A 57,671-nucleotide genomic window follows, 5' to 3' on the forward strand; every position below is an offset into this window, starting at 1 on the left:
GTCGCACGACACCAGCGGCAGGGCGTTGTAGCCCAGCACCCGGGAATGGCGGCTGGCTTCGAGGAACAGCTGGTTGACCTCCTCGGCGCTGGTTTCGCGCTGCAGGTTGACGGTGAGGTCGACCAGCGACACGTTGATCACCGGCACCCGTACGGCCATGCCGGTGAGCTTGCCGGCCAGTTCCGGCAGTACCAGGCCGACGGCCTCGGCGGCGCCGGTCTTGCTCGGGATCATCGACTGGGTGGCCGAGCGGGCGCGGTACGGATCGCCGTGATAGACGTCGGTGAGCACCTGGTCGTTGGTGTAGGCGTGGATGGTGGTCATCAGGCCTTGCTCGATGCCGAACTCGCGGTGCAGCACCTGGGCAATCGGCGCCAGGCAGTTGGTGGTGCACGAGGCGTTGGAGATGATCTGGTGCGAGGCGCGCAGCACATCGTGGTTGACGCCGTACACCACGGTGGCGTCGACACCCTTGGCCGGGGCGCTGACGATCACCTTGCCGGCCCCGGCGCTCAGGTGCGCGGCGGCCTTGGCGCGTTCGGTGAACAGCCCGGTGCATTCGAACACCACATCGATGGCCAAGGTTTTCCAGGGCAGCTCGGCAGGGTTGCGGATGGCGCTGACGGCGATGCGGTCGCCATTGACGGTGAGGCTTTCGTGGTCGGCCTCGACAGTGGCGTCGAAGGTGCCGTGGACGCTGTCGTATTTGAGCAGGTGGGCATTCATCGCGCTGTCGCCCAGGTCGTTGATGGCGACGACCTGCAGGTCCTGGCGGTAGCCCTGCGTGTACAGTGCGCGCAGGACGTTACGTCCGATGCGGCCGAATCCGTTGATGGCGATGCGTAGGGTCATGGTATTACCTCTGGCAGTCGGGTGAAGCCTGTGGCACAAAGGACAGCTTCACTGAAACGGTTTTGTTGTTGGAATTACAAGATTATTCACCGAGAGATAGAAAACAAGCCTTTTTGCTGGCAGTATTTTGTTTAAACATACAACGAGTGGTCGGGTCATCCCCTTGTCGAGCGGTCCAGGTGCCTTTTCCTAGAGCCTAGGTCGCAATCGTTTGGAGGGAAAATGCCCCAGTGAAGCCGCCCCACAGTTAGCCTGGAGTCCAGTACATGCATCCGCGCATCCTTGAGGTCACCGAACGGCTGATCGCCCGCAGCCGCCGTACCCGTGAACGCTACCTTGAGCTGATCCGTGGGGCGGCCAGCGACGGACCCATGCGCGGCCAGTTGCAGTGCGCCAACTTCGCCCATGGCGTGGCTGGCTGTGGCGGCGAGGACAAGCAGACCCTGCGCCTGATGAACGCCGCCAACGTGGCTATCGTCTCGGCCTACAACGACATGCTCTCGGCGCACCAGCCGTACCAGCACTTCCCCGAACAGATCAAACAGGCGCTGCGCGAGGTCGGTTCGGTCGGCCAGTTCGCCGGCGGTGTGCCGGCCATGTGCGACGGCGTCACCCAGGGCGAGCCGGGCATGGAGCTGGCCATCGCCAGCCGCGAGGTGATCGCCATGTCCACCGCCATCGCCCTGTCGCACAACATGTTCGATGGCGCGCTGATGCTGGGCATCTGCGACAAGATCGTTCCCGGGCTGATGATGGGCGCCTTGCGTTTCGGCCACCTGCCGACGATCTTCGTGCCGGGCGGGCCGATGGTCTCGGGCATCTCCAACAAGGAAAAGGCCGATGTGCGCCAGCGCTACGCCGAGGGCAAGGCCACCCGCGAGCAGCTGCTCGAATCGGAAATGAAGAGCTACCACGGCCCCGGCACCTGCACTTTCTACGGCACCGCCAACACCAACCAGCTGGTGATGGAGGTCATGGGCCTGCACCTGCCGGGCGCCTCGTTCGTAAACCCCTACACGCCGCTGCGCGATGCCCTCACCGCCGAGGCCGCGCGCCAGGTCACGCGCATGACCAAGGCCAGTGGCAGCTTCATGCCCATTGGCGAGATCGTCGACGAAAAGGCGCTGGTCAACTCGATCGTCGCCCTGCACGCCACCGGCGGCTCGACCAACCACACCCTGCATATCCCGGCCATCGCCCAGGCCGCCGGCATCCAGCTGACCTGGCAGGACATGGCCGACCTGTCCGAGGTGGTGCCGACGCTGTCCCACGTCTATCCCAACGGCAAGGCCGACATCAACCACTTCCAGGCCTCCGGCGGCATGGCGTTCCTGATTCGCGAGCTGCTCGACGCGGGCCTGCTGCACGAGGACGTCAACACCGTGGCCGGGCATGGCCTGCGCCGCTACACCCAGGAGCCGTTCCTCGAGGATGGCCGCCTGGTCTGGCGCGAGGGGCCGCAGCACAGCCTCGACGAAAGCATCCTGCGCCCGGTGGCGCGGCCGTTCTCCGCCGAGGGCGGTTTGCGCGTGATGGAAGGCAACCTTGGCCGTGGTGTGATGAAGGTTTCTGCCGTGGCGCCCGAGCACCGGGTGGTCGAGGCGCCCGCCCGGGTGTTCCACGACCAGCAGTCGCTGGCCGATGCGTTCAAGGCCGGCGAGCTGGAGCGCGACTTCGTCGCCGTGGTGCGCTTCCAGGGGCCGCGCTGCAACGGCATGCCCGAGCTGCACAAGCTGACGCCGTTCCTCGGCGTGCTGCAGGATCGCGGCTTCAAGGTGGCGCTGGTCACCGACGGGCGTATGTCAGGCGCCTCGGGCAAGATCCCGGCGGCCATCCACGTCTGCCCGGAGGCTTTTGATGGTGGCCCGCTGGCGCGGGTGCGCGATGGTGATATCGTGCGCGTCGATGGTGCCGCAGGCACGCTGCGGATCATGGTCTCGGCCGAGGAGCTGGCCGACCGTGAGCTGCCCGAGCCGCCGCAAGGCAACGACCTGGGCTGCGGGCGCGAGCTGTTCGGTTTCATGCGCGTGGCGTTCAGCTCGGCGGAAAAGGGCGCGAGTGCCTTCACCTCTGGCCTGGAGAATCTCAAGTGAAAGACCTGCTGGTTGGCGACATTGGTGGTACCAATGCACGTTTTGCCCTGTGGCGCGGTAACCAGTTGCAGGCGGTCCAGGTGCTGGCCACCGCCGACTACACCAGCCCCGAACAGGCCATCGAGGCCTATCTGGCCGACCAGGGCATTGCCCGTGGCGGCTTGGCGGCGGTGTGCCTGGCAGTGGCAGGTCCGGTGGACGGTGACGAATTCCGCTTTACCAACAACCACTGGCGCCTGAGCCGCAGCGCGTTCTGCCAGACGCTGCAGGTCGATCGCCTGTTGTTGATCAACGACTTTTCCGCGATGGCGCTGGGCATGACCCGCCTGCGCGCTGGCGAATGCCGTGAGGTCTGCGCAGGTCAGGCCGATCCATCGCGCCCGGCGCTGGTGATCGGCCCCGGCACCGGGCTCGGCGTGGGCAGCCTGCTGCGCCACGGTGAGCACTGGCTGGCGCTGCCGGGGGAGGGCGGGCATGTCGACCTGCCGGTGGGCAATGCCCGCGAAGCGGCGATTCATCAGGAAATCCATCGGCAGATCGGCCATGTCAGTGCCGAGACCGTACTCAGTGGCGGTGGGTTGGTGCGCTTGTACCAGGCCATCTGTGCGCTCGATGGTGCAACGCCGACGCACAAGACCCCGGCGCAGATCACCGACGCGGCGCTGGCCAACGAGCCACGGGCGCTGGCGGTGGTCGAGCAGTTTTGCCGGTTCCTCGGCCGGGTGGCGGGCAACAATGTGCTCACCCTCGGCGCGCGGGGGGGCGTCTACATTGTCGGTGGCGTGATTCCACGTTTCGCCGAGCTGTTCCTGCGCAGCGGCTTTGCCGCGAGCTTCGCCGACAAGGGCTGCATGAGTGGTTACTTCGCCGGGGTGCCGGTATGGCTGGTGACGGCGGAGTTTTCCGGGTTGCTGGGGGCCGGGGTGGCCTTGCAGCAGTCACTGGGCGACTGATCGCTGGGGCCGAGAAGCCGCCCCGACAGCAGACACAAAGATCTGCGTTTACAAGAGGACTGACCATTGTGACCACTGCCGGCAAATCGATCCTGATGGTCGACGACGACCAGGACATCCGTGAACTGCTGCAGACCTACCTCGCCCGCTGCGGCCTGCAGGTGCATGCCGAACCTGACGGCCAGGGCTTTCGCCGCGCCCTGGACGCCAACCCCTACGACCTGGTGATCCTCGACGTGATGCTGCCCGACGAAGACGGCTTCAGCCTGTGTCGCTGGGTTCGTCAGCACCCACGCCAGGCGCGGGTGCCGATCATCATGCTCACCGCCAGTTCCGACGAAGCCGACCGGGTCATCGGCCTGGAACTGGGCGCCGACGACTACCTCGGCAAACCCTTCAGCCCACGAGAACTGCAGGCGCGGATCAAGGCCTTGTTGCGTCGTGCCGATTTCGGCCAGGCGGCACCGACGAGTGCGGTGCTGGCCTTCGATGACTGGCGGCTGGACACGATCAGCCACCGCCTGTTCCACCGCGACGGCGAAGAGGTGATCCTCTCCGGCGCCGACTTCGCCCTGCTCAAACTGTTTCTCGATCACCCGCAGCAGATCCTCGACCGCGACACCATCGGCAACGCCACCCGTGGCCGCGAGCCGATGCCGCTGGACCGTATCGTCGACATGGCGGTCAGCCGCCTGCGCCAGCGCCTGCGCGACACGGAAAAACCACCCCGGCTGATCCGCACCGTACGCGGCAGCGGCTACCTGCTGGCGGCCAATGTCTGCCCGGCCTGACGAGCGTCGCTGGCGCCTGCTGCCGCGCTCGCTGCTGGGGCGCATGCTGCTGCTTACCTTGCTGGTGGTGTTGCTGGCCCAGGGCCTGTCCAGCGTGATCTGGGTCGCGCAGCTGCGCGCCAGCCAGCTGCAGGGCCTGCGCGCCAGCGCCAGCAGCCTCGCGCATTCGATGAGTGCCAGTGTCAGCTACTTCCGCTCGTTGCCGGTGGCCTATCGGCCCATGGTGCTGGACCAGTTGCGCAGCATGGGCGGCACGCGCTTCTTCGTCTCGCTCAACGTCAAGCCGCTGGAAATGCCGGTGTTGCCGATCACCCCGCGCAAGCAGGCGGTGATCGACGTGTTCCAGGAGGTGTTGCACGAGCGTCTTGGCCAGCAGATGGAGATCTCCGTGGAGTTCGTCAGCCCTGACGATCTGCGCATCTTCAACAGCGGCCTGAAGCTTGATGAGCTGCCCCGCTCCTGGGCGCACTATTCGTTGACCCTCGAGCCGCTCAATCCGCCGGTGCTGGTGACCCAGATCCGCCTCGGCGAAGGCGAGTGGCTGTACATCGCCTCGCTGCTGCCCGAGCCCTACACCAGCCTCGAAGCCGAACGCCTGCCGCGTCAGCAGATCGGCTTCATTGCCCTGACTACCGTGTTGTTGCTGCTGTTCATCGGCCTGCTGGTGCATTGGCAGAGCCGGCCGCTCAAGCGCCTGGCACGGGCGGCGCGGGAAATGTCGCTGGGCGCCGACGTGGCCCCGGTGGCCGAGGGCGGCGGTAGCGAGGTGGTCGAGGTGGGGCGGGCGTTCAACAGCATGCGCGAACGGATCAGTCGCTACCTGACCGAACGCTCCCAGCTGTTCAGCGCCATTTCCCACGACCTGCGCACTCCGATCACGCGCCTGCGCCTGCGGGTCGAACTGCTCGAGGACGAGAAGCTGCAAGCGAAGTTCAGTCGCGACCTCGACGAGCTGGAGTTGCTGGTCAAGGGCGCGCTGCAATGCGTCAAGGACACCGACATTCACGAGAACATCGAGCCGATCGATCTCAACCAGGTGCTGGAGATGCTCGCCGAACCTTACCTCGGCGATGGGCGCATCACCCTCGAGGGGCGGGCGTTGGCGCCGTACCCCGGCAAGTCGCTGGCCCTGCGCCGCTGCATCGGCAACCTGATCGACAACGCCATCAAGTATGGCGAGCGGGCTCACCTGCGGATCCTCGACAGTGCCGAGAGCTTCGTCCTGCAGGTGGACGACCAGGGGCCGGGGGTGCCGGAACAACGGCTGGAACAGGTGTTCGAGCCGCACTTCCGCCTGGCCGGGCAGCAGCAGGGGTATGGGCTGGGGCTGGGCATAGCGCGCAACATCGCCCATAGCCATGGCGGCGAGGTGAGCCTGTTGAACCTGCGCGAGGGTGGGTTGCGGGTGACCTTGTACCTGCCGCGTACAGCCGAATGAGCTCTTGTCGCGGCGCAGCGATGTAACGATGTGGTGACAATCGAGCCGGTCTTCGTGACATGCCAGCCAGGACGGCTGACTAGAATCGGCTGACAACAACAAGGAAGACCACGCCCATGGCCAACCGCTGGATCGACTCCCCGACACACCATGCCTGGCTCGACGCCGAGGCCCTGCGCCTGCTCGCCTTCGCCAGGGCCTCGCGCCTGCCCCAGGGGTTCGGCAACCTCGATGACGAAGGCCGCCTGCCCCGTTGCGCCCTGGCCGAGACCATGAACACCGCGCGCATGACCCACAGCTTTGCCCTGGCGCATATCCAGGGCGTTCCGGGTTGCCGCGAGCTGGTCGAGCATGGCGTCGGCGCCCTGCAAGGCCCGTTGCGCGACCAGGAGCATGACGGCTGGTACGCGCAGCCCGAAGGTCATGGTGACACTGGCAAGGCCGCCTACCTGCACGCCTTTGTCGTCCTCGCCGCCAGCTCGGCGGTGGTGGCGGGCATCAGCCAGGCATCGGCGTTGCTGGAGGCGGTGACCCAGGTTATCGATCAGCGCTTCTGGTGCGAAGAGGAGGGTGCCCTGCGCGAGTCGTTCTCCCGCGACTGGCAACAGGCGGAGGCCTACCGGGGTGCCAACAGCAACATGCATGGCGTCGAGGCGTTCCTCGCCCTGGCCGACGTGACCGGCGATACCCGGTGGTTGCTGCGCGCTCAACGGATCGTCGAGCGCTTGATCCTGACCCGCGCCGCTGCCGACGGTATGCGCGTCACGGAGCATTTCGATGCGCAGTGGCAGGCGCTCCCCGACTACAACCGCGAAAACCCCGCCGATGGCTTCCGTCCTTACGGGACCACGCCCGGCCACGCCTTCGAATGGGCGCGTCTGGTGCTGCACCTGGAGGCGGCCCTGCAAAGGGCGCAACTGCCCGCGCCAGAGTCCTTGCTGCCAGCCGCCCGGGGCTTGTTCGACAGCGCCTGCCGCCACGCCTGGCAGGCCGATGGCGCGTTAGGCCTGGTCTACACCCTGGATTGGCATAACCGCCCGGTGGTGCGCGAGCGCCTGCACTGGGTGCATGCCGAGGCCTGTGCCACTGCCGCGGCGTTGTTGCGACGTACCGGTGAAGCCCAGTACGAACACTGGTACCGCTGTTTCTGGGACTTCATCGCCAGTCACTTCATCGACCGTGCCCACGGCAGCTGGCACCACGAACTCGACCCGGCGCTGCTGCCCAGCGCGCGCATCTGGGGCGGCAAGCCCGACCTCTACCACGCCTACCAGGCCCTGCTGCTGCCGCGCCTGCCGCTGGCGCCGAGCCTGGCCACGGCCCTGGCTTTGTAACCAAACGATGACATTCGCGCATCCGTTCGTTACCTGGCGCCGGGCGCGACCTCCCTACACTCCATGCCATGCAAGCGACAGTCTTGCCTCGCATAACAACAAGAAAGGTAATCCCATGCATCCGACGCTTCGTCTCGCCGCCGCGATCTCCTTCGCCTCCCTGTTCTCCCTCAGTGCCCAGGCCGCCGATGCCAAAGGCAGCGTGGAAGTCGTCCATTGGTGGACCTCCGGCGGCGAGAAGGCCGCGGTCGACGTGCTCAAGGCCCAGGTCGAGAAGGACGGCTTCACTTGGAAGGACGGCGCCGTGGCTGGCGGCGGTGGTGCCACTGCCATGACCGTGCTCAAGAGCCGCGCCGTGGCCGGCAACCCGCCCGGGGTCGCGCAGATCAAGGGCCCGGATATCCAGGACTGGGCCGCTACCGGGTTGCTCGATCCCGACGTGCTCAAGGACGTGGCCAAGGACGAGAAGTGGGACGGCCTGCTCGACAAGAAGGTCGCCGACACCGTCAAGTACGACGGCGATTATGTGGCCGTGCCGGTGAACATCCACCGTATCAACTGGCTGTGGATCAACCCTGAGGTGTTCAAGAAGGCCGGCATCGACAAGGCGCCGACCACCCTCGACGAATTCTACGCCGCCGCCGACAAGCTCAAGGCCGCCGGTTTCATCCCGCTCGCCCACGGTGGCCAGCCCTGGCAGGACAGCACCGTGTTTGAGAGCGTGGTGCTCTCGGTGATGGGCGTCGAGGGCTACAAGAAGGCCCTGGTCGAGCTGGACGAAAAAGCCCTGACCGGCCCCGAGATGGTCAAGGCGCTCACCGAGCTGAAGAAGGTCGCCACCTACATGGACCCGGACGGCAAGGGCCAGGACTGGAACCTTGAAGCGGCCAAGGTCATCAACGGCAAGGCCGGCATGCAGATCATGGGCGACTGGGCCAAGAGCGAATGGACGCTGGCGAAGAAGACCGCCGGCAAGGACTACCAGTGCGTGGCCTTCCCGGGCACCGACCAGGCCTTCCTCTACAACATCGACTCGCTGGTGGTGTTCAAGCAGAAGGACAAGGGTACCGCGGCAGGCCAGCAGGACATCGCCCGCAAGGTGCTGGGCGAAGACTTCCAGAAGGTCTTCAGCATCAACAAGGGCTCGATCCCGGTGCGTAACGACATGCTTGCCGACATGGGCAAGTACGGCTTCGACAGCTGCGCCCAGACGGCGGCCAAGGACTTCCTGGCCGACGCCAAGTCCGGCGGCCTGCAACCGAGCATGGCGCACAACATGGCCACCACCCTGGCGGTACAGGGGGCGTTCTTCGATGTGGTGACCAACTACATCAACGATCCCAAGGCCGATCCGGCCGACGCGGCGAAGAAGCTGGCCGCAGCCGTCAACGCCGCCAAGTAAGGATCTGACGGCCCTATCGCCGGCAAGCCGGCTCCCACAGGTACAGCGATCAGCCTGAGCACACCTGTACCTGTGGGAGCTGGCTTGCCAGCGATGAGGCCCATGCAGGCAATCTCGCATCGGGAACCCAGATCATGACTACAGCAACCGCCCGCCTGCGGGCCTCACCCCTGGATGCGCTGCAGCGCTGGCTGCCGAAGCTGGTGCTGGCGCCGAGCATGTTCATCGTCCTGGTGGGCTTCTACGGCTACATCCTGTGGACCTTTGTCCTCTCGTTCACCACCTCGACCTTCCTGCCTACCTACAAGTGGGCGGGCCTGGCGCAGTACGCCCGGCTGTTCGACAACGACCGCTGGTGGGTGGCGAGCAAGAACCTGCTGCTGTTCGGCGGGCTGTTCATCGGCATCACCCTGGCCATCGGCGTGTTCCTTGCGGTGCTGCTCGACCAGCGCATCCGCCGCGAAGGCTTCATCCGCACCATCTACCTGTACCCCATGGCGCTGTCGATGATCGTTACCGGTACCGCCTGGAAGTGGCTGCTCAACCCCGGCATGGGCCTGGACAAGCTGCTGCGTGACTGGGGCTGGGAAGGCTTTCGCCTGGACTGGCTGATCGATCCCGACCGCGTGGTCTATTGCCTGGTGATCGCTGCCGTGTGGCAGGCCTCGGGCTTCATCATGGCGATGTTCCTCGCCGGCCTGCGCGGCGTCGACCAGTCGATCATCCGCGCCGCCCAGCTCGATGGCGCCAGCCTGCCGCGCATCTACTGGACCGTGGTGCTGCCCAGCCTGCGCCCGGTGTTCTTCAGCTCGCTGATGATCCTCGCGCACATCGCGATCAAGAGCTTCGACCTGGTGGCGGCGATGACCGCGGGCGGGCCGGGCTACTCCTCGGACCTGCCAGCGATGTTCATGTACTCGTTCACCTTCAGCCGTGGGCAGATGGGCATGGGCTCGGCCAGCGCCATCCTCATGCTGGGCGCGATCCTGGCGATCATCGTCCCCTACCTGTACTCCGAACTGCGGGGCAAACGCCATGATTAGTCCTGTCGACAAACCCGCGCTGAACCTCAGCCGCATCGCCATCCACGCGGTGCTGCTGCTGGCGGTGCTGCTGTACCTGGTGCCGCTGGTGGTCATGCTGCTGACCAGCTTCAAGACCCCCGAGGACATCGGCAGCGGCAACCTGCTGAGCTGGCCGGCGGCGTTCACTGGCATCGGCTGGGCCAAGGCCTGGGCCACGGTCAACGGCTACTTCCTCAACTCGATCCTGATCACCGTGCCGGCGGTGCTGATCTCCACGGCCATCGGCGCGCTCAACGGCTACGTGCTGTCGATGTGGCGCTTCCGTGGCTCGCAGCTGTTCTTCGGCCTGCTGCTGTTCGGCTGCTTCCTGCCGTTCCAGACCGTGCTGCTGCCGGCCTCGTTCACCCTCGGCAAGCTGGGCCTGGCCAGCACCACCAGCGGCCTGGTGCTGGTGCATGTGGTGTACGGCCTGGCCTTCACCACATTGTTCTTCCGCAACTACTACGTGAGCATCCCCGAGGCGCTGGTCAAGGCCGCGCGCCTGGACGGCGCCGGGTTCTTCACCATCTTCGGGCGGATCATCCTGCCGATGTCGACGCCGATCATCATGGTCTGCCTGATCTGGCAGTTCACCCAGATCTGGAACGACTTCCTGTTCGGCGTGGTGTTCTCCAGCGGCGACTCGCAACCGATCACCGTGGCCCTGAACAACCTGGTCAACACCAGCACCGGGGCCAAGGAATATAACGTCGACATGGCCGCGGCGATGATCGCCGGGCTGCCGACGCTGCTGGTCTACGTGATTGCGGGCAAGTATTTCGTGCGCGGGCTGACCGCCGGCGCGGTCAAGGGGTAAGTCATGGCAACACTCGAACTTCGCAATGTGCACAAGACCTATGGCGCGGGCCTGCCGGACACGCTCAAGGACATCCAGCTGGCGATCAAGGACGGCGAGTTCCTGATCCTGGTCGGGCCCTCGGGCTGCGGCAAGTCGACGCTGATGAACTGCATCGCCGGCCTGGAAAGCATCAGCGGCGGGGCGATCCTCATCGACGACGAGGATGTCAGCGGCATGAGCCCCAAGGATCGCGACATCGCCATGGTGTTCCAGTCCTACGCGCTGTACCCGACCATGAACGTGCGCGACAACATCGCCTTTGGCCTGAAGATCCGCAAGATGTCCCAGGCCGCCATCGACGAGGAGGTGGCGCGGGTCGCCAAGCTGTTGCAGATCGAGCACCTGCTGGGGCGCAAGCCCGGGCAGCTGTCCGGCGGCCAGCAGCAGCGCGTGGCCATGGGCCGGGCGCTGGCGCGGCGGCCGAAGATCTACCTGTTCGATGAACCGCTGTCGAACCTCGACGCCAAGCTGCGGGTGGAGATGCGCACCGAGATCAAGCTGATGCACCAGCGCCTGAAGACCACCACGGTGTATGTCACCCATGACCAGATCGAGGCCATGACCCTGGGCGACAAGGTGGCGGTGATGAAGGACGGCATCATCCAGCAGTTCGGCACCCCGCAGCAGATCTACAACGACCCGGCCAACCTGTTCGTCGCCAGTTTCATCGGCTCGCCGCCGATGAATTTCATCCCCGTGCGCCTGATGAAGCAGGACGGGCGGGTGCTGGCGCTGCTCGACAGCGGCCAGGCGCGCTGCGAGCTGCCGCTGGGCGTGGCGGCGGACGAGGTGGAAGGGCGCGAGATCATTCTCGGCGTGCGTCCTGAACAAATCTCGCTGGGCGCCGCCGAGGGCAACGGCATGCCCGCTATTCGCGCCGAAGTACAGGTCACCGAGCCCACCGGCCCGGACCTGCTGGTGTTCGTCACCCTCAACCAGACCAAGGTCTGCTGCCGCCTGGCACCGGATGTGGCGTGCCGGGTCGGCGACAGCCTCAACCTGCAGTTCGACCCGGCGCGGGTGCTGCTGTTCGACGCAGACAGCGGCGAACGCCTCGACCTCGCCGCCAATAGCACTGCCATCAAGGACAACGTGACTCGCTTCAAAGGCCGTTGAATCGTCTAGAACAATGCATAACAAGAAAAGAGGACGCAAAGGGATGGAACATCGCAATCGCATCAAGACCCTGGGATCGCTCGCCTTGCTGGCGCTGGTCGGCAGCAGCGGGGCCCAGGCCGCCGAGGCTTTCTCGTCGGAATCGAAATGGATGACCGGCGACTGGGGCGGCACCCGCACCGAGCTGCTGGAGAAGGGCTACGACTTCACCCTCGACTACGTTGGCGAAGTGGCCGGCAACCTGCACGGTGGCTACAACGACGACAAGACCGCGCGCTACAGCGACCAGTTCGCCCTCGGTGCGCACCTGGATCTGGAGAAGATCTTCGGCTGGAAGGACACCGAGTTCAAGCTGGCGATCACCGAGCGCAGCGGTCGTAACCTGTCCAACGACCGCATCAGCGACCCGCGTGCCGGGCAGTTCAGCTCGGTGCAGGAGGTCTGGGGGCGCGGCCAGACCTGGCGCCTGACGCAGATGTGGGTCAAGCAGAAGTACTTCGACGGCGCGCTGGACGTGAAAGTCGGCCGCTTCGGCGAGGGCGAGGACTTCAACAGTTTCCCCTGCGACTTCCAGAACCTGGCCTTCTGCGGCTCGCAGGTGGGCAACTGGGTCGGCGGCATCTGGTACAACTGGCCGGTCAGCCAGTGGGCGCTGCGGGTCAAGTACAACATCACCCCGGAATTCTTCGTCCAGGTCGGCGCCTATGAACAGAACCCGTCGAACCTGGAGACCGGCAACGGCTTCAAGCTCAGCGGCAGCGGCACCAAGGGCGCGATTCTGCCAGTGGAAGCGGTGTGGTCGCCGAAGGTCAACGGCCTGCCGGGCGAGTATCGGCTGGGCTACTACTACAGCACCGCCAAGGCCGACGACGTCTACGACGACATCAACGGCAACCCGCAGGCGCTGACCGGCGCGGCGTTCAAGTCGCACTCCAGCAAGCACGGCTGGTGGGTGGTAGCCCAGCAGCAGGTCACCGCCCATGCCGGCGACGTCAACCGCGGCCTGAGCCTGTTCGCCAACTTCACCGTGCATGACAAGGCCACCAACGTGGTCGACAACTACCAGCAGGTCGGCCTGGTCTACAAAGGCGCCTTCGATGCCCGGCCCAAGGACGACATCGGCTTCGGCATCGCCCGCATCCACGTCAATGACGATGTGAAGAAGCGCGCCGAGCTGCTCAATGCCCAGTCCGGCATCAACGACTACGACAACCCGGGCTTTGCGCCGCTGCAGCGCACCGAGTACAACGCCGAGCTCTACTACGGCTTCCACGTCACCAACTGGCTGACCGTGCGCCCGAACCTGCAGTACATCAAGAGCCCGGGCGGTGTGGACGAAGTGGACAACGCGCTGGTCGCGGGGTTGAAGATTCAGTCGTCATTCTGAGAAAAATTGTTGTAAATTTACGCCATCCATCTCGACCTCCCGCTAACCACTGGCCAGCAGTGGTTAGCGGGCACGGGTCGAGACAGCGCTATCTCGAACAACAAAAGAGCTTGGAACCATGCCCGAACATCCGCTACATCGCTTCTTTACCTCGCAACGGCCGAGGCCGACCTTCGAGTGGGAGCGTTACCAGCAGCGCGATGTGCTGATCATCGACCACCCTCGTTGCCAGGCGGTGTTCAGCCGCCAGGGCGGGCAGCTCCTGCACTTTCAACCCGCCGGTGAAAAGCCCTGGTTGTGGTGCGCCGAGCAGTGGCCGCAGGTGGGGGCCATTCGTGGCGGTGTGCCGGTGTGCTGGCCCTGGTATGGCCGCCATCCCAGCGAGGACCTGTGGCCGGCCCATGGCTGGGCGCGCCTGCTGGACTGGAAGCTGGTGGACAGCCGCGAGGACGAGGAAGGGGTGACCCTGAAATGGCGCCTGGACCTGTGCGACTGGCAGGTCGACCTGCATGCCCGGCTTGGGGCGAGCATGGAGCTGAGCCTGAGCACCGAGCACCAGGACAGCGAACCGTGCCAGCTGAGCCATGCGCTGCTGGCCTACTGGCGGATCAGCGACGTGTCGAAGATAGCGCTATCCGGGCTGGAGGACATCGACGGCTACGATCGCCTCAATCGCCAGGCCTGCCGTGAAGACGGCGCGCTGACCCTCAAGGGCGGTTGCCAGCGGGTCTATCCCGGCACGCCGCGGGTGCAGCTGCAGGACCCGGCCTGGCAGCGCGAACTGTGCATCGATACCGGCGACAGTGACGACACCGTGGTCTGGCACCCTGGCAATCGGCCGTTGATGGGCGTGAGCGGGCGCGAGTGCCAAGGCTTCGTCTGCGTGGAAGCGGCCAGCGGCAGTGGCGAGGGCCTGAGCCTGGCGCCGGGCGAGCGGGCGCACCTGCGTTTGCAGGCGCACCGGCTCAGTTGAGGTCGTCGTCCTCGATCGGGTAGCGGCTGGCGTTGAGGCTTTCCTTGATCTTGCGCAGGTGTGGCTGGAAGTCCACGCCACGGCGCAGGGTCATGCCGGTGGCGAGCACGTCAAGCACGGTGAGCTGGATGATCCGCGAAGTCATCGGCATGTAGATGTCGGTATCTTCCGGCAGCGGGATATGCAGGCTGAGGCTGCAGGCCTGGGCCAGGGGCGAGCCGGCGGCGGTGAGGCCAAGCACCGAGGCGCCGTTTTCCCGGGCCAGGCGTGCCACCTCGACCAGCTCGCGGGTACGCCCTGTGTAGGAAATGATCACGAACAGGTCGCCGGTGTGGGCCACCGAAGCCAGCATGCGCTGCATCAGCACATCGGCGTGGGCCGACACGGCGAGGTTGAAACGGAAGAACTTGTGCTGCGCATCGAGGGCCACCGGGGCCGAGGCGCCGAGGCCGAAGAAGTGGATCTGCCGGGCCTGGATCATCATGTCCACGGCGCGGCTGACCTGCTGCGGGTCGAGCGCCTGGCAGGCGCTGTCGAGCGAGGCAATGGCGCTGCCGAAGATCTTCTGGGTGTAAGCGGCCGGATCGTCGTCGGCCTCCACCGCGCGGCTGACATAGGCGGCGCCGCTGGCCAGGCTTTGCGCCAGTTGCAGCTTGAGTTCGGGGTAGCCGCTGACGCCGAACGAGCGGCAGAAGCGGTTGACCGTCGGTTCGCTGACACTGGCCGCCTGGGCCAGGGCGGCGATGCTGAAGCGGGTGGCTTGTTGCGGGTTGAGCAGGATGACTTCGGCGACCTTGCGTTCGGCCTTGTTCAGCTCGTCGAGGCGGCCCTGGATCTGTTCCAGGAGGTTTCGCACGCGGTCCATGGTGTGTCCTTGGGTCGGGAAGCAGGCTTTTTGCGCTGGTGTGTATCCTACTGTCGGTAAGATTGTCACACCACTTGTCTGTAATGGCTGTATTGGATGTTGTGGTTTTTACTACATTAACCCTTGAAAAGCAGGGTTGAAACCGGTATTCCTAGTCCAACATTTATAAAAGAACCAACATCATGGCCGCGATCAGTGTCGAACCCTGCACCTTCGCCCTCTTTGGCGCCCTAGGCGACCTGGCATTGCGCAAGCTGTTCCCCGCGCTCTACCAGCTCGACCGCGCCGACCTCCTGCACCCCGACACCCGTCTGCTGGCCCTGGCCCGCGAGCCGGGCAGCGTGCAGGAACACCTGAACAACATCGAAGCCCATCTGCGCCGCCACGTACCGGAGGCCGAGATCGATGCCGCCTCCCTGGGGCGCTTCCTGGCGCGCCTGAGCTACCTGCACCTGGACTTCGTCGAGCCCGAGGGCTACCAGGCCTTGGCCGAACAGGCACCGAGCGGGCAGCCGCTGATCGCCTACTTCGCCACGGCGGCGGCGGTCTACGGCGCGATCTGCGAGAACCTCGACAAGGCCGGCCTGGCGTCGCGTACCCGGGTGGTGCTGGAAAAGCCCATCGGCCACGACCTGGAGTCGTCGCGCCGGGTCAACGACGCCGTGGCGCGGTTCTTCCCCGAGAGCCGGGTCTACCGTATCGACCATTACCTGGGCAAGGAGACGGTGCAGAACCTGATCGCCCTGCGCTTCGCCAACAGCCTGTTCGAAACCCAGTGGAACCAGAATTCCATCTCCCATGTGGAGATCACCGTCGCGGAGAAAGTCGGCATCGAGGGCCGCTGGGGCTACTTCGACAAGGCCGGCCAGCTGCGCGACATGATCCAGAACCACCTGTTGCAGTTGCTTTGCCTGATCGCCATGGACCCGCCCAGTGACCTCTCGGCCGACAGTATCCGCGACGAGAAGGTCAAGGTGCTCAAGGCCCTGGCACCGATCACCGGCGAGGGGCTGAGCACCCATGTGGTGCGTGGCCAGTACATCGCCGGTTTCAGTGACGGCAAGCCAGTGCCGGGTTACCTCGAAGAGGACAACGCCAACGCCCAGAGCGACACCGAGACCTTCGTCGCCCTGCGCGCCGATATCCGCAACTGGCGCTGGTCGGGTGTGCCGTTCTACCTGCGCACCGGCAAGCGCATGCCGCAGAAGCTGTCGCAGATCGTCATCCACTTCAAGGAAACCCCGCACTACATCTTTGCCCCGGAACAGCGTTTGCAGATCGGCAACAAGCTGATCATTCGTCTGCAGCCGGACGAGGGTATTTCGCTGCGGGTGATGACCAAGGAGCAGGGCCTGGACAAGGGCATGCAACTGCGCAGCGGCCCGCTGCAGCTGAATTTCTCCGACACCTGGCGCAGCGCGCGGATCCCGGATGCCTACGAGCGGTTGTTGCTGGAAGTGATGCGCGGCAACCAGAACCTGTTCGTGCGCAAGGACGAGATCGAATACGCCTGGAAATGGTGCGACCAACTGATCGCTGGCTGGAAGCACACCGGTGACGCGCCCAAGCCCTATGCGGCCGGTTCCTGGGGGCCGATGAGCTCGATTGCATTGATTACACGTGATGGGAGGGCCTGGTATGGCGATATCTGAACTGCAACTGCCGGCGACCGTGAAGGTTCATCAGCTGGCCGATCCGAAAACCCTGGCGGCGACTCAGGCCCATGATGTGGCCGAGCGCTTGCGCCAGGCGATCGCCAGCAAGGGGCAGGCCTGCCTGGTGCTGTCCGGCGGGCGTAGCCCGGTGCCGTTTCTCGAGAAGCTGGCCGGCGAGGCGCTGGATTGGTCCAAGGTCACCGTGAGCCTGGCCGACGAGCGCTGGGTGCCGGTGGCGCACGACGACAGCAATGCCGGCCTGCTGGCTCGCCATCTGTTCAAGGGGCCGGCGGCCAAGGCCCGTTTCATTGGGCTCTACCAACCCGCCGCGACCCTCGAAGCCGCTGCCGAGCAGGCCGACCAGGTGCTGGCCGACCTGCCACCGATCGATGTGCTGGTGCTGGGCATGGGCGACGATGGCCATACGGCCTCGCTGTTCCCGGCCAGCCCCAACCTGCGCCAGGGCCTGGCCAAGGTCGGTGAGCGTCGCTGCCTGCCGATGCTGGCGCCCAGCGTGCCGCACCAGCGCCTGAGCATGACCCGCGCACTGCTGGCCACTGCCGGCCTGACCCTGTTGTCGGTACAGGGCGCGGGCAAGCTCGCCACCCTGCGCACCGCGCTGGCGGCCGAAGACCCAACCGAAATGCCGATTCGCGCCTTTCTTCACGACCCCCTGGACATCTACTGGTGCCCATGAGCCAAGGATCCATTGTCATGACCACCCTCGAACGCCCACAGCCTTTGCTCTCGATGGCCGACAAAGCCGCGCGGATCGACGCGATCTGCAACAAGGCGCGCATCCTGCCGGTGATCACCATCGCCCGTGAGGAAGACATCCTGCCCCTGGCCGATGCCCTGGCCGCCGGCGGCATCCGCACCCTGGAAGTGACCCTGCGCTCGCAGCACGGCCTGAAGGCCATCCAAGTGCTGCGCGAGCAGCGCCCGGAGCTGTGCGTCGGCGCTGGCACCGTGCTCGACCGCGGCATGTTCGCGGCGGTCGAGGCGGCGGGCGCGCAGTTCGTCGTCACCCCGGGCATCACCCAGGACATTCTCGAAGCGGGCGTAAACAGTGATATTCCGCTGTTGCCGGGTATCAGCACGCCGTCGGAAATCATGATGGGCTACGCCCTGGGCTACCGTCGCTTCAAGCTGTTCCCGGCCGAGATCAGTGGCGGCGTGGCGGCGATCAAGGCGTTCGGCGGCCCGTTCGGCGACATCCGCTTCTGCCCCACTGGCGGGGTCAACCCGGCCAACGTGCGCAACTACATGGCCCTGCCCAATGTGATGTGCGTGGGCGGCACCTGGATGCTCGACAGCAGCTGGATCAAGAACGGCGACTGGGCGCGGATCGAGGCGTGCAGCGCCGAGGCGATGGCGTTGCTGGACTGACAGATTTCGTTGTGTGCTACACGGCTTGTGGGGCGCTTGGTCGGCGCCCCTTTTTTTCGCCTGTGGGTTTTGGATTGTTTGTACCGGCCTCATCGCGGATGAATCCGCTCCTGCACGGTCCCTGTAGGAGCGGATTCATCCGCGATGAGGCCGGTACAGACAAAAAAAAGCCCGCATCCAAGATGCGGGCCTTGATCATCACATCGCGACTTACGCCGCCTTGGCCTGCTGCTGGCTCAGCGAGCGGTTCAGCGCGCTGAACAGCGCCTTGAAGCTGGCGGTGGTGATGTTCTCGTCGATGCCCACGCCATGCACCGGACGCCCGCCGGCCACACGCAGTTCGATGTAGGCCGCCGCCTTGGCGTTGGTACCGGCACCGATGGCGTGCTCGTTGTAGTCCATGATTTCCACATTGACCGGCAAGCCGGCGACCAGCGCTTCCAGGGCGCCATTGCCCTTGCCGTGCCAGTGCAGGGTGGTCTCGCCTTCACCGGAGACTTCCACCTGCACGTGGCTGCTGCCGTTCTCTTCCTGCAGGCGGTGGCTGACCAGGGCATACGGTGCGTTGGCCTGGAGGTATTCCTTCTGCAGCAGCTTGTAGATCTGCTCGGCGGTCATTTCCAGGCCGAGACGGTCGGTCTCGCCCTGTACCACCTGGCTGAACTCGATCTGCATGCGGCGCGGCAGGCTGATGCCATACTCCTGCTCGAGCAGGTAGGTGATGCCGCCCTTGCCCGACTGGCTGTTGACGCGGATCACCGCCTCGTAGCTGCGGCCGATGTCGGCCGGGTCGATCGGCAGGTACGGCACTTCCCACAGCTCGCCGTCCTGCTGCTTGGCGAAGCCCTTGCGGATGGCGTCCTGGTGCGAGCCGGAGAACGCGGTGTGTACCAAGTCGCCGACATAGGGGTGACGTGGATGCACCGGCAATTGGTTGCACTCCTCGACGACCTTGCGCACGCCGTCGATATCGGAGAAGTCCAGCTGTGGGTCGATGCCCTGGGTGTAGAGGTTCAGCGCCAGGGTCACCAGGTCGACGTTGCCGGTGCGCTCGCCGTTGCCGAACAAGCAGCCTTCGGCACGGTCGGCGCCGGCCATCAGGCCCAGCTCGGTGGCGGCGATGCCCGTGCCACGGTCGTTGTGGGTGTGCAGGCTGATGATCACGCTGTCACGGCGGTTGACGTTACGGCAGAACCACTCGATCTGGTCGGCGTAGACGTTCGGCGTGGCGACTTCGACAGTGGCCGGCAGGTTGAGGATGACCTTGTGCTCGGGGGTCGGGTTCCACACCTCGATCACCGCGTCGCACACCTCTTTGGCGAACTCCAGTTCGGTGGCGCTGAAGGTTTCGGGCGAGTACTGGAAGGTCCACTGAGTGTTTGGCTGCTGGGCTGCGTACTTGACGAACAGCTTGGCGGCGTTGACCGCGATGTCCTTCACGCCCTGCTTGTCCTGGTTGAAAACGATGCGGCGGAACGACGGGCAGGTGGCGTTGTACAGGTGGACGATGGCCTTCTTGGCGCCGCGCAGGGATTCGAAGGTACGCGCGATCAGGTCTTCACGGGCCTGGGTGAGCACCTGGATGGTGGTGTCGTCCGGGATGTGGCCGTCTTCGATCAGGGTGCGCACGAAGTCGAAGTCGGTCTGCGATGCGGACGGGAACGACGCTTCGATTTCCTTCACGCCTACTTGCACCAGGGTCTTCCAGAAACGCAGCTTCTTCTCGGCATCCATCGGCTCGATCAGCGACTGGTTGCCATCACGCAGGTCGGAACTGCACCAGATCGGCGCCTGGGTGATGGTCTTCGACGGCCAGGTACGGTCGGGCAGGTCGATGGTCGGGAAAGCGCGGTACTTCTTCGATGGATCTTTGAGCATGGTCATGGAAGCAATCCTTTTATGTGCGGCCGTGATCGGGCCTGCCGAACGTGTACGAGATGAAAAGGCGAGGCGACGCGATTCACCCTGGTAGTCGGGCGCTGACCAGGCAGAGGCTGCGGTGTTGTTGGAGGAGGGTGCTGAAGATGTTCATGTGCTCAACCCTAACCAGTGGTTTGGGGGATGGCAAGCATCGCTCGAAAATTGAGAGAAATGCTTAAAAAGCGCTTTTGTGCGAGATTTTATGGCTGGCTACGTTATTTTTATTGGTTTTACTTGCGTGTGTTTTTTGGATGGCGCAAGCATTGCGTGCCTGCGCTTTCATCGAGGGCCTAAGCGCGGGGCAAGCCCGCTCCCACAGGGCTTTCCCATTGGCAGCAGGAACGGTTTCAGGGCTGGAACGCGCCGATGAAGATCGCCGGATCCACCCGCGCATCGTTCAGGCTGACGTTCCAGTGCATGTGCGGCCCGGTGGCGCGGCCCGTCGAGCCCACGCGACCGACCACTTCGCCACGGCGCAGCGCCTGGCCCGGCTTCACGTCGATCTTCGACATGTGGCAGAACATGCTGATGAAGCCTTGCCCATGGTCGACGAACACCGTGCGGCCATTGAAGAAGTAGTCGCCCACCAGGATCACCTTGCCATTGGCCGGGGTCTTGATCGGCGTGCCGGCGGGCACGGCGAAGTCCAGGCCGGCATGGGGGTTGCGTTCCTCGCCATTGAAGAAGCGGCGTACGCCGAACTTGCTCGACAGCGGGCCGTTGACCGGCTTGTCGAGGATCAGGTTGCTCGGAAGCACAGGGCTGAAACTGCGGTAGGCCTTTATCTGCTCGGCCAGTTCGCGGTCGATGCGCTTGAGGTCCTGCGGTTCAGGGTTGACCTGGCGCTTGTTCTTCAAGGTGATGTGCTGCTCGGGGTACTTCTTGCTGCCGACACTGAAAGGAATGCTGCGCCCACCCTGGGTCAGCACGGCGCTGCCGGGTTTTTGCGTCAGCGGAATGCCGACGATGGCCAGCCAGTTGTCCTGCTCCCTGACCACCAATACCGGTTTGCCATCGAAGCGCGCGGTCGGGGCGTTGGCGCCCGGGCCCAGGTCGACCACCGCCACGCCGCCGGGCACGGGCTTGTTGAGGGCGCGGGTGATGTAGCTGGCGTGGGCGGCCGTGACCGGCAGCAGCAGGGCGAGGGCAAGCAGGGGCGCGAACAGGCGTGGCATGTGTCAGTCCAGTAGCGAGAGGGTGACCGGGGTCTGGTGGTTGTCCTCGACCCGCACCTTGAGCTCGCCTTCGTTGAGGCGGGCGGTCAGGCGTTGGCCGTTGTGGGTTTGCGCGGCGCTGCGGATGGCCTGGCCGCGCTCATCCAGGAGGATGCTGTAGCCGCGGGCGAGGGTGGCCAGCGGGCTGACCACCTGCAGGGTCTGCAGCTGTGCCTGGAAGCGCTGGCGGCGGTCCTTGAGCACGTCGCGCATGGCCCGCGGCAGGCGCTCGGCGAGGCTGTCCAGGCGCTGCTTGAGCAGTTTCAGGCTGCGTCCCGGATGTTGCGCGGCCAGGCGCGTGTCGAGGCGGCCGAGGCGTTGCTGGCGCTGGTTCATGTCGAGCATGAAGGCGCGGCGCAGACGCATGTCCAGGTCGTCCAGGCGCTGGGCCTGCTGGCGCAGGCGCTCGCCGGGGTGACGCAGGCGTCGGGCCAGCCCGTCCAGGCGCAGGCGGTCGTGGGCCAGGCGGTTCTGCATGCGCAGCAGCAGGCGCCGTTGCAGGCTGTCGAGGCGCTGCTGCAGGCCGCTGCTGTCGGGGGCGAGCAGCTCGGCGGCGGCGGACGGCGTGGGGGCGCGCACATCGGCGACGAAGTCGCTGATCGACACGTCGGTCTCATGGCCCACGGCGCTGACGATGGGCGTGACGCAGGCGGCCACGGCGCGGGCCACGGCCTCTTCGTTGAAGCACCAGAGGTCTTCCAGCGAGCCGCCGCCACGGGCCAGGATCAGCGCGTCGAAGCCTTGCCGGTCGGCCATCTGCAGGGCGCGGACGATCTGGTTGATCGCCTCGCGGCCCTGCACCGCGGTGGGGATCAGGTTCAGCTCGACCTGCGGCGCACGGCGGCCGAACACACTGATGATGTCGCGGATCACCGCGCCGGTGGGCGAGGTGATGATGCCGATGCGTTGCGGGTGCGCTGGCAGCGGCTTCTTGCGTTCGGTGCTGAACAGCCCCTCGGCGCCGAGCTTTTCCTTCAGCGCCTCGAACGCCAGGCGCAGGGCACCGTCGCCGGCCGGCTCGACCGTATCGAGGATCAGTTGGTAGTCGCCACGCCCTTCGAACAGCGAGACCTTGCCGCGCACCCGTACCGCCAGGCCGTCACGCAGGGCCTGGCGGACCCGGGCGGCGTTCTGCCGGAACAGCGCGCAGCGGATCTGCGCGCCGCTGTCCTTGAGGGTGAAGTACATATGGCCGGAGGCCGGGCGGGCGAGGTTGGAAATCTCGCCTTCCACCCAGACGCTGCGGAACACGTCCTCGAGCAGCACACGGGCGCGGCCGTTGAGCTGGCTGACGGTGAGGACCTCGCGGTCCAGGCCGAGTCGTTCGAAAGGGTCTCTTATCATGGGGGCATGATAAGGGGGAGTGGGGGGGGATGCCAGGGTTGGGATTGTTGCGAGCGGCAGGGGCGTGAGGCGGGCAGCGCATGGCGGGAGGTCGCATCACGGCATACAGGTGCATGGCGACAGGTTTGCAGCGCTCTTGAGATCGAGCGCCGCCCGCGCGGCGCATCGCTGGCAAGCCAGCTCCCACATTTGTTTCGGGCCAATCACTCCTGTGAGGGTGCCGCTGTCCGCCTTGGTGCATGTCTCAAGTCGGGCGAGGCGCCATTGGCGCCCACTCCAATACCGAGTCGAACCAACAAGGCGTACAGTGATGACCTTTCAGGAGTAACTGGCCCGAAACAAATGTGGGAGCTGGCTTGCCAGCGATGCGCCGCGCGGGCGGCGCTCGATCTCAAAGGCGCCATAACCCTCAAGGCCTGCACCTGTTCGCCTCACCGCATTTCCACGACAAACACCCCCACGGACGACCCCAGGACCCAGCATGACGCTAGCCCAACTCTCCCTCACCCCCTTCGACTGGCTCCCCATCCTCCTCGCGATCTCTGTCGCCTACATCGTCTTCGGCATCGCCGGTTTCGGCACCGCGCTGGTCGCCGGCCCCGTGCTGATCCATTTCATGCCGTTGTCACGGATCATTCCGCTGCTGGTGCTGCTGGATTTCGTCGCCGCCTTCGGCAACCTGCTACCGTCGCGGCGCGATGTGGTACGTGGCGAATTGCTGCGCCTGCTGCCGTTCATGGCCGTGGGCTGCACTCTGGGCGTGGTGTTCCTGCTGCGGCTCAAGTCCGATGTGTTGCTGTTGCTGATGGGCATTTTCGTGACCGCCTATGCGGTCTATGGCCTGGCGGTCAAGGTACGCCCGGCTAGCCTGTCGGGCGCCTGGGCGGTGCCCATGGGCATGGTGGGCGGATTGTTCGGCGCCTTGTTCGGTAGTGGTGGATTCCTCTACGCGATCTACCTCAGTGCCCGCCTGGAGGCCAAGGAACAGGTGCGTGCGACCCAGGTCGCGCTGATCAGCTGCAGCACGGTGGTGCGCCTGTCGCTGTTCCTGATCGCCGGGGTGTATGCCGATACCAGCTTGCTGCTGCTCGCCGCCTGCCTGCTGCCGGTGATGTTCGTCGGCACCTGGCTGGGGCGACGGCTGACCTTGAAACTGTCCCGCGAGGCCTTCATCCGCCTGGTCACCTGGTTGGTCCTGGCCAGCGGCCTGGCGCTTATCGGCCGCTACCTGAGCGCCTGAGCAGGCGCTAGAATTGCGCCATTACCGCAGTCCGCAGGCCCGCCCCACCCATGAATACCCAGAGCATCATCGTCCCCAAACTGTCCACCGTGCCCGTCCATGAGGCCCGCGCCCGCGCCATCCTGCGCTGGCTGGTGCGCGAAAAAATCGTCGAGGAACAGTTGAGCACCTGCGGGCGCACCGGCAACCGCATGGGCCATGCCTTGGCGGAGGGGGCGCGCAAGGTTGCCCTGCATCCGGAGAAACTGCCCTTTGGCGAGCAGGTCAACGGTCTTGAAGTGATGCTCAAGCGCTGCATCTACACCCCAACCGACGGTTTTCTCGAAGAAGCCGGTTGCCCGGAGTGCCGGCGTGAGGTCGGCGAGCCGCTGTTCGAGAGCCTGGAGGAGTGGATGCCGGGGGTGAGTGACAACTTCACCTGCCCGCTGTGCGGCTTCGAAGACGACATCAACGGCTTTCTCTATTTGCAGCCGTGTGCCTTTTCCAACCTGGGGTTCATCTTCAATAACTGGGGCGAGGCCGGGTTTACCCAGGCCTTCCTCGACAGCTTCGCCGACTGGCTGGACCAGCCGGTGGCGGTGGTGCAGGTAAAACTGCCGCAAGGCTGACCGAAGGCCCTTATTTTGCATTGAGCGGCGCGCCATGGATGGGTATAATGGCGCGCTTCCATTTTTCCCTCCCGGGAGCCCCCGCGATGCTGCGTATCAGCCAAGAAGCCCTGACCTTCGACGATATCCTCCTTGTACCTGGCTACTCCGAGGTACTGCCCAATGAAGTCAGTCTCAAGACCCGTTTGACTCGTGGCATCGAGCTGAACATTCCCCTGGTCTCCGCCGCCATGGATACCGTGACCGAAGCGCGCCTGGCCATCGCCATGGCCCAGGAAGGCGGCATCGGCATCATCCACAAGAACATGACCATCGAGCAGCAGGCCGGCGAAGTACGCAAGGTCAAGAAGTTCGAGGCTGGCGTGGTCAAGGACCCGATCACCATCGACGCCGACGCCACCGTACGCGACCTGTTCGACCTGACCCGCCTGAACAACATCTCCGGTGTTCCGGTGCTGGAAAACGGTGACCTGGTCGGCATCGTCACCTCCCGCGACGTGCGCTTCGAAACCCGCCTGGACGCCAAGGTCCGCGACGTGATGACCCCCAAAGAGCGTCTGGTCACCGTCCGCGAAGGCGCCGACAAGAACGAAGTCCGCGAGCTGCTGCACAAGCACCGCCTGGAAAAAGTCCTGATCGTCGACGACAAGTTCGCCCTCAAGGGCATGATGACCGTCAAGGACATCGAGAAGGCCAAGGCCTACCCGCTGGCCAGCAAGGACGACCAGGGTCGCCTGCGCGTCGGCGCCGCGGTCGGCACCGGCAAGGACACCGGCGAGCGCGTTGCCGCCCTGGTAGCCGCCGGCGTTGACGTGGTTGTCGTCGACACCGCCCACGGTCACTCCAAAGGCGTGATCGACCGCGTTCGCTGGGTCAAAGAGACCTACCCGCAAGTGCAGGTGATCGGCGGCAACATCGCCACTGGCGCTGCCGCCAAGGCCCTGGCCGAAGCCGGTGCCGACGCGGTCAAGGTCGGTATCGGCCCAGGCTCGATCTGCACCACCCGTATCGTCGCCGGTGTCGGCGTGCCGCAGATCAGCGCCATCGCCAACGTCGCCGCCGCACTGGAAGGCACTGGCGTGCCACTGATCGCCGACGGCGGCATCCGTTTCTCGGGTGACCTGTCCAAGGCCATCGTCGCCGGTGCTTCCTGCGTGATGATGGGTTCGATGTTCGCCGGTACTGAAGAAGCGCCGGGCGAAGTCGAACTGTTCCAGGGTCGCTCCTACAAAGCCTACCGCGGCATGGGCTCGCTGGGTGCCATGGCACAGGCGCAAGGCTCGTCCGACCGTTACTTCCAGGACTCCTCGGCCGGTGCCGAGAAGCTGGTGCCGGAAGGTATCGAAGGCCGCGTGCCGTACAAAGGCGCCCTGGCCGCGATCATCCACCAGCTGATGGGCGGCCTGCGTTCGTCCATGGGCTACACCGGCAGCGCGACCATCGAAGAGATGCGTACCAAGCCGGAGTTCGTGCGCATCACCGGTGCCGGCATGGCCGAGTCCCACGTGCATGACGTGCAGATCACCAAAGAAGCCCCTAACTACCGCGTAGGCTGAGGCTTCCAGCAATTACCGAACGGGGCTGTCATACACAGCCCCGCGTCGTTTCCGATTTCCACTGACGAGATTGAGTCATGGCCCTCGACATTCACGCTCACCGTATCCTGATCCTCGATTTCGGTTCCCAGTACACCCAGCTGATCGCCCGCCGCGTGCGCGAGATCGGTGTGTATTGCGAGCTGCACCCGTTCGACATGGACGATGAAGCGATCCGCGAATTCAACCCGCGCGGCATTATCCTGGCCGGTGGCCCCGAGTCGGTCCACGAAGCCAACAGCCCGCGCGCGCCGCAGGCCGTGTTCGACCTGAAGGTCCCGGTGCTGGGCATCTGCTACGGCATGCAGACCATGGCCGAGCAGATGGGCGGCAAGGTCGAAGGTTCCGACCTGCGCGAGTTCGGTTACGCCCGCGTCGACGTGGTCGGCAAGAGCCGCCTGCTCGACGGCATTGAAGACCACGTCGACGATGACGGCGTGCTGGGCCTGGACGTGTGGATGAGCCACGGCGACAAGGTCACCCAGATGCCAGGCAACTTCAGCGTGCTGGCCAGCACCCCGAGCTGCCCGATCGCCGGCATGTACGACGATGCCCTGGGCTACTACGGCGTGCAGTTCCACCCGGAAGTGACCCACACCAAGCAAGGCGGTCGCATTCTGTCGCGCTTCGTCCAGGACATCTGCGGCTGTGAAGCCCTGTGGACCGCCTCGAACATCGTCGAGGATGCCATCGCCCAGGTACGTGCTCAGGTCGGTTCGGCCAACGTCCTGCTGGGCCTGTCCGGCGGCGTCGACAGCTCGGTTGTTGCCGCGCTGCTGCACCGCGCCATCGGCGACCAGCTGACCTGCGTGTTCGTCGACAACGGCCTGCTGCGCCTGCACGAAGGCGACCAGGTGATGGCCATGTTCAAGGAGAACATGGGCGTCAAGGTGATCCGCGCCGATGCCGAGAAGCAGTTCCTCGACAACCTGGAAGGCGAAGCGGACCCTGAGAAGAAGCGCAAGATCATCGGCCGCACCTTCATCGACGTGTTCGATGCCGAGGCCAGCAAGCTGGAGAACATCCAGTTCCTCGCCCAGGGCACCATCTACCCCGACGTGATCGAGTCGGCCGGCGCCAAGAGCGGCAAGGCCCACGTGATCAAGTCGCACCACAACGTCGGCGGCCTGCCGGAGGAAATGAACCTCAAGCTGGTCGAGCCACTGCGTGAGCTGTTCAAGGACGAAGTGCGCAAGATCGGCCTGGAGCTGGGCCTGCCGTACGACATGGTCTACCGCCACCCGTTCCCGGGCCCGGGCCTGGGTGTGCGCATCCTCGGTGAAGTGAAGAAGGAATACGCCGACATCCTGCGTCGTGCCGACCACATCTTCATCGAAGAACTGCGCAAGGCCGACTGGTACCACAAGACCAGCCAGGCCTTCGTGGTGTTCCAGCCGGTCAAGTCGGTCGGCGTCGTCGGCGACGGCCGTCGCTACGCCTGGGTCGTGGCCCTGCGTGCCGTCGAGACCGTGGACTTCATGACCGCGCGTTGGGCGCACCTGCCGTACGAGCTGCTGGAAACCGTCAGCGGTCGTATCATCAACGAAATCGACGGTATCTCCCGCGTCACCTACGACGTGTCGAGCAAGCCGCCGGCCACTATCGAGTGGGAATGAGTTGAGCCACAAGGGCGCCGTAAGGCGCCCTTGTTGTATCCGGTAAGGATTCGCCAGGTTCAGTTGGGGACTGGGCGCAGGCCGTGCAATTTAAGGCGGGTGTGCAAGTCGGTCAGGTCTGGCAGGTGGCGCTTGTTGATCCACGGCCAATCGGAGCGTTCGATGTAGATGAAGCTTCCCTCCTGATGGATGGGGGTGCGGCGCAGTGTGTTGTCACGGCCGCGATTGACCAGTACTGACTGGCCATCGCTGGTTTCAATCGAATAGTCCCCAGGGGTGCGTAGGCGCTGTTCCAAACTGCGAAGCGCAGGTGGCTTGAGCGGTGTGTTAGGGCTCGGGGGCGGCTCGTTACTAACGGCGGCTCTAAGGCGCAGGTCGCTTTTAAGGGTCACGGTGCCTGCTTTCTTGTCAGTTACTTCCATGCCGGGGTCTAGATCGATGGTATCTGGTTGTCCCACCGGTACATCCTCGCAGCGCAGCGTCAATGCGCCTTCAAGGTCTCCGACCCCTGCAATGCCCAGGAAATAGTCGCTGTGGCTATTACCCACGAGTGCGACCCAGCGGTTTGCGCCACGCAGCGTCTGGTCCGCCTCGATCACCGTATGGGCATAGAAATTCATCATCTTCTGCCGGATCGGCCCTTTCGGACGCTCTAGCCACGCTTGCTGATAGCTGGCCATGCAGTCGATCGACTGGATCCTGATGCCGTTCTTCTGCGCTGCCTGCATGACCCGGCGGAAGGTGTAACGTTTCAAAGGGTCGGTAAGGTGACCGTAATCCTGATTGGTCACATATTGGTCCAGCGCTTCTGGCATGCGCCCGGTTTGGTTGAATGTGTCCAGGTCCGCTTGCTGGAAGTCGGTCATGTAATGCTCCATATACAGAACCTGGACTTTTTGCTTGCGCAGTAGCTCCGCATTGTCGATCAGGAAGCGTTTGCTGGCGATCCCGTGGTGGGACTCGCCTAAGACAAGGCCGTCGGCGTTCTCGAACACTTTCTGGATCAATTCCTTTGGGCTGGCTGAAGCGGTCAGTTCGGGGACTTGCGGGCGTTCCGGCAGGGTGGGCGTCTTGAAGAACTCCGTTGCGTCGGCAGCTAACTGGTCGCGGCGTGTCCGGAACTCTTGGCAGGCGCTTTCCCGCATAGGGTTAAAAGGGTCGTAGCTCCGACCAGAGAGCAAACCGTCGCTGGCCCCTTCAAGGTTGGGGCGTATGGCTTGCGGAATTTCATATGGCGAGGCGGGCAACGGGGCCAAGGGTTTCCCTTCGGCGGAACGCCCCCAGATCTTCAACCAACCCGGCGCGCCACCATGGCCTTTCGGGCGCGGTGCCAGTTGCCATTGGCCTTCAGCGTCCAGGCGGATGATATGGCAGCCGTAGAAGGAGTAGGGGTTCTCCGGGTCGATCACGACCCAGCTTTGCAACTCTTGAACGAAGCGTACCTGATAGGGAAGTGAGTCTATCTGTACGTAGAACTTGCCGTTCTGCAGGTAGACGCCCGCAGATTTGCCGGTGCCCGGTTCGCCGGTGAGGATCACGTTGGATTCGAAGGGCTCCAGCATTTGAGTCGCTTCACTGGGCCAGAATGGTTTCGGTACCCAGTTTTGCATGTGTTCCTCGGGTGATTGTTCAGGCACTGTCGCTTCATCAGGCGTCACAGTTTCCCCCGTCCCTTCTTGCGCAGGCGGTGATTGTGGATCAAGGGTTGCCGGTTCCGATGCTGCACCGGCCTCGGCGAGTGCCTTGCCGGGGGAGTCGAGCAGGAATGTGGCGTTGAACAGGGTCGTGATCGCTGCCACGATGGCGCCAATGATGGCTTGTTTGCGCTCTGCGGTGGTTCGGGCATGTACTGCCTGGTCGATGTTCAGGCCGGTTTCGGCGAGTCCGGCACCGACGGTGACGAGTGCTATGGGCCAGTCCAGCGCGGCCAAAGGTCCGAACACCTGATTGAAGGCGCCCAGGTAGCCGAGCCAAAGTTGCTTGCGCAGTTCGGCATTGCTGTGCAATGCGTGATCGGCGTCATCCAGCATGCGTTGATGGGTTTTGTCGCGCAGCCAGGTGAAAGGGTCGGCGGTGACGGTCTGGTCCAAGACGTTCAGGCCGGCGAAGTCTTGTTTGCCCCATTGTTGATACAGCAGGTCGGTGAGATGGTCCAGGCCGACCAAGTCATTGCGTTCACCTCGGTCTTTCAAGGCGAAGTGGCTGCTGAAGCGCGTGCGGTTTTCATCGTAGTTGTTGTTGATCAGCACCCACCAGAAGAGCTCGGTGGTGTCGGCGAACAGGTGCAGCGCCGTCACGGCTCCTGGTGTGTAGAGCAGTTGTCGGCCATCACTCATGACGATGCGCAGGATGTCGGTGGCGACATAGCCGCCGATATCGAACGTGCAAAAGCGCATGCCTTCCGGGGTGGACACCTCCTCCTGCAGCTGCGCCACGGTTGGTGGCCAGATTGCTCCACCCAGTAGTGCGTCGGCGATCTCGCCGCAGCACTTGGCCAGTGCGCTGTCAGGGGTTTGATGGCGCACTTCCAGGACCTTGCTCAGGAAATTGGCCTTGGCCAGCGTGCGAAAAGCGTCGGAATGAGAGCCCCAGAAGCTGTGGATACGGGCTTTGAAATCGCTGCAGAAGTCGATCTCCCAGAAGTAGTTCAATACCTCTTGCGGGCTCAGTGCGACCTCGTTGTGGGCATCGTAGCTATCCGCGCCGGGCCCTTCCTGGTAGAAGCCGCTGAGGTAGCCGAGCAGGTCGGCGTTGTCGGCATCCTGGGCATTGAAGCGTTGCATGACCAATTGCGGCAACGTCATGGACTGAACCGGCTGCTGGTTATGCGCCCAGCCGGTGAAGGTTGCGGCGCTGTGCGCAGTGGCGAATCGGTGTAGGTAAACGTTGTCGGGATCAAGTTTGTAGAGCCTGTGCTTGTGCAGGATCTCCAGGGCGACTTCGCGCGCACGCTGGCGCATGTCCGGGCAGGTCTGCACCAGATCCCTGGCAAGTTGTTGCAGGGTCTGCTGATCGTCCAGCGGTATCATCGACATATGGCTCATGGTCTTGCTCCTTGTATGAAAGGCGCCAGCATAAGCAGCGAAAGTCATCGCAACGTCTCAGATATGTACAACCTGGTTTGTCATCATCCGTGCTGTGACATCACTTCACTTAATCTTTCCCATTTGCAGGTGTATCGTATTCGCCCTTCATCGCCAGCCGCTGCTGGCAGGTTGATTGTTCCGATTACGAGGTACCCGCACCGATGTCCTTTACCCGTCGACAAATGCTCAAGGGCCTGACCGGCCTGATGGTGGTAGGCCTGGGCGCCGGGGGCGCGGCGCGCTACTGGCTGGGCAAGGTCGAAGACGACAACGCCGGGCACGATTACGAGCTGATCGCCGCACCGCTGGACGTCGAGTTGGTGCCGGGCTTCAAGACCGAGGCTTGGGCCTTCGGCCCGTCAGCGCCGGGCACCGAGTTGCGGGTGCGCCAAGGTACGTGGTTGCGGGTGCGCTTCATCAACCACTTGCCGGTGGAAACCACCATCCACTGGCATGGCATCCGCCTGCCGCTGGAAATGGACGGCGTGCCCTACGTGTCGCAATTGCCGGTCAAGCCCGGCGAGTATTTCGACTACAAGTTCCGTGTGCCGGATGCCGGCAGCTACTGGTATCACCCGCATGTGAGCAGCTCCGAGGAGCTGGGGCGCGGCCTGGTCGGCCCGCTGATCGTCGAAGAGCGCGAACCGACCGGTTTCAAGCACGAACGCACGCTGAGCCTGAAGAACTGGCATGTGGACGAGCAGGGCGCCTGGCTGCCGTTCAGCATTCCGCGCGAGGCGGCGCGCAACGGCACGGCGGGGCGGCTGATCACCATCAACGGCCAGGCCGAGTCGGTCACCGAGCTGCCAGCCGGGCAGGTGGTGCGGGTGCGTCTGTTGAACCTGGACAACACCTGGACCTATCGCTTGAACCTCAAGGGCAACTGCGAAGCGATGATCTACGCCCTCGATGGCAACCCGATCACCCCGCGCCCGCTGGACGAGGAATACTGGCTTGGCCCGGGCATGCGCATCTGCCTGGCAATCCGTGTTCCCGAAGCGGGCGAGGAGGTCTCGCTGCGAGACGGTTTCGTGCGCCTGGGCACCTTGCGCTCGGTGGCCAGCAGCGACGCTCCCGGCGACTGGCCCAAGGCCCTGCCGCCGAACCCGGTTGCCGAACCGGACCTGGAGAATGCCGAGAAGCTCAACTTCAATTTCGAATGGGTCGGCAAGGTTTCGGTGAATACCGAGAACGGCAAGCCGCCGAGCCTGTGGCAGATCAACGGCCAGGCCTGGGACATCACCGACAAGACCTGCGCCGACCGGCCCATCGCCACGCTGCAGAAGGGCAAGAGCTATATCCTCGAGCTGAAGAACATGACCCAGTACCAGCACCCGATCCACCTGCATGGCATGAGTTTCAAGGTGATCGCCTCCAATCGGCGCAAGATCGTCGAGCCGTGGTTCACTGACACTTACCTGCTGGGCAAGAACGAACGGGCGCAGGTGGCGCTGGTGGCGGATAACCCGGGCACCTGGATGTTCCACTGCCATGTCATCGACCACATGGAAACCGGCCTGATGGCCGCGATCGCGGTGGTCTGATGCGCCCGCAGATCGTCGATCGCAGCCGCGATCAGGAATTCATGCGCCTGGCCCTGGAACTTGCGGCCCAGGGCGCGGCCCTGGGCGAGGTGCCGGTGGGCGCGGTGCTGGTGCAGCACGGCCAGGTACTCGGCCATGGCTTCAACCGGCCGATCCTCGACAGCGACCCCAGCGCCCACGCCGAGATGGTGGCGATCCGCGCTGCGGCCAAGTCCGCCAGCAACTACCGCCTGCCGGGCAGCACCCTGTACGTGACGCTGGAGCCGTGCAGCATGTGCGCGGGGCTGATCGTCCATTCGCGGGTGGCGCGGGTGGTGTATGGGGCGTTGGAACCCAAGGCGGGGATCGTGCAGAGCCAGGGGCAGTTCTTCACCCAGGGCTTTCTCAACCATCGGGTGATGTATGAGGGGGGAGTGCTGGCCGAGGAGTGCGGCGCGATCCTCAGCGAGTTTTTCAAGGCTCGGCGGGCCAAGGGCTAACCTGCGCCGGCCTCATCGCTGGCAAGCCAGCTCCCACAGGATGGCGCTTGGCTTTGGAAGCAGGGCTTTCAAGGTGTTCGGCGTTAGAGTGGCAGCGCCTGTAAGATCGAGCGCCGCCCGCGCGGCGCATCGCGGATGAATCCGCTCCTACATTCGTTGCAACGTACCGAACCTGTCAGGCCATGGTTGCCAGCCTTGGCGCAGGGCGCAAGACAGGTGGGGCGCCGGCAATGCCCACCGAAAAATCGCGTCGAGCGCACAAGGCTCACAACCATGGCCTATCAGGCATGGCCACGTTGCAACAAATGTAGGAGCGGATTCATCCGCGATGCGCCGCGCGGGCGGCGCTCGATCTGATAGGCCCTGCAAGGGTTAAGACGAACACTTGGTAGCCCTGATGCGGTCAATACCCCAAGCGCCAAAAGACCTTGAAAGGGATGGGCTTTAGAAGGGCGATTGAGGGAGCTGGCTTGCCGGTGAAGTGGCCTTGAAGACTCACATCGGCGCCGCTTGCTCCGCTGGCTTGTCCTTGTTCACCGCAGGCACATGCAGGTTGCCCTCGGCCACCTGGCCTTCGAGCTGCGGCTGCGTGACCCAGGTGAGGATGTCGTAGTAGCGGCGGATGTTGGCGACGAAATGCACCGGCTCGCCGCCCCGGGCATAACCGTACTTGGTCTTGCTGTACCACTGCTTCTGCGACAGGCGCGGCAGCATCTTCTTCACGTCCAGCCACTTGTTCGGGTTCAGGCCTTCGCGCCTGGCCAGGGTGCGGGCGTCTTCCAGATGGCCACTGCCGACGTTGTAGGCGGCCAGGGCGAACCAGGTGCGGTCCGGCTCCTTGATGCTGTCGTCGAGCTGGTCCTTGACCAGCATGAAGTACTTGGCGCCGCCCTGGATACTCTGCCGGGGATCCAGGCGGTTGGACACGCCCATGGCCTGGGCGGTGCGCTGGGTCAGCATCATCAGGCCGCGCACGCCGGTCTTGGAGGTGACTTCCGGCTGCCACATCGATTCCTGGTAGCCGATCGCGGCCAGCAGCCGCCAGTCCACCTGTTCGACCTTGGAGCTGGTCTTGAAGTGTTTCTCGTACTTGGGCAGGCGTTGCTGCAGGTGCTGGGCGAAGGTGTAGGCACCGACGTAGCCCAGCACATCGACATGGCCGTAGTAACGGTCCTTCAGGCGTTGAAGCGTGCCGTTCTTCTGCGACTTGTCGAGAAACTCGTTGATCTCATTGAGCAGGCTGTTGTCTTCGCCGGCGGCCACCGCCCAGCGCTGGTCTCGGGTGTCGCCCAGGTCGAAGGCCACGCGCACATTGGGGAAGTAGACCTGGTTCATGGCCAGCTCGTTGGAGTCGACCAGGGTCAGGTCGATCTGGCCTTCGTCGACCATGCGCAGCAGGTCGACCACTTCGACGGCGTCGGACTCTTCGTATTCCAGCCCCGGATTCTGTTTTTTCAGCTCGGCGAGCTGGTCGGCGTGGCTGCTGCCCTTGAGCACCATGATCTTCTTGCCCACCAGCCCCTTGGCATTGGTCGGGCGCGAGCGGCCGTTGCGGTAGATGACCTGCGGGGTCACCTCGAGATACGGGTGGGAGAACTTCGCCTGGCTGGCGCGGCGCTCGCTGCTGACCAGGCCGGCGGCGGCCAGTACCGGGCCGGAGGGCTTGCCCAGTTGGTCGAACAATTGGTCGAGGTTGTCGGCGGTCTCGATCTCGAGCTTCACCCCCAGGTCGTCGGCGAAGCGCTTGACCAGTTCGTACTCGAAACCGGTTTCGCCGTTGCGGTCCTGGAAGTAGGTGGCCGGGCTGTTGCGGGTAATCACGCGCAATACGCCATCCTCCTTGACGCGCTCGAGGGTGCTGGGTTTTTCAACGCAGGCACCGAGCATCAGGAAGAGTCCGGTTGCGAAGAGCCATTTGGCGCAACGCTGGCGCAAAGCAGTGTGGGCGAACATAGGGTGCAGTATACGCAAAGGACTGCCGGTGCCATATCTCGACAATAGATGGCTTGTCTGGTAGCAGGCCGCGTGCCTGGCGTGGCGCAAGGGGTGATTTTTTGACCCTCGGGTCCGGTTCCACCGCCCGGCAGCATTGGCTTAGAGCGGGTGCCGAAAGCCTGCGAATTAGGCTAGAATGCACGGCCTCTAAGCACACCCCTTCCTGAGGCTGTCCCGACGATGTTGATCCTGCGCGGCGCTCCTGCCCTTTCTGCCTTTCGCCACGGTAAATTACTCGAGCAACTGAGCCAGAAAGTCCCCGCTGTTACTGGTTTGTATGCCGAATTCGCCCACTTCGCCGACGTCGACGGCGAGCTGACCGCCGACCAGCAGCAGGTGCTGGGCCGTCTGCTCAAGTACGGCCCGAGCGTGCCGGTACAGGAGCCGAGCGGCCGCCTGTTCCTGGTCGTGCCGCGCCTGGGCACCATCTCGCCCTGGGCATCCAAGGCCAGCGACATCGCCCACAACTGCGGCCTGCAGTCGATCCAGCGCCTGGAGCGCGGCATCGCCTACTACGTCGCCGGCAACATCAATGATGCCGACGCCCAGGCCATCGCCGCCGAGCTGCACGACCGCATGACCCAGCGCGTGCTGGCCAAGCTGGAAGACGCCGCCGACCTGTTCAGCCACGCCCAGCCCAAGCCGATGACCTCGGTCGACATCCTGGCCGGTGGCCGCGCCGCCCTGGCCCAGGCCAACTTCGACCTGGGCCTGGCCCTGGCCGAAGACGAGATCGACTACCTGGTCGCCGCCTTCCAAGGCCTTGCGCGCAACCCGAACGACATCGAACTGATGATGTTCGCCCAGGCCAACTCCGAGCACTGCCGCCACAAGATCTTCAACGCCAGCTGGGACATCGACGGCCAGGCGCAAGAGAAGAGCCTGTTCGGCATGATCAAGAACACCTATCAGATGCACAGCGAAGGCGTGCTGTCGGCCTACAAGGACAACGCCTCGGTGATCGTCGGTTCGGTGGCCGGGCGCTTCTTCCCGAACCCTGAGACCCGCCAGTACGGCGCGGTGCAGGAGCCGGTGCACATCCTGATGAAGGTCGAGACGCACAACCACCCGACCGCCATCGCCCCGTTCTCCGGCGCCTCCACCGGCTCCGGCGGCGAGATTCGCGACGAAGGCGCCACCGGCCGTGGTGCCAAGCCCAAGGCCGGCCTGACCGGTTTCACCGTCTCCAACCTGCGCATCCCCGGTTTCGAGCAGCCTTGGGAAAAGCCGTACGGCAAGCCCGAGCGCATCGTCGACGCCCTCGACATCATGATCGAAGGCCCGCTGGGCGGCGCCGCGTTCAACAACGAATTCGGCCGCCCGGCCCTGACCGGCTACTTCCGTACCTTCGAGCAGGGCATCAACACCCCGCACGGCGAGGAAGTCCGTGGCTACCACAAGCCGATCATGCTGGCCGGCGGCATGGGCAACATCCGTGAAGACCACGTGCAGAAGGGCGAGATCACCGTCGGCGCCAAGCTGATCGTGCTTGGCGGCCCGGCCATGCTGATCGGCCTGGGCGGCGGCGCCGCTTCGTCGGTCGCCACCGGCGCCAGCTCCGCCGACCTGGACTTCGCCTCGGTGCAGCGCGAAAACCCGGAAATGGAACGCCGTTGCCAGGAGGTCATCGACCGCTGCTGGCAGCTGGGTGACAAGAACCCCATCGCCTTCATCCACGACGTCGGCGCCGGCGGCATTTCCAACGCCTTCCCCGAGCTGGTCAACGACGGTGGCCGCGGTGGCCGCTTCGAACTGCGCAACGTGCCCAACGACGAGCCGGGCATGGCCCCGCACGAGATCTGGTCCAACGAATCGCAAGAGCGCTACGTGCTGGCGGTCAGCGCCGAGGACTTCGAGCGCTTCCAGGCCATCTGCGAGCGCGAGCGTTGCCCGTTCGCGGTGGTCGGCGAGGCCACCGAAGAGAAGCACCTGACCGTTACCGACAGCCACTTCGACAACACCCCGGTGGACATGCCGCTGGACGTGCTGCTGGGCAAGCCGCCGCGCATGCACCGTTCGGTCACTCGCGAAGCGGAGCTGGGCGATGAGTTCGACCCGAGCACGCTGGACCTGAACGACTCGGTCGAGCGCGTGCTGCGTCACCCGGCCGTGGCCAGCAAGAGCTTCCTGATCACCATCGGCGACCGCACCATTACCGGCCTCGTGGCCCGCGACCAGATGGTCGGCCCTTGGCAGGTTCCGGTGGCCGACTGCGCCGTCACCGCCACCAGCTTCGACGTCTACACCGGCGAAGCCATGGCCATGGGCGAGCGTACCCCGCTGGCCCTGCTCGACGCCCCGGCGTCCGGGCGCATGGCGATCGGCGAAACCTTGACCAACCTGGCCGCCTCGCGCATCGAGAAGCTGTCCGACATCAAGCTGTCGGCCAACTGGATGTCCGCCGCTGGCCACCCGGGCGAAGACGCCCGCCTGTACGACACCGTCAAGGCCGTCGGCATGGAGCTGTGCCCGGAGCTGGGTATCACCATCCCGGTCGGTAAAGACTCGATGTCGATGAAGACCCAGTGGAGCGAAGCCGGCGAGCAGAAGAGCGTTACCTCGCCGATGTCGCTGATCATCACCGGCTTCGCCCCGGTCACCGACATCCGCAAGACCCTGACCCCGCAGCTGCGCATGGACAAGGGCGAGACCGACCTGATCCTGATCGACCTGGGCCGTGGCAAGAACCGCATGGGCGCCTCGATCCTGGCGCAGACCCACGGCAAGCTGGCCGCCCAGGCGCCGGACGTCGACGACGCCGAAGACCTCAAGGCGTTCTTCGCCGTCATCCAGGGCCTGAACGAAGACGGCCACCTGTTGGCCTACCACGACCGTTCCGACGGTGGCCTGCTGACCACCGTGCTGGAAATGGCCTTTGCCGGCCACTGTGGCCTGGAGCTGGAACTGGGCAACCTGACCAGCAAGCGCGAGAAAGTCGCGGCCATCCTCTTCAACGAAGAGCTGGGCGCGGTGATCCAGGTCCGTCAGGACGCCACGCCGGATGTGCTGGCGCAGTTCAGCGCCGCAGGCCTGGGCGAAGATTGCGTCGCGGTGATCGGCCAGCCGATCAACAACGGTGAAGTGCTGATCAAGTTCGAAGGCGAAGAGCTGTTCAAGGGCGACCGTCGCCTGCTGCAGCGCCAGTGGGCCGAGACCAGCTACCAGGTCCAGCGCCTGCGTGACAACGCCGACTGCGCCGACCAGGAGTTCGACGCGCTGCTCGAGGAAGACAACCCAGGCCTGTCGGTCAAGCTCGGCTACGACGTCAACGAAGACATCGCCGCGCCGTACATCAAGAAAGGCGTGCGCCCGCAAGTGGCGATCCTGCGCGAGCAGGGCGTCAACGGCCAGGTCGAGATGGCCGCGGCCTTCGACCGTGCCGGCTTCGCCGCCGTCGATGTGCACATGAGCGACATCCTGTCTAGCCGTGTCGATTTCGAAGCCTTCAAGGGCCTGGTGGCCTGCGGCGGCTTCTCTTACGGCGACGTGCTCGGTGCCGGTGAGGGCTGGGCCAAGTCTGCACTGTTCAACGCCCGTGCCCGCGATGCCTTCCAGGCCTTCTTCGAGCGTACCGACAGCTTCGCCCTGGGCGTGTGCAACGGTTGCCAGATGATGTCCAACCTGCACGAGCTGATCCCGGGCACCGAGTACTGGCCGCACTTCGTGCGCAACCGCTCGGAGCAGTTCGAGGCCCGCGTGGCCATGGTCGAGGTGCAGAAGTCCAACTCGATCTTCCTGCAGGGCATGGCTGGTTCGCGCATGCCGATCGCCATCGCCCACGGCGAAGGCCATGCCGAATTCGCCAGCGAGGAGGCACTGCTGGAAGCCGACCTGTCCGGTTGCGTGGCCCTGCGCTACGTCGACAACCACGGCAAGGTCACCGAAGCCTATCCGGCCAACCCGAACGGCTCGCCGCGCGGGATCACCGGCCTGACCAGCCGCGACGGCCGCGTGACCATCATGATGCCGCACCCGGAGCGTATGTTCCGCGCCGTGCAGAACTCCTGGCGTCCGGATGAGTGGCAGGAAGACGCGGCCCTGATGCGCATGTTCCGCAACGCGCGGGTGTGGGTGAACTAAGGCGTGTACAAGCTCGCCTTCTTCGTCCCCGACAGCCATGTCGAAGTGGTCAAGGCCGCTGTGTTCGCCGCTGGAGGCGGGCGCATTGGCGACTATGACCACTGCGCCTGGCAGACCCTCGGCCAGGGCCAGTTCCGCCCGTTGCACGGCAGCCAGCCGTACCTCGGGCAGACCGGTCAGGTCGAGGTGGTCGAGGAATGGAAGGTGGAGCTGGTGGTGGCTGATGCGCTGATCGCCCAGGTGGTCGCTGCGCTCAAGCAGAGCCACCCGTATGAAACACCGGCCTATGAGGTCTGGCCGCTGGCCGATTTCTAAGGCAGCGTCGAATCACATCGCGGGGCCAGCCCGCTCTCACAAGGTATCGGTAAACCTTGTGGGAGCGGGCTGGCCCCGCGATGCTTTTCAGCCTTGCAAGGCGGCGCCCAGTGCAGGCGCCTTGCCACCCACCAGCAGATGCCACACGCCACCCGCCTGCGGACTCACTCCCAGGCATCCCAAGGCGGCCAGGTGATCCTGTTCCACCTTGCTCTCATCCCTGACTTGCACCCGCACCCGGCTCGAGGCCACGCACTGCGCTTCCAGCAGATTGTCGCGCCCGCCCAGGGCCTGCAGCCATTCATCCACGACGACCGTCTCGGTGACCACGGTGGCCTTCTCGGCCACCGGTGCCGCCACCCGCGCATGGGGTAGCTCACCACGGATCTCATCGGCCAGCGCATCGGCCATCGGCCCCACCACCACTTGCAGGCTGCCGCCGCTGCCAGGCCGTACCACCGCCATGGCGCCGAGGGCTTTCAACGCCTGGTCCTGGGCCAGGCCGCGATCGGCCAGTACCAGGCGCAGGCGCGTGGTGCAGGCGTCCACCCCTTGCAGGTTGGCGGCGCCGCCCAGTGCGTCGATATAGCGCCGGGCCCTGGGCACCTCCGCGCCGGCCATCGCTTCGTTGCCGGGTTGCTCCTCGCGCCCCGGTGTCTTGAGGTCGAAGCGGCGAATACAGAAGTCGAACACGAAGTAGTAGACCACGGCATACAGCAGGCCCAGTGGGAACACCAGCCAACCGTTGCTGGAGCGCCCCCAGCCCAGGGCCATGTCGATGGCGCCGCCGGAGAAGGTGAAGCCCAGGCGGATGCCGAGCAGGTCGCAGACCGCCATGGACACCCCGGTGAGCAGCGCGTGGATCAGGTACAGCAGCGGCGCGAGGAACATGAAGGCGAACTCGATCGGCTCGGTCACCCCGGTCAGCGCCGAGGTCAGCGCCATCGACAGCAGCACGCCACCGATCAGCTTGCGCCGGGCCGGCAGGGCATGGCGGTACATGGCCAGGCAGGCGGCGGGCAGGCCGAAGATCATCACCGGGAACATGCCGGCCATGAACTGCCCGGCGTTCGGGTCGCCGGCGAAGAAGCGCGCCAGGTCGCCGGTGACCACCTGGCCGCTGGCCGCCTGGAAGCTGCCGAAGACGAACCACACCAAGTTGTTGAGGATGTGGTGCAGGCCGGTGATGATCAGCAGGCGGTTGAGCACGCCGAAGAAGAACGCGCCGATACTGCCGCTCTCCAGCATCAATTGGCCGAGGCTGTTGATGCCGTCCTGGATCGGCGGCCAGACCAGGCCGAACAGCAGCCCGAGGAACACCGCCGACACCCCGGTGGCAATCGGCACGAAACGCCGGCCGCCGAAGAACGCCAGGTAGTCCGGCAGCTGGATGTCCTTGAAGCGGTTGTACAGGCCACCGCCGAGCAGACCGCAGATGATCCCGGCGAGCATGCCCATGTCGATCTTCGGGTCGATCACCTTCAGCGTCGCGACCAGTACCAGGTAGCCGATGGCCCCGGCCAGCCCGGCGGTGCCGTTGTTGTCGCGGGCGAAGCCCACGGCGATGCCGACGGCGAAGATCAGCGCCAGGTTGGCGAAGATCGCTTGCCCTGCGTCATGCACCAGGGCGATGTCGAGCAGGTCGGTGTCGCCCAGGCGCAGCAGCAGGCCGGCGATGGGCAGGATGGCGATGGGCAGCATCAAGGCGCGGCCGAGCCGTTGCAGGCCCTGGATGAAGTGCTGATACATGGTGCGCTCCGATTATTGTTGTAGGGCCGCGGCGGCGGCCGGTTGGGCGTGGGACTGGGCGGTGAAGTCGCGGCAGGCCTGGCGCACCGCGGCGGCGCTGGACAAGCCCAGCAGGCCTTGGCTGAAGCGACGGCAGGCGGCGGCATCGAGCTGGCGCACCTGCGCCTTGATCTCGCCGATCTGCGGTGCGCTGACCGATAGCTCAGCCACCCCCAGCCCTATCAGCACCGGCGTGGCCAGCGGGTCGGAGGCCAGCGCACCGCACACGCCGACCCAGCGCCCGTGCTTCGCCGCGCCCTGGCAGGTCAGCTCTATCAGGCGCAGCAGGGCGGGGTGCAAGGCATCCACCCGCGCAGCCAGCCCGGCGTGGTCGCGGTCCATGGCCAGGGTGTACTGGGACAGGTCGTTGGTGCCGATGGAGAAGAAATCGGCATGTTCGGCCAGGCGCTCGGCGAGCAGCGCGGCGGCCGGCACCTCGATCATCACCCCCAGCTCGGCGCGTTGCCCGATACCCAGTTCGCCGGCCAGCCGGTCCAGGCGCTGGCGGATGGCGATCAGCTCGTCGACTTCGGTCACCATCGGCAACATGATCCGGCAACGCTGTTGCGGGCTGACCTGCAGCAGCGCGCGCAACTGCTGGTCGAGCAGTTCCGGGCGCACCTGGCCCAGGCGGATGCCGCGCAGGCCCAGCACCGGGTTGGCCTCGGCCGGCAGGGGCAGGTAGTCGAGCTGCTTGTCGCCGCCTACATCGATGGTACGGATGATCACCGGGCGTTCGCCCATGGCATCGAGCACGGCCTGGTAGGCGCTGCGCTGCTCGGTCTCGTCCGGCGCGGTGGGGCGGTCGATGAACAGGAACTCGCTGCGCAGCAGGCCGATGCCGTCAGCACCTTGGGCCAAGGCCTCGGCGGCCTCCTCGGCACTGGCAACGTTGGCTGCGACCTCGATCACTTGGCCATCGCGGGTGCGGGCGCTCTGTTGGGCGGCGGCCTGCTGGCGTTGGCGGGTTTCGCGGCGCTGTTGCACATGACGCTGCACCTCGGCCAGGCGCTGCGCATCAGCCTCGGTTTCCAGGCGGCCCTGGTCGGCGTCCAGCACCAGCGGCGTGCCGGCGGGCAGCTCCAGCAGCGCTTCGCCCACGGCCACCAGGCACGGCAGGCCGCGGGCGCGGGCAAGGATGGCGACGTGCGAGGTGGCGCCGCCGGCGGCCATGCACAGCCCGGCGACCTCATGGCGGGCCAGTAGCAGCAGGTCGGAGGGCGTTAGTTCATGGGCGACGACAATGGCCGAGGGCGGCAGGCGCAGTTGCCGGGTTTCACCAAGCAAGGCCCGCAGAACACGCTGTTGCAGGTCGTAAAGGTCGTTGGCGCGCTCGGCCAGCAATGGGTTGCCCAGGCTGCGCAGGATCTGGCACTGGGTATCGATGGCACGGCTCCAGGCATGGCTGGCGGCGACGCCGTTGGCGATATGCTGGCGGGCGTCGCCAAGCAGGGCCGGATCGTCGAGCAAGGCCAGGTGGGCCTCGAGGATCGCGGCTGCGTCCTCCTGGCCGCGCGGCAGGTGGCGCCAGTCGCGGTCGATGGCGTGACGCACTTCGGCCAAGGCCGTGTTCAACGCCTGGTGCTGTGCGGCGGGGTCGTTGTCGCCGTTGTCGGGCGGCAGGCTGACCCCGTCCAGCCGGGCCAGCGGGCCTTGAGCCAGGCCGGGGGCGGCGCAGACACCGGTAAGCATGCCGGGCCCGGCAGCGGGCTTGGGCATGGCGGTGCTGGTCGGCGCGTGCGCGGCATGGCGCTCACCGACCGAGGCTGTCTGCACGGCAGCGATCAACGCCAGCAGCGCGGTTTGGCTGTCCGGCCCGGTGCAGATCAGTTCGACTTCGGCGCCTTCGCCAACGCCCAGGCCCATGACCGCCACCAGGCTGTCGAGGTCGGCCTCGCGCTCGGCGAAGCGCAGCACGGCATGGCTCTGGAAGCCTTGCGCAGTCTGGCGCAGCAAGGCGGCGGGGCGGGCGTGCAGGCCGCCGTGATGAGCGACCCGGGCGTGTCCGCGCGCGCTTTCATGGCTGACCGGCCGGCCATTCGCTTCGCGGCCCGTGGCCTCGACCTCCAGCAGCGCCGCGCCGAGCTGCGCATTGCCTGCTTCCAGTCGCCTCAGGCCAAAGCCTGGGCCATTGCTGATCAGCATCACCGTAACCAGGCTGACACAGTGCTGCGCCACCAGGTCCATGTCGAAGCGCACCAGCGGCTGGCCTTGGCTGACCTGGTCGCCCAGCGCCACCAATGGCGAGAAGCCACGGCCCTGCAGTTGCACGGTGTCGACACCGATATGCAGGAGGATTTCCGCGCCGTTGGCTGCGCGCAGGGTCAGCGCGTGGCCGGTGCGGGCCAGTTGCACCACCTCGCCGGCACACGGGGCATACAGCACATCGTTGAGCGGGTCGATGGCGACGCCGTCACCGAGGGTGGCGCTGCTGAACACCGGGTCCGGCACCTGCTCCAGCGGCACCAGCGGCCCGGCGAGCGGGGCATGGAGGATGATCTTGTTATTGTCGGGCATGCGCTGTTCCTCGCGGCTTCACTGCGTGCAGGTCACTTTGCTCAGGTGGCGCGGCTGGTCGGGGTCGAGGCCACGGGCCTCGGCCAGGCCCGCGGCCATGACGTAGAAGCTCTGGATCGCCAGCAGCGGGTCCAGGGCCGGGTGTTCGGCGCAGCTCAGGGTGAGGTCGCGCCCGGCGATATCGGCGGGCGCCGCCAGCAGCACATGGGCGCCGCGCTGGCGCATGTCGGCGGCCAGTTGCAGCAGGCCGGCCTGCTCGACGCCGCGCGGGGCGAACACCAGCAGCGGGTACTGGGCGTCGATCAGCGCCATGGGGCCGTGGCGCACCTCGGCGCTGCTGAAGGCCTCGGCCTGGATCACCGAAGTTTCCTTGAGCTTGAGCGCCGCTTCCTGGGCGATAGCAAAGCCGGCGCCACGGCCGATCACCATCAGCCGTTCGGCATCGCGCAAGGTGTCGAGGGCCGGGCTCCAGTCCTGGGCGGCGGCTTCACGCAATTGCGTGGGCAGGGCAAGGCCGGCTGCCAGCAGGGCACGGTCCTGGCCCCAATGGGCGACCAGGCGGGCGCTGGCGCTCAGGGTGGCGACGAAGCTCTTGGTCGCCGCCACCGACAGCTCGGGGCCGGCGCCCAGCGGCAGGTGGTGCTGGCAGGCCTGCTCCAGCGGCGAGCCCTCGGCATTGACCAGCGACACGGTGGTCGCGCCGCACTGGTTCAGGCGCCGCAGGCTGTCGACCAGGTCCGGGCTCTGGCCCGACTGCGAGAAGCCCAGCGCTACCTGGCCGCGTACCCGCAGCGGCGCCTGCTGCAAGGTCACCACCGACATTGGCAGCGACGCCACTGGCAGGCCGAGTTGCTGCATGGCGACATAGGCGAAGTAACTGGCGGCGTGATCCGAACTGCCCCGGGCCACGGTCAGCGCCACCTGCGGGTCGAGCCGACGCAGCTGTTCGCTCAGGGCTTCCAGGCGCGGGTCCAGCGCCTGGTTCTGTCGTTCGACGACATCGGCGCAGCTGCGGGCCTCTTCGAGCATCCTTGAACTCATGCGGTTTCTCCTTCGACCATCACGGCGGTCAGGTTCAGTTGGCGATCGAGCAGCACCGCGTCGGCCCAGGCGCCCGGTTGCAGGCGGCCACGGTCGGCGATGCCGAGGTAATCGGCGGGGTAGCGGGACAGGCGCTCGGAGGCTTCGGCCAGGGGCAGGCCGATCTTCACCAGGTTGCGCAGGGCCTGGTCCATGGTCAGGGTGCTGCCGGCCAGGGTGCCGTCGGGCAGGCGCACGCCGCCCAGGCACTTGGTCACGGTGTGGCTGCCCAGGCGGTATTCGCCGTCGGGCATGCCGGCGGCGGCGGTGGAGTCGGTGACGCAGTACAGGCACGGGATCGCGCGCAGGGCTACCTTGATCGCCCCGGGATGCACGTGCAGCAGGTCGGGGATCAGCTCGGCGTAGCGGGCGTGGGCCAGGGCCGCGCCAACGATGCCCGGCTCGCGGTGGTGCAGCGGGCTCATGGCGTTGTACAGGTGGGTGAAGCTGCTGGCGCCGGCTTCCAGGGCCGCCACGCCTTCCTCGTAGCTGCCCAGGGTGTGGCCGATCTGCAGGCGGATGCCGCGCTGGCTCAAGGCCTGGATCAGCGGCAGGTGCCCGGCGATTTCCGGGGCGATGGTGATGACCTTGATCGGCGCCAGGGCCAGGTACTCCTCGACTTCGTCGAGCAGCGCCTGGTGGGCGAAGTTCGGCTGGGCGCCGAGCTTGCCGGGGTTGATATACGGGCCTTCCAGATGCACGCCGAGAATGCGCGCGCCCTGGCGCGGTTGCTTGAGGTGCGCGCCCAGTTCGCCCAGCACGCGGGCCAGTTCCTCGCGTGGCGCGGTCATGGTGGTGGCCAGCAGCGAGGTGGTGCCGAAGCGCCGATGGGTGCGGGCAATGGTGGCGAAGGCCTCACCGCCCTGCATGATGTCGCTGCCGCCGCCGCCGTGCACATGCAGGTCGATGAAACCGGGCAACAGGTACGGCAGGTCGTTGGCCTGCGGGTCGCACGGGGTGCCCTCGATGGCCTGTATGCGGCCGTTTTCGAGGTGCAGTTGTCCGTGCACCCAGCCGTCGGGGGTGAGGATGTTGGCGATGTCCATGGGGGCTCCGGTCAGCGTCGCAGTTCGGCGACGAAGTCGTAGTAGTCGTTGCGGCAGTAGGTGTCGGTCAGCTCGATGGCGGTGTTGTCGTCGAGGTAGCCGATCCGGGTCATCAGCAGCATGGCGGTGCCGGGGGCGATGCCCACCTGGGCGGCCAGTTCGTCGCTGGCGTTGATCGCGCGGATATGTTGCAGGGCGCGGACCACCGGGCGGCCTAGTTGGTCGAGGTGCTGGTACAGCGAATCGCCGATGGCCTGTGGGTCGCCGAGCAGGCGGGCGGGCAGGGTGCTGACCTCCACCGCCATGACGATATCGTCGGCCTTGCGCAGGCGCTTAAGGTGGGCCACCTGGTCGGTGGGCGACAGGCCGAGGCGGATCAGTTCGTCGCTGCTCGGCGTGCCGATACTGCGCTCCAGCCACTGCGAGCTGGGCACGAAGCCTTTCATGCGCAGCATTTCGCTGAAGCTCGACAGGCGTGACAGGGGTTGTTCGAGGCGTGGCGTGATGAAGGTACCGGAACCCTGGATGCGCTGGATCAGGCCTTGTTCGAGCAGGACTTCGAGGGCCTTGCGCGCGGTGACCCGGGAGATGTCCAGGGTTTCGCTGAGAGTGCGTTCCGAGGGCAGGGCCTGGTCGGCGGTCCACTGGCCGGCATGGATGGCCTGCTCCAGGTTGCGTGCCAGCTGCAGGTAGAGCGGGGTGGCGCTGGTGTCGTCGGGGCGCAGGGCCTCTAGAGGACGCATAAGCAATGTCCGATATTGTTGTGGGATGAAAATTAATACCACTTTAATACCAGGTCAATACCACTGGTCCGGATTAGTGTGCCTGTTCAGCTGGGGGCTGCTGCACAGCCCCGGCAATTGATCGATCTACCCAGCCCGGCGCACCAACCCACACGCCAGCAACCCCACCTCGAACAGCACCCACATCGGCACCGCCAGCATGGTCTGCGAAAACACATCCGGCGGGGTCAGGATCATCCCCACCACGAAGCAGCCGACGATCACATAGGGCCGGCTGCGCCGCAGCGTGGCCACGTCGGTCAGCCCCGCCCAGACCACGATGAAGGTCGCCACCGGGATCTCGAAGGCCAGGCCGAACGCCAAAAACAGCGCCAGGATGAAGTCCAGGTACAGGCCGATGTCGGTCATCATTTCGACCCCGTCCGGGGTCACGCTGGCGAAAAAACCGAACATCATCGGGAACACCAGGAAGAACGCGAACGCCATGCCGCCGTAGAACAGCACGATGCTCGACACCAGCAGGGGCAGGGCGATGCGCCGTTCGCGGCGGTACAGCCCCGGGGCGATGAAGCCCCAGGCCTGGTGCAGTAGCAGCGGCATGGCGACGAACAGCGCGCACATCGCCGTCAGCTTGAACGGCGCAAGAAACGGCGAGGTGACGCTGGTGGCGATCATACTGGCGCCTTCAGGCAGGTAACGGCGCAGCGGTTCGGAAATGTGCGTGTACAGCGTCTGGGCAAAGGGGAACAGCCCGCAGAACACCAGCGCGATCACCAGCAGGCAGCGCATCAGGCGCTTGCGCAGGTCGCGCAGATGATCGGTCAGCGGCATGCGCGCCGCCTGGTCAAGGGCGAGGGACATCAAGCGCTCTCCTTGGCCTGGGCGACGGGTGTCGGGTCATTGGCCGGCGTCGCGTCGAGCTGGATACCTTGGCGCAGCTCCTGCTCCAGGCGCTGCAACGGCGCGGCATCCAGGGCGGGCATGTCGATCTCCCGTTCCACCTGCGCCTTCAACGCATTCAGTGCCCGACGGGCCTGGCCCAGCCCACGGCCCAGGGTCCGCGCCGCCACCGGCAGGCGCTCGGGGCCGAGCACCAGCAGGGCGACGATGCCCACCAACAGCAGTTCGGTGAAGCCGATCTCGAACATCAGGCCTGACGATCCGTTTGCGTCTGCTGCACCGGCTGATTGTTCAGCACCTGCGGCTGTTGCTCGACAGTGTTGTCGGCAGTGCCGCCCATGGACTTGCGAAAGCCCTGGATCGCCTCGCCGACATCACCGCCCAGCCCCTTGAGCCGCTTGGTGCCGAACAGCAGGAAGACGATCAACAGCACGATCACCAATTGCCAGATTCCGATGCCACCCATGTAAGACCACTCCTGTCAGGTCAAAGAAAAAGGAAGGCCAATCCTGCCCTGCGCAGATGACGGGCACATGACTGCCATCTGCCTGCAACAACCGGCGTGTTGACTGGCGCTTTTCAGCAGCCACGGGAAGACAGGGATGGGGCGCAGGCGACAACGGGGCGCGGCACTGCTGATGGTGCTGGTGGTGCTGGCGATGCTGGCGGCGGGGCTGGCCTGGCTGGTGGAGGATGGCCGGCGCCAGGTGGACGCGGTGCGTCTGCTGCACCAGCGAGTGCAGGTGCGCGCCATGGAGCAGGCTGGCCTGGCCTACGCCTCCCAGGCCCTGCGCGATCCGGCCTGGCGCGCCAGCCCGCTGTTCTGGCAGGCCCTGCGTGGGCAGCCGCTGGCCTACGACTTTGGTGCCGGCAAGGCGCAGTTACGGGTGATCGACCAGCACAGTTGCTTCAACGTCAACGCCCTGCTGGGAGAGGACGGCCGACGGGCCGAGCGCCAGTTGCGCCAGCTGTTGGGCGATGACATGGCCGCCGAACGGCTGGTCGATGCCCTGGCCGACTGGTTGGACGCCGACAGCGATGCCCGCCTGCAGGGCGCCGAGAGCGCCCAGTACCTGCGCCAGCAGCCACCGCGGCTGGCGGCCAACCAGCCCATGCTCGACACCAGTGAACTCAACCTGCTGCTGGAACCGGACAGTGCTCGGCAAGGCCGCTATCGAATGCTTTGCGCACTGCCTTCGACCAGCGGCTGGCGGCTCAATGCCAATGCCCTGGGGTTGGAGCACCTGCCGCTGCTGGAGGCGATGTACGAAGGACGGTTCTCCCGCTCGATGCTCAGCCGCGTGATCAGTGCCCGCCCGGCGGCCGGGTATGTCGATGCCGCGGCCTTGCGCCAGGCGCTGGGGGCGGTGGATGACGAGACCTTCGCCCGCCTAAGCGAAGGGCTGTTGCTCAACAGCGGCCATTTCGTCCTGCAGCTGTCGTTCGAGGAGGAGGGGTACACGCTGCGCAGCCAGTTCCAGATCGAGGCGCTGGGCGTGGTGCAGTGGCATGCGCGGGTGCCGGCGCAGCAGGTGCGGGTCAGGGGGCGGGAGCCCGTAGCCGGGTGAGACTTTGTTACTGATGGTTGGAAATTCGCTAGGTATCGTAGGAAATGTCGGATGAGACGATCTGTTCAGCATGGCCGGTGACGCGGGCGGCTAAGCTACCGGCCAGCTAGCATTTCACTGGGTATCTCTTCTCATGCACGACATCGGCAACACTCTCTGGAGCGTGAAAGCCTAAGAGTCCCTGAGAGGCGTCGAGGCCCTTGATGAGTGCTTTCGAACAAATCCTTGGAACTACTTTGCCTCTGCCGATGGGACGATTCTTTTGACGTTCCTTTCAGGCGGCTGTGCGGGTTTTTTATCTTCTGAGGCAGGCCACGCTGGCGCGCAAGGCGTGCCCTGCGACAAGGAGCATGAATATGAGAATTGAGCTGCGTACACCGCTGGTTCGCAAACCGATGCCCGCCAACATTGCCAAAAAGCGTGAGATGACAGGCGAGGAGTTGTGCAAGGCAATGGCCGAGCGGGCCGAGAAGATCCTCAAGGGGGAGCCCGTAGAACCGGTGGGCTGGAACCTCGAGGTCTACTGAGACTTAGTCGAATCAATCGACAGAAGCCGCCCATGGGCTAATACCAGTCAGTTAAGCGTTAGGGGCCGCTATGCGGCCATCGCCGGCAAGCCGGCTCCCACAGGGACCGCGCAATTCTTGAGTCCTGCACAGCAATTGTGGGAGCCGGCTTGCCGGCGATGGGCTGCATAGCAGCCCCAGTGACGCAAACTGACAAGTACTAGCCCTTGGGCGGCTTTTCGTTAGTCACCGTGGATACACCGGTCGACGCGATCAGGCCGTGCCGATCTCCCCGCCATCGTTACGCTGGATCACCACCGTCGAAGCCCGTGGCCGCACCGAGGTGCCGGCCGGCGTGAGGTCGGTGGCCTTGTCGGTGCTCGGCCAGTTGTCCGGGTGCTGGATGTTGACGAACATGGTCTTGTTGTCCGGGGTGAAGGCAATCCCCGTCACCTCGCAGCCGTTCGGCCCGACGAAGAAGCGGCGCAGGTCCACCTGGTTGGTGGCGTTGACCGGGATCTGCTTGCCGTTGGCGTCCACCAGGTCGGTGGGGATCACCGCCAGCACCTGGTCGTTGGTGTAGCTGGTCAGAGTGGCTTCGCCGTTGTCGGTCTCGAACCACAGCACGCCGCGGCTATCGAAGCTCATGCCGTCGGGGCTGGCGAACTGGTTCAGTTCGGTCAGGCCCGAGCGGTTGATGTCCGGCGCGCCGGCGGCGTTGGCGCCGAACACGAAGATGTCCCAGGTGAAGGTCTTGTGGTCGTCGCTGTCGTGCCAGCGGATGATATGGCCGTGGCGGTTCGGCCCGCGTGGGTTGGCCGCGTCGACCTTGGCCGCGGTGCGTGCGCTGTTGTTGGTCAGGGTCAGGTAGACGTCGCCGTTGAGCGGGTTGACGGCGGTCCACTCGGGGCGGTCCATGGGCGTGGCACCCACGGCATCGGCAGCGCCACGGGTGTTGAGGATGATGCCCGGCAGGTCGCCGAACTGAGCGCCCAGGGTGCTGCCGGCGGTGGTCGGGGTGGCCACGTCGAGCAGCAGCCAGGCGCCGGTGCCGTTGGCATCGAAGCGGGCGACATACAGCTTGCCCTTGTCCATGTACTTGGCGCCGGTGGCCAGGCGGTCGGCGGGGTTGGCGTCGGCCGGGTCCCACAGCGCGTCGGAGACGAACTTGTACAGGTACTCGTTGTTGGAGTCGTCGCCGGTGTACCAGACCAGCGGCTTGCCGGCCACCGGCAGGCCAGGGCAGCAGCCTTCGTGGCGGAAGCGGCCCAGGGCGGTGCGCTTCACTGCCAGGGTGTTGTTGGTGTACGGGTCGATCTCGACGATGTAGCCATAGGTGCTGGCTTCGTTGCGGAAGTCGTCGGTGGCGCTGGCGCCGCTGGGGGTGATGTCGAAACGGGCGAATTCGCCGGCCACTTCACTGGCATCGCCGGCAGCGGTTTCCCACTTGTACTGGCCACTGCTCGAAGAGACGCCGATACGCACTTGGTTGGCCGGGCGCACACCTTTATTGACGAAGATGCCGGGCCAGTTCTCCTCGCAGGTCAGGTAGGTGCCCCACGGGGTGTAGCCGTTGCCGCAGTTGTTGTTGGTGCCGCGGCACTGGGTGCCGGTGGGCGAGAACTTGGTCTTGACGTGGTCGGTGCCGCGCATCGGGCCTGCGATATCCATCAGCGAGACGGTGGTGAAGCGGCGGTTTAGCGGGTCGTTGTCGACCACCTGCCAGCGCCCGGCGACCTTGCTGATGCGCACCACGCCGGCGCCATGGGCGTTGATCTCCTTGCGCACTTCTTCGACCGGGCGTTTGCCGGCGACGGTGGTGGGGCCGGCCGGGTGCAGGGCGGCGGTGTCGATGTATTCGAAGTTGATCGCCAGCAGGCCATCGCTGGAGCTGCCGTTGATGGGGAAGAAGTGCATGCCGTCGTGGTGCATGCCCATGGCGTTGGCCTGGTCGGTGGAGGTGTTGCTGCCGTCGGCCTTCCATGGGTTGGCTGTGGCGTTCAGCGGTGTGCCCCAAGGGGCCAGCACGTAGGCGCTGTAGCCGGCGGCGACCACGCAGGCGTCGGTGCGCGAGCCGGCGATGGAGTTGAAGCCGAGCTTGAGTTTGGGTTTCTCCGGCTGCGGCGCTGGATCGTCGTGATCCGAGCCGCCGCCGCTGTCGAAGCAACCGCTCAGGCCGGCACCGGCGATCATGGCGATGGCCGCGCCGAGGCTGCCGCGCACCACGGAGCGACGGCTCAGGTAAGTGTCCATGACACTGGCCATCGGCAGGTTGCCGCTCTGGTTGCGGTCCAGGTTATCGCCGGTATCTCGACTCATCAGGGTGTCCTTTTTTTGGCTGAGTTGAAGGAAACCGCGACTGTAGACGGCAAGTATGATGATTGATTGTCAGAATTGTTAAGGAGCGTTTAAAACTCACCGCTATTACTAAAGCGTTATCCTGCGCTTTTTTGGAATTAGCGTCGGTTTTCTGCCATCAAACTGTCACGCAAGCGCCGCAATATCCGGAGCCCTGAATGAACAGGGATGGCAGAGTCGATGGCGAGCAGTGTGGGCAGGCGCGAAGTGATCAGCTGGATGGGTGTCGGTGCCCTGGCACCGTTGCTCGGCGCCTGTTCGGCCCTGCCCATGCCCCGTGGCACTGGCGACCGCGCGCTGGACCTGCTGTATGTCGCCGATACCCTGGACGCGCGCCAGCCGGGCCAGGCCGTGGTGCCGGCCACGCGCCTCGGCCCGGTCAGCCACCTGGGGCGAGCCCCGTGGATGAGCGGGCCGAATGCGAGTGCCGGGCAGCTTGAGCTGGCGCCGTTGCTCGATGCTGGCCTTGCCGGCCAGGCCCAGACTGGAGGTTATGCAGTATTGGCCGCGCTGCTTGAACAGCTGCGGCGCGAGGCCGGCAGCGAACAATGCCTGACCCTGGAGAACGGCCAGTGCTGGAACGGCAGCGGTCTGGCCTACCTCACCCAGGGCGAAAGCGGTGTGCAGGGCAGCCAACTGCTGGGCAGCGAGGTGCGGGTCAGCAGCGATGAGCGGGTGCTGTGGCCGCAGCGCAGTGCCGGGCTCTATCGCCAGTCCTCCTCTATTACCCTCGGTGCCGGCCTGGCCGATGCCCAGGCCAAGGCCCTGGGCGTCAAGGGGCTGCAGGTGTTCCAGCGTGGTGGTGTGCGCATTGCCGTGGTCGGCGTCACCGACCCTTATGCGCAGGATCAGAAAGCCTCCCTCAAACAGTGGTACCAATCCTTGCAACCGAGCTTCCAGCAAGCCCGGCGCGAGGCCGACCTGGTGGTGGCGCTGGCGGATGTCGGCACCGGCCCCGGCTTGTGGTTGGCCGAGCGAATACCCGAGGTGGATGTACTGTTGTGCGCCCGTGGCCAGGACCTGTGGCCGGCGCCGGTGCAGGCCACCCAGGCCAGCGGCCGCCGGGTACCGGTGCTGTTCGCTGGTTGCCGGGCCAGTGGCGCGTTTCGCCTGCGCTGCCGCCAGGCGGGCGGCCAATGGCAGTTCGAGGCGCGGTTCTTCCCGGCCTTCGAGCACAGCCTTGCCCCCCAGGCCCAGGCCCGCGCCAACCAGGTGCGCGGCGAGTTGCAACGCCAGCGCAGCGGCCATGCTGCCTGGCTCGACCAGCCGCTGGCGCGTGCCCCAGAAGCATTGTGGCGCCGCGATACCCGTGGCGGCAGCTGGGACCGCCTGCTGCACCAGGCCCTGGCCGACGATTCGAGCATGCCGGTGCTGCTGCCCGGCCTGCGTTACGACTACCCTCTGCAAGCTGGTGAAGCGATCAGCCGCGAGCATCTGATCAGCCTGACTGGCGGCTATCCCGCCCCGGTGGTCGAGGCCCCGGCGCGCCAGGTCGAGCAGGTGCTGGAGAACGCCGCCGAGCAGCTGTTCGGCGACCCGTTGCTGCTGGACAACAGCCAGGACCTGCCGCGCTGGCAAAGCCAGCACTGGCAGGTCAGCTACAGCCCCAACGGCAAGCGCATCATCGGCCTGCAACCCGTCGAGGGCCTGTGCCGCACCTTTGGCCTGCACTTCGATGCCCAGACCGGCGCGCCATTGTGGCAGACCCTCGAAGCCTGGCTGACCCGGCAGGCGCCGGGCTGGGCCCTGGCTCCCTTGCAACTGCCAGCCGTGCGCTACGTGCAGGGCCACCCTGGCTGGCACCCGCACCAGGTAGCCGCGTGATCTCGCGTGTTTTCAGCTTCGTGTTGCTGACCCTCGCCGGTTGGCTGGCGGCGCAGTGCGTGCTGTTGCTCAGCCGTCAGCCGCAGCCGGCCAGTGCGCCGGTGCCGGCGTTGGCGCCGTTGCCGGGCTTGCTGGTAGAGCATTGGCAAGCGCCGGTGGACGACGGCCGCATTCCGCTGACCCGCCTGCCCCTGGCCTATCTGGGCGGGCTCAAGGCCCAGCCGCTGTCGGCCAGCGTGGTGGTACTGCGCCATGGCCAACAGGTGCGCACCCTCGGCCGTGGCCAGCGCCTGGCACCGGGCATCGTGCTGCAGGACATCGACGCCGATGGCCTGATCTTCGACAACAACGGGCGGCGCGAGCGCCTGCCCTGGCCACCACGCCCCGCCGTGACCGGCTTCAAGCGCCAAGGATGAATGATGATCGCAAGGTACTGTCTGGCCGGGCTGCTGATGCTCGGCATGTCCCTGGCCCAGGCCGAAGAGGCCGAAGTCTTCGCTGACGACGGCACGCCGCTGTACGAGGTGAACTTCGTCGACACCGAGCTCGGTGAGTTCATCGACAGCGTGTCGCGCATCACCGGCACCACCTTCATCGTCGACCCACGGGTGCAGGGCAAGGTGACCGTGCGCACCGTCGATCGCCACGACGCCGACGCCATCTACGACATCTTCCTCGCCCAGCTGCGCGCCCAGGGCTTCGCCGCCGTGGACCTGCCCAATGGCAGCGTGAAGATCGTGCCCGACCAGGCCGCGCGCCTGGAGCCGGTGCCGGTGGAAACCGCCGGCAAGAAGGCCGAGGGCAGCGACGGCGTGGCCACCCGCGTGTTCAATGTGCGCAACGCCGCCAGCGAGCAGATGCTCGGCATTCTCAAGCCGCTGATCGACCCACGGGTCGGGGTGATCACCCCGTATCCGGCGGCCAACCTGCTGGTGGTCACTGATTGGCGCAGTAACCTGGAGCGCATCGACAGCCTGCTGCGCCAGCTCGACCAGGTCAGCGACGAGCCGTTGCAGGTGATGCCGCTCAAGCACGCCAGCGCCGCCGACACCGCCGGCCTGGTGACCCGCCTGCTGGCCCGCGAGCAGGGCGTCGACAGCGCCCAGGTGGTTGCCGACCCGCGCAGCAATGCGTTGCTGGTGCGTGGCAGCGCCGACAGCCGGGAACGGGTGCGGGCGCTGCTGGTGCAGCTCGACCGGCCCAGCGACAGTCTGCGCAGCAGCAACACCCAGGTCATCTATCTGCGCCACGCCAATGCCGCCGAAGTGGTCAAGGTGCTGCGCGGCCTGAGCCAGGCTGGCACGGTGCCGGCCACGGAGGGTGAAGGCAAGGAGGCGCCGGTGCCGGCGGCCAGCGACTCGGGTATTCGCCTGGAGTACGAGGAAGGCACCAACGCCGTGGTGATGGTTGGCCCCGACAGCGAGCTGGCCGCCTACCGCAGCATCGTCGAGCAGTTGGACATTCGCCGGGCGCAGGTGGTGGTCGAGGCGATCATCGCCGAGGTTTCCGACAGCAGCGCCCAGGAACTGGGCGTGCAGTGGCTCTTCGCCGACGAGAAGTTCGGCGCCGGTATCGTCAACTTCGGCGGCAACGGGGTAAACATCGCCAGCATCGCCGGGGCCGCCAGCAGCGGCGACAACGAGAAACTCGGCAAGCTGCTGTCGGCCACCACCGGCGCCACCGCCGGTATCGGCCATATCGGTGGTGGCTTCAACTTCGCCATGCTGGTCAACGCACTCAAGGGCAAGAGCGGTTTCAACCTGTTGTCCACTCCGACCCTGCTGACCCTGGACAACGCCGAGGCGTCGATCCTGGTGGGCCAGGAGGTGCCGTTCGTCACCGGCTCCGTCACCCAGAACAACGCCAACCCCTACCAGACCATCGAGCGCAAGGAAGTCGGGGTGAAGCTGCGCATCAAGCCGCAGATCAGCATCGACGACAGCGTGCGCCTGGACATCGTCCAGGAGGTGTCGTCGATCGCCGACTCCAGCGCCGCCAGCGACGTGATAACCAACAAGCGCGAGATCAAGACCAAGGTCATGGTCGAGGACAACGGCCTGGTGATCCTCGGCGGGCTGATCAGCGACGAGCTGGCTACCAGCAATCAGCGTGTACCACTTCTCGGCGATATTCCCTACCTGGGCCGGCTGTTCCGCTCCGACGCCAGCAAGAACACCAAGCAGAACCTGATGGTGTTCATCCGCCCGCGCATCCTGCGTGACGGCGAGAGCTTGGCCGGGATCAGCCAGCAGAAGTACCAGAGTCTGCAGCAGAACACCCCGCTCAAGCTGCCGGCGCTGGCCGAGGGCCTGCCGCTGCTGCAGGTGTTCCCCTCCAGCCGTGTACGCCTTGAAGGCGGTGACTGGTGATGCTGCCCTATCGCCTGGCACGGCAGAGCGGGGTGGCCATGGCACCGGCTGAGAACGGCTGGCAGCTGTGGCTGCGCGGCGACGCCGACAGTGACCAGTTGCAGGAACTGCTGCGCGTGCATGGCCAGCCGGTGGGCGTCGAGCAGCTCGACAGTGCGAGCTTCGACGAGCGCCTCGGCCAGCTTTACCAGGCCGGCGAGGCGGCGAACCAGGCCTTGATCGAAGGCATCGGCGAGCAGGTCGACCTGGACAGCCTGATGAGCGAGATGCCGCGCATCGAGGACCTGCTGGAGAGCGATGACGAAGCGCCGGTGATCCGCCTGATCAACGGCTTGTTCGGCCAGGCGCTGCGTCTGCGCGCCTCTGACATCCATATCGAGACCTTCGAGCAGAGCCTGGTGGTGCGCCTGCGCATCGACGGCCACCTGCGCGAGGTGCTGCGCCCGCCACGGGCGTTGTCGGCGATGCTGGTGTCACGGATCAAGGTCATGGCGCGGCTGGACATCGCCGAGAAGCGCCAGCCCCAGGATGGCCGCATCACCCTGCGCGCCGCCGGGCGCGAGGTGGACGTACGGGTCTCGACCTTGCCCGGCATCCATGGCGAGCGGGTGGTGATGCGCGTGCTCGACAAGCAGGCCAGCCTGCTGGCGCTGGACAACCTGGGCATGCCTGCCGCAGTGCTGCGTGGCTTGCGCGGTTGCCTGGCGCGACCCAATGGCATCGTGCTGTCCACCGGCCCCACCGGTTCGGGCAAGACCACCACGCTGTACGCCAGCCTCAACAGCCTGAATGACGGCAGCCGCAATATCCTCACCGTCGAGGATCCGGTGGAATACGCCATCGCCGGCATCGGCCAGACCGCCATCAACCCGCGTGCCGGGCTGACCTTCGCCAGTGGCTTGCGCGCCATCCTGCGCCAGGATCCGGACGTGATCATGCTGGGCGAGATCCGCGACCAGGAGACCGCGCAGATCGCCGTGCAGGCCAGCCTCACCGGGCACCTGGTGCTGTCGACCCTGCACACCAACAGCGCCGTCGGTGCGGTGACCCGCCTGCGCGACATGGGTATCGAACCGTTCTTGATCGCCTCGTGCCTGCGTGGCGTGCTGGCCCAGCGGCTGGTACGACGACTATGTGCTTGCGCGGTGGCGCAGCCGCTGCAAAGTGCCGAGCGCGAGCTATGGCCGGAACTGGGCGGCCTGCGCGAAAGCTATCACCCGGTTGGCTGCGAGCACTGCCAGGGCAGCGGCTATGTCGGCCGGCTGGGGCTGTACGAATTCATCGAGCTGGATGCCGGCCTGGTTGCCTTGCTCTACGACGGCGAGAGCGAACTGGCCATGCAGGCCTATCTGGATGGACGCCGGCAGAGCCTGGTGGCTGAGGCCCGCGCCTGCCTGGCCCGTGGCGAGACCAGCCTGGCCGAAGTGCTGCGCGTGGTGCAGGGCTAACCATGCCGACCTATCGCTACCAGGCCGTGGATCTTGCCGGCAAGGCGCACAAGGCCAGCGTGCAGGCCGACAGCGAGCGCCATGCGCGGCAATTGCTGCGCGAGCAGGGCTTGTTCGCTCGGCACTTGCAACGCCACGACAGCGCCCAGCCCCGTCGTCAGCGCCTGACCCGCGCCCAACTGTGCGAGCTGACCCGCCAACTGGCGACTTTGGTTGGCGCTGGCATCCCCCTGGTCGATGCCCTTGCCACACTGGAGCGGCAACTGCGCCAGCCGGCCTTGCACGCGGTGCTGGTGGCCTTGCGCGGCTCCCTCGCC

General features: G+C 65.6%; 45 protein-coding genes (2 of these 45 cut by a window edge). 29 read left to right on the forward strand and 16 right to left on the reverse strand.

Annotation, left to right across the window (positions count from 1 at the left end; genetic code table 11):
• Positions 1 to 852 carry the 5' portion of a type I glyceraldehyde-3-phosphate dehydrogenase gene (gap, locus tag KSS90_RS05525; RefSeq protein ID WP_217868516.1) on the reverse strand. The gene continues 150 nt to the left of window position 1, outside the view, so only the first 852 of its 1,002 coding nucleotides appear in the window; it begins with the start codon at positions 850 to 852; its stop codon lies off the left edge, out of view.
• A gap of 266 nt (positions 853 to 1,118) precedes the next feature.
• Here gap and edd point away from each other — a divergent pair, with 266 nt between their 5' ends.
• From edd to KSS90_RS05580, 11 genes are all read left to right on the forward strand, one after another.
• Positions 1,119 to 2,945, forward strand: a complete 1,827-nt coding sequence (gene edd, locus KSS90_RS05530) for a phosphogluconate dehydratase (protein ID WP_217868517.1) — start codon at positions 1,119 to 1,121, stop codon at positions 2,943 to 2,945.
• Positions 2,942 to 3,898, forward strand: coding sequence for a glucokinase (locus KSS90_RS05535; protein ID WP_217868518.1), 957 nt, complete (start codon positions 2,942 to 2,944; stop codon positions 3,896 to 3,898). The genes edd and KSS90_RS05535 overlap by 4 nt, the downstream gene beginning before the upstream one ends.
• A gap of 95 nt (positions 3,899 to 3,993) precedes the next feature.
• On the forward strand, positions 3,994 to 4,689 hold the full coding sequence (locus tag KSS90_RS05540; protein WP_437180082.1) for a response regulator: 696 nt from the start codon (positions 3,994 to 3,996) through the stop codon (positions 4,687 to 4,689).
• Positions 4,673 to 6,127, forward strand: coding sequence for an ATP-binding protein (locus KSS90_RS05545; RefSeq protein ID WP_225933136.1), 1,455 nt, complete (start codon positions 4,673 to 4,675; stop codon positions 6,125 to 6,127). The genes KSS90_RS05540 and KSS90_RS05545 overlap by 17 nt, the downstream gene beginning before the upstream one ends.
• A 116-nt stretch (positions 6,128 to 6,243) precedes the next feature.
• Positions 6,244 to 7,461 (forward strand): D-mannose isomerase, encoded by a 1,218-nt coding sequence (locus KSS90_RS05550; protein WP_217868520.1) that lies wholly within the window; start codon positions 6,244 to 6,246, stop codon positions 7,459 to 7,461.
• Between the two features lie 115 nt (positions 7,462 to 7,576).
• Positions 7,577 to 8,863: an ABC transporter substrate-binding protein gene (locus KSS90_RS05555; RefSeq protein WP_217868521.1), complete on the forward strand. Its 1,287-nt coding sequence runs from the start codon at positions 7,577 to 7,579 to the stop codon at positions 8,861 to 8,863.
• Between the two features lie 134 nt (positions 8,864 to 8,997).
• Positions 8,998 to 9,906 (forward strand): carbohydrate ABC transporter permease, encoded by a 909-nt coding sequence (locus tag KSS90_RS05560; protein ID WP_023630395.1) that lies wholly within the window; start codon positions 8,998 to 9,000, stop codon positions 9,904 to 9,906.
• Positions 9,899 to 10,744 (forward strand): carbohydrate ABC transporter permease, encoded by an 846-nt coding sequence (locus KSS90_RS05565; RefSeq protein ID WP_217868522.1) that lies wholly within the window; start codon positions 9,899 to 9,901, stop codon positions 10,742 to 10,744. The genes KSS90_RS05560 and KSS90_RS05565 overlap by 8 nt, the downstream gene beginning before the upstream one ends.
• A 3-nt stretch (positions 10,745 to 10,747) precedes the next feature.
• Positions 10,748 to 11,902: an ABC transporter ATP-binding protein gene (locus tag KSS90_RS05570; RefSeq protein WP_217868523.1), complete on the forward strand. Its 1,155-nt coding sequence runs from the start codon at positions 10,748 to 10,750 to the stop codon at positions 11,900 to 11,902.
• Positions 11,903 to 11,915: 13 nt separating this feature from the next.
• Positions 11,916 to 13,289, forward strand: coding sequence for a carbohydrate porin (locus KSS90_RS05575; RefSeq protein WP_437180057.1), 1,374 nt, complete (start codon positions 11,916 to 11,918; stop codon positions 13,287 to 13,289).
• A gap of 118 nt (positions 13,290 to 13,407) precedes the next feature.
• Positions 13,408 to 14,262, forward strand: a complete 855-nt coding sequence (locus KSS90_RS05580) for a D-hexose-6-phosphate mutarotase (RefSeq protein WP_046854323.1) — start codon at positions 13,408 to 13,410, stop codon at positions 14,260 to 14,262.
• Here KSS90_RS05580 and hexR read toward each other — a convergent pair.
• Positions 14,255 to 15,118: a DNA-binding transcriptional regulator HexR gene (gene hexR / locus KSS90_RS05585; protein ID WP_172670918.1), complete on the reverse strand. Its 864-nt coding sequence runs from the start codon at positions 15,116 to 15,118 to the stop codon at positions 14,255 to 14,257. The two genes, KSS90_RS05580 and hexR, sit on opposite strands and share 8 nt — an antisense overlap.
• Before the next feature lie 191 nt (positions 15,119 to 15,309).
• On the opposite strand from hexR, the gene zwf reads away from it, so the two are divergent.
• Genes zwf through KSS90_RS05600 form a run of 3 tightly spaced genes read left to right on the forward strand, consistent with a single transcriptional unit; the run spans position 15,310 to position 18,171 of the window.
• Positions 15,310 to 16,779: a glucose-6-phosphate dehydrogenase gene (zwf, locus tag KSS90_RS05590; protein ID WP_217868525.1), complete on the forward strand. Its 1,470-nt coding sequence runs from the start codon at positions 15,310 to 15,312 to the stop codon at positions 16,777 to 16,779.
• On the forward strand, positions 16,766 to 17,479 hold the full coding sequence (gene pgl / locus KSS90_RS05595; RefSeq protein ID WP_217868526.1) for a 6-phosphogluconolactonase: 714 nt from the start codon (positions 16,766 to 16,768) through the stop codon (positions 17,477 to 17,479). The genes zwf and pgl overlap by 14 nt, the downstream gene beginning before the upstream one ends.
• A 17-nt stretch (positions 17,480 to 17,496) precedes the next feature.
• Positions 17,497 to 18,171 carry a bifunctional 4-hydroxy-2-oxoglutarate aldolase/2-dehydro-3-deoxy-phosphogluconate aldolase gene (locus KSS90_RS05600; protein WP_217868527.1) on the forward strand — a complete coding sequence of 225 codons (675 nt, stop codon included), beginning with the start codon at positions 17,497 to 17,499 and terminating at the stop codon, positions 18,169 to 18,171.
• A 210-nt stretch (positions 18,172 to 18,381) separates the two neighbouring features.
• Here the strand turns inward: KSS90_RS05600 and leuA are convergent, their stop codons facing one another.
• From leuA to xseA, 3 genes are all read right to left on the reverse strand, one after another.
• Positions 18,382 to 20,055: a 2-isopropylmalate synthase gene (leuA, locus tag KSS90_RS05605; RefSeq protein WP_217868528.1), complete on the reverse strand. Its 1,674-nt coding sequence runs from the start codon at positions 20,053 to 20,055 to the stop codon at positions 18,382 to 18,384.
• Positions 20,056 to 20,438: 383 nt separating this feature from the next.
• Positions 20,439 to 21,266, reverse strand: coding sequence for a peptidoglycan DD-metalloendopeptidase family protein (locus KSS90_RS05610; RefSeq protein WP_217868529.1), 828 nt, complete (start codon positions 21,264 to 21,266; stop codon positions 20,439 to 20,441).
• A gap of 3 nt (positions 21,267 to 21,269) precedes the next feature.
• Positions 21,270 to 22,649: an exodeoxyribonuclease VII large subunit gene (xseA, locus tag KSS90_RS05615; protein WP_217868530.1), complete on the reverse strand. Its 1,380-nt coding sequence runs from the start codon at positions 22,647 to 22,649 to the stop codon at positions 21,270 to 21,272.
• A 481-nt stretch (positions 22,650 to 23,130) separates the two neighbouring features.
• Here xseA and KSS90_RS05620 point away from each other — a divergent pair, with 481 nt between their 5' ends.
• From KSS90_RS05620 to guaA, 4 genes are all read left to right on the forward strand, one after another.
• A complete protein-coding gene (locus KSS90_RS05620) occupies positions 23,131 to 23,889 on the forward strand; it encodes a sulfite exporter TauE/SafE family protein (protein ID WP_217868531.1) in 759 nt (252 codons plus the stop codon).
• A gap of 50 nt (positions 23,890 to 23,939) precedes the next feature.
• Positions 23,940 to 24,497 (forward strand): hypothetical protein, encoded by a 558-nt coding sequence (locus KSS90_RS05625; protein ID WP_023628476.1) that lies wholly within the window; start codon positions 23,940 to 23,942, stop codon positions 24,495 to 24,497.
• An 86-nt stretch (positions 24,498 to 24,583) separates the two neighbouring features.
• Positions 24,584 to 26,053, forward strand: a complete 1,470-nt coding sequence (gene guaB / locus KSS90_RS05630; RefSeq protein WP_023628475.1) for an IMP dehydrogenase — start codon at positions 24,584 to 24,586, stop codon at positions 26,051 to 26,053.
• Between the two features lie 77 nt (positions 26,054 to 26,130).
• Complete coding sequence (guaA, locus tag KSS90_RS05635) at positions 26,131 to 27,708, forward strand: glutamine-hydrolyzing GMP synthase (RefSeq protein WP_011535447.1); 1,578 nt, start codon at positions 26,131 to 26,133, stop codon at positions 27,706 to 27,708.
• 59 nt (positions 27,709 to 27,767) lie between these two features.
• Here the strand turns inward: guaA and KSS90_RS05640 are convergent, their stop codons facing one another.
• On the reverse strand, positions 27,768 to 30,752 hold the full coding sequence (locus KSS90_RS05640; protein ID WP_225933137.1) for a membrane-targeted effector domain-containing toxin: 2,985 nt from the start codon (positions 30,750 to 30,752) through the stop codon (positions 27,768 to 27,770).
• Positions 30,753 to 30,955: 203 nt separating this feature from the next.
• On the opposite strand from KSS90_RS05640, the gene KSS90_RS05645 reads away from it, so the two are divergent.
• Both KSS90_RS05645 and tadA read left to right on the forward strand, forming a co-directional pair.
• Positions 30,956 to 32,338 (forward strand): multicopper oxidase family protein, encoded by a 1,383-nt coding sequence (locus KSS90_RS05645; RefSeq protein WP_217868532.1) that lies wholly within the window; start codon positions 30,956 to 30,958, stop codon positions 32,336 to 32,338.
• Positions 32,338 to 32,817, forward strand: a complete 480-nt coding sequence (gene tadA / locus KSS90_RS05650; protein WP_217868533.1) for a tRNA adenosine(34) deaminase TadA — start codon at positions 32,338 to 32,340, stop codon at positions 32,815 to 32,817. Before KSS90_RS05645 ends, tadA begins: the two co-directional genes overlap by 1 nt.
• Positions 32,818 to 33,312: 495 nt before the next feature.
• Here the strand turns inward: tadA and mltF are convergent, their stop codons facing one another.
• Positions 33,313 to 34,770 carry a membrane-bound lytic murein transglycosylase MltF gene (gene mltF, locus KSS90_RS05655; RefSeq protein WP_110699821.1) on the reverse strand — a complete coding sequence of 486 codons (1,458 nt, stop codon included), beginning with the start codon at positions 34,768 to 34,770 and terminating at the stop codon, positions 33,313 to 33,315.
• A gap of 222 nt (positions 34,771 to 34,992) precedes the next feature.
• Between mltF and purL the strand changes: the two genes are divergently transcribed.
• Both purL and KSS90_RS05665 read left to right on the forward strand, forming a co-directional pair.
• Positions 34,993 to 38,892: a phosphoribosylformylglycinamidine synthase gene (gene purL / locus KSS90_RS05660; protein WP_217868534.1), complete on the forward strand. Its 3,900-nt coding sequence runs from the start codon at positions 34,993 to 34,995 to the stop codon at positions 38,890 to 38,892.
• A gap of 3 nt (positions 38,893 to 38,895) precedes the next feature.
• A complete protein-coding gene (locus KSS90_RS05665; protein WP_023632229.1) occupies positions 38,896 to 39,207 on the forward strand; it encodes a YqfO family protein in 312 nt (103 codons plus the stop codon).
• An 87-nt stretch (positions 39,208 to 39,294) separates the two neighbouring features.
• Here the strand turns inward: KSS90_RS05665 and nagE are convergent, their stop codons facing one another.
• The 8 genes from nagE to tatA all read right to left on the reverse strand — a co-directional run bounded on the left by nagE (position 39,295) and on the right by tatA (position 47,747).
• Positions 39,295 to 40,956, reverse strand: coding sequence for an N-acetylglucosamine-specific PTS transporter subunit IIBC (gene nagE, locus KSS90_RS05670; RefSeq protein WP_217868535.1), 1,662 nt, complete (start codon positions 40,954 to 40,956; stop codon positions 39,295 to 39,297).
• A 12-nt stretch (positions 40,957 to 40,968) separates the two neighbouring features.
• Positions 40,969 to 43,512 carry a phosphoenolpyruvate--protein phosphotransferase gene (gene ptsP, locus KSS90_RS05675; RefSeq protein ID WP_217868536.1) on the reverse strand — a complete coding sequence of 848 codons (2,544 nt, stop codon included), beginning with the start codon at positions 43,510 to 43,512 and terminating at the stop codon, positions 40,969 to 40,971.
• Between the two features lie 18 nt (positions 43,513 to 43,530).
• Positions 43,531 to 44,553: an SIS domain-containing protein gene (locus tag KSS90_RS05680; protein WP_217868537.1), complete on the reverse strand. Its 1,023-nt coding sequence runs from the start codon at positions 44,551 to 44,553 to the stop codon at positions 43,531 to 43,533.
• Positions 44,550 to 45,638 (reverse strand): N-acetylglucosamine-6-phosphate deacetylase, encoded by a 1,089-nt coding sequence (gene nagA, locus KSS90_RS05685; RefSeq protein ID WP_217868538.1) that lies wholly within the window; start codon positions 45,636 to 45,638, stop codon positions 44,550 to 44,552. The genes KSS90_RS05680 and nagA overlap by 4 nt, the downstream gene beginning before the upstream one ends.
• Positions 45,639 to 45,649: 11 nt before the next feature.
• Positions 45,650 to 46,381, reverse strand: coding sequence for a GntR family transcriptional regulator (locus tag KSS90_RS05690; protein WP_217868539.1), 732 nt, complete (start codon positions 46,379 to 46,381; stop codon positions 45,650 to 45,652).
• Positions 46,382 to 46,507: 126 nt separating this feature from the next.
• Positions 46,508 to 47,242, reverse strand: a complete 735-nt coding sequence (tatC, locus tag KSS90_RS05695; RefSeq protein ID WP_217868540.1) for a twin-arginine translocase subunit TatC — start codon at positions 47,240 to 47,242, stop codon at positions 46,508 to 46,510.
• A complete protein-coding gene (gene tatB, locus KSS90_RS05700) occupies positions 47,242 to 47,529 on the reverse strand; it encodes a Sec-independent protein translocase protein TatB (RefSeq protein WP_217868541.1) in 288 nt (95 codons plus the stop codon). The genes tatC and tatB overlap by 1 nt, the downstream gene beginning before the upstream one ends.
• Positions 47,529 to 47,747, reverse strand: a complete 219-nt coding sequence (tatA, locus tag KSS90_RS05705; protein ID WP_046854345.1) for a twin-arginine translocase TatA/TatE family subunit — start codon at positions 47,745 to 47,747, stop codon at positions 47,529 to 47,531. The genes tatB and tatA overlap by 1 nt, the downstream gene beginning before the upstream one ends.
• A 136-nt stretch (positions 47,748 to 47,883) precedes the next feature.
• On the opposite strand from tatA, the gene gspK reads away from it, so the two are divergent.
• Together gspK and KSS90_RS05715 are read left to right on the forward strand one after the other, a co-directional pair.
• A complete protein-coding gene (gene gspK, locus KSS90_RS05710) occupies positions 47,884 to 48,849 on the forward strand; it encodes a type II secretion system minor pseudopilin GspK (RefSeq protein WP_217868542.1) in 966 nt (321 codons plus the stop codon).
• A 356-nt stretch (positions 48,850 to 49,205) separates the two neighbouring features.
• The gene (locus KSS90_RS05715; RefSeq protein WP_217868543.1) at positions 49,206 to 49,376 is read left to right on the forward strand and encodes a hypothetical protein; all 171 of its coding nucleotides are present in this window, start codon (positions 49,206 to 49,208) and stop codon (positions 49,374 to 49,376) included.
• Between the two features lie 252 nt (positions 49,377 to 49,628).
• Here KSS90_RS05715 and KSS90_RS05720 read toward each other — a convergent pair whose 3' ends face one another.
• A complete protein-coding gene (locus tag KSS90_RS05720; protein ID WP_217868544.1) occupies positions 49,629 to 51,674 on the reverse strand; it encodes a PhoX family protein in 2,046 nt (681 codons plus the stop codon).
• A gap of 219 nt (positions 51,675 to 51,893) precedes the next feature.
• Between KSS90_RS05720 and KSS90_RS05725 the strand changes: the two genes are divergently transcribed.
• The 5 genes in view from KSS90_RS05725 to gspF are tightly spaced (at most 3 nt apart) and all read left to right on the forward strand, a layout consistent with a single transcriptional unit that may run on beyond the window.
• Positions 51,894 to 53,537, forward strand: a complete 1,644-nt coding sequence (locus KSS90_RS05725; protein ID WP_217868545.1) for a bifunctional UDP-sugar hydrolase/5'-nucleotidase — start codon at positions 51,894 to 51,896, stop codon at positions 53,535 to 53,537.
• A complete protein-coding gene (locus tag KSS90_RS05730) occupies positions 53,534 to 53,953 on the forward strand; it encodes a pilus assembly protein PilZ (RefSeq protein WP_217868546.1) in 420 nt (139 codons plus the stop codon). The genes KSS90_RS05725 and KSS90_RS05730 overlap by 4 nt, the downstream gene beginning before the upstream one ends.
• Positions 53,954 to 53,956: 3 nt before the next feature.
• On the forward strand, positions 53,957 to 55,906 hold the full coding sequence (gene gspD / locus KSS90_RS05735; RefSeq protein ID WP_217868547.1) for a type II secretion system secretin GspD: 1,950 nt from the start codon (positions 53,957 to 53,959) through the stop codon (positions 55,904 to 55,906).
• Positions 55,906 to 57,354: a GspE/PulE family protein gene (locus KSS90_RS05740; protein ID WP_217869743.1), complete on the forward strand. Its 1,449-nt coding sequence runs from the start codon at positions 55,906 to 55,908 to the stop codon at positions 57,352 to 57,354. Before gspD ends, KSS90_RS05740 begins: the two co-directional genes overlap by 1 nt.
• A 2-nt stretch (positions 57,355 to 57,356) precedes the next feature.
• Positions 57,357 to 57,671 carry the 5' portion of a type II secretion system inner membrane protein GspF gene (gspF, locus tag KSS90_RS05745; protein WP_217868548.1) on the forward strand. The gene runs 882 nt beyond the window's last position, so the window shows 315 of its 1,197 coding nt (coding positions 1-315); the start codon lies at positions 57,357 to 57,359; its stop codon lies beyond the right edge, outside the window.

It is taken from the genome of Pseudomonas maumuensis (assembly GCF_019139675.1).
In the GTDB taxonomy this organism is placed as follows: Bacteria; Pseudomonadota; Gammaproteobacteria; order Pseudomonadales; family Pseudomonadaceae; genus Aquipseudomonas; species Aquipseudomonas maumuensis.

What these genes read in the sequence shown, in the direction of transcription:
- edd (WP_217868517.1), top strand. Translation starts at nt 1,119, where the DNA reads ATGCATCCGCGCATCCTTGAGGTCACCGAACGGCTGATCGCCCGCAGC.
- KSS90_RS05540 (WP_437180082.1), top strand. Translation starts at nt 3,994, where the DNA reads ATGGTCGACGACGACCAGGACATCCGTGAACTGCTGCAGACCTACCTC.
- KSS90_RS05545 (WP_225933136.1), top strand. Translation starts at nt 4,673, where the DNA reads ATGTCTGCCCGGCCTGACGAGCGTCGCTGGCGCCTGCTGCCGCGCTCG.
- KSS90_RS05550 (WP_217868520.1), top strand. Translation starts at nt 6,244, where the DNA reads ATGGCCAACCGCTGGATCGACTCCCCGACACACCATGCCTGGCTCGAC.
- KSS90_RS05555 (WP_217868521.1), top strand. Translation starts at nt 7,577, where the DNA reads ATGCATCCGACGCTTCGTCTCGCCGCCGCGATCTCCTTCGCCTCCCTG.
- KSS90_RS05560 (WP_023630395.1), top strand. Translation starts at nt 8,998, where the DNA reads ATGACTACAGCAACCGCCCGCCTGCGGGCCTCACCCCTGGATGCGCTG.
- KSS90_RS05565 (WP_217868522.1), top strand. Translation starts at nt 9,899, where the DNA reads ATGATTAGTCCTGTCGACAAACCCGCGCTGAACCTCAGCCGCATCGCC.
- KSS90_RS05570 (WP_217868523.1), top strand. Translation starts at nt 10,748, where the DNA reads ATGGCAACACTCGAACTTCGCAATGTGCACAAGACCTATGGCGCGGGC.
- KSS90_RS05575 (WP_437180057.1), top strand. Translation starts at nt 11,916, where the DNA reads ATGCATAACAAGAAAAGAGGACGCAAAGGGATGGAACATCGCAATCGC.
- KSS90_RS05580 (WP_046854323.1), top strand. Translation starts at nt 13,408, where the DNA reads ATGCCCGAACATCCGCTACATCGCTTCTTTACCTCGCAACGGCCGAGG.
- zwf (WP_217868525.1), top strand. Translation starts at nt 15,310, where the DNA reads ATGGCCGCGATCAGTGTCGAACCCTGCACCTTCGCCCTCTTTGGCGCC.
- pgl (WP_217868526.1), top strand. Translation starts at nt 16,766, where the DNA reads ATGGCGATATCTGAACTGCAACTGCCGGCGACCGTGAAGGTTCATCAG.
- KSS90_RS05600 (WP_217868527.1), top strand. Translation starts at nt 17,497, where the DNA reads ATGACCACCCTCGAACGCCCACAGCCTTTGCTCTCGATGGCCGACAAA.
- leuA (WP_217868528.1), bottom strand. Translation starts at nt 20,055, where the DNA reads ATGACCATGCTCAAAGATCCATCGAAGAAGTACCGCGCTTTCCCGACC.
- KSS90_RS05610 (WP_217868529.1), bottom strand. Translation starts at nt 21,266, where the DNA reads ATGCCACGCCTGTTCGCGCCCCTGCTTGCCCTCGCCCTGCTGCTGCCG.
- xseA (WP_217868530.1), bottom strand. Translation starts at nt 22,649, where the DNA reads ATGATAAGAGACCCTTTCGAACGACTCGGCCTGGACCGCGAGGTCCTC.
- KSS90_RS05620 (WP_217868531.1), top strand. Translation starts at nt 23,131, where the DNA reads ATGACGCTAGCCCAACTCTCCCTCACCCCCTTCGACTGGCTCCCCATC.
- KSS90_RS05625 (WP_023628476.1), top strand. Translation starts at nt 23,940, where the DNA reads ATGAATACCCAGAGCATCATCGTCCCCAAACTGTCCACCGTGCCCGTC.
- guaB (WP_023628475.1), top strand. Translation starts at nt 24,584, where the DNA reads ATGCTGCGTATCAGCCAAGAAGCCCTGACCTTCGACGATATCCTCCTT.
- guaA (WP_011535447.1), top strand. Translation starts at nt 26,131, where the DNA reads ATGGCCCTCGACATTCACGCTCACCGTATCCTGATCCTCGATTTCGGT.
- KSS90_RS05640 (WP_225933137.1), bottom strand. Translation starts at nt 30,752, where the DNA reads ATGAGCCATATGTCGATGATACCGCTGGACGATCAGCAGACCCTGCAA.
- KSS90_RS05645 (WP_217868532.1), top strand. Translation starts at nt 30,956, where the DNA reads ATGTCCTTTACCCGTCGACAAATGCTCAAGGGCCTGACCGGCCTGATG.
- tadA (WP_217868533.1), top strand. Translation starts at nt 32,338, where the DNA reads ATGCGCCCGCAGATCGTCGATCGCAGCCGCGATCAGGAATTCATGCGC.
- mltF (WP_110699821.1), bottom strand. Translation starts at nt 34,770, where the DNA reads ATGTTCGCCCACACTGCTTTGCGCCAGCGTTGCGCCAAATGGCTCTTC.
- purL (WP_217868534.1), top strand. Translation starts at nt 34,993, where the DNA reads ATGTTGATCCTGCGCGGCGCTCCTGCCCTTTCTGCCTTTCGCCACGGT.
- nagE (WP_217868535.1), bottom strand. Translation starts at nt 40,956, where the DNA reads ATGTATCAGCACTTCATCCAGGGCCTGCAACGGCTCGGCCGCGCCTTG.
- ptsP (WP_217868536.1), bottom strand. Translation starts at nt 43,512, where the DNA reads ATGCCCGACAATAACAAGATCATCCTCCATGCCCCGCTCGCCGGGCCG.
- KSS90_RS05680 (WP_217868537.1), bottom strand. Translation starts at nt 44,553, where the DNA reads ATGAGTTCAAGGATGCTCGAAGAGGCCCGCAGCTGCGCCGATGTCGTC.
- nagA (WP_217868538.1), bottom strand. Translation starts at nt 45,638, where the DNA reads ATGGACATCGCCAACATCCTCACCCCCGACGGCTGGGTGCACGGACAA.
- KSS90_RS05690 (WP_217868539.1), bottom strand. Translation starts at nt 46,381, where the DNA reads ATGCGTCCTCTAGAGGCCCTGCGCCCCGACGACACCAGCGCCACCCCG.
- tatC (WP_217868540.1), bottom strand. Translation starts at nt 47,242, where the DNA reads ATGTCCCTCGCCCTTGACCAGGCGGCGCGCATGCCGCTGACCGATCAT.
- tatB (WP_217868541.1), bottom strand. Translation starts at nt 47,529, where the DNA reads ATGTTCGAGATCGGCTTCACCGAACTGCTGTTGGTGGGCATCGTCGCC.
- tatA (WP_046854345.1), bottom strand. Translation starts at nt 47,747, where the DNA reads ATGGGTGGCATCGGAATCTGGCAATTGGTGATCGTGCTGTTGATCGTC.
- gspK (WP_217868542.1), top strand. Translation starts at nt 47,884, where the DNA reads ATGGGGCGCAGGCGACAACGGGGCGCGGCACTGCTGATGGTGCTGGTG.
- KSS90_RS05715 (WP_217868543.1), top strand. Translation starts at nt 49,206, where the DNA reads ATGAGAATTGAGCTGCGTACACCGCTGGTTCGCAAACCGATGCCCGCC.
- KSS90_RS05720 (WP_217868544.1), bottom strand. Translation starts at nt 51,674, where the DNA reads ATGAGTCGAGATACCGGCGATAACCTGGACCGCAACCAGAGCGGCAAC.
- KSS90_RS05725 (WP_217868545.1), top strand. Translation starts at nt 51,894, where the DNA reads ATGGCGAGCAGTGTGGGCAGGCGCGAAGTGATCAGCTGGATGGGTGTC.
- gspD (WP_217868547.1), top strand. Translation starts at nt 53,957, where the DNA reads ATGATCGCAAGGTACTGTCTGGCCGGGCTGCTGATGCTCGGCATGTCC.
- KSS90_RS05740 (WP_217869743.1), top strand. Translation starts at nt 55,906, where the DNA reads ATGCTGCCCTATCGCCTGGCACGGCAGAGCGGGGTGGCCATGGCACCG.